At 61.6% G+C, this 57,671-nt stretch carries 41 protein-coding genes (2 of these 41 only partly in view); 19 read left to right on the top strand and 22 right to left on the bottom strand.

From position 1 onward, the window contains the following. The 4 genes from Pan216_RS13630 to Pan216_RS13615 all read left to right on the top strand — a co-directional run. A protein-coding gene (locus Pan216_RS13630) for a hybrid sensor histidine kinase/response regulator (RefSeq protein WP_419193630.1) crosses the window boundary here: on the top strand, positions 1-1,687 show its 3' portion. The gene continues 1,064 nt to the left of window position 1, outside the view; the window shows 1,687 of its 2,751 coding nt (coding positions 1,065-2,751); its start codon lies off the left edge, out of view; it ends in the stop codon at positions 1,685-1,687. Between the two features lie 198 nt (positions 1,688-1,885). Continuing rightward, positions 1,886-2,047 (top strand): YqaE/Pmp3 family membrane protein, encoded by a 162-nt coding sequence (locus Pan216_RS13625; RefSeq protein WP_145258516.1) that lies wholly within the window; start codon positions 1,886-1,888, stop codon positions 2,045-2,047. A 106-nt stretch (positions 2,048-2,153) separates the two neighbouring features. Further along, positions 2,154-2,324, top strand: a complete 171-nt coding sequence (locus Pan216_RS13620) for a DUF1328 domain-containing protein (RefSeq protein ID WP_145258515.1) — start codon at positions 2,154-2,156, stop codon at positions 2,322-2,324. 68 nt (positions 2,325-2,392) lie between these two features. Then, positions 2,393-2,620 carry a hypothetical protein gene (locus tag Pan216_RS13615; protein WP_145258514.1) on the top strand — a complete coding sequence of 76 codons (228 nt, stop codon included), beginning with the start codon at positions 2,393-2,395 and terminating at the stop codon, positions 2,618-2,620. Here Pan216_RS13615 and Pan216_RS13610 read toward each other — a convergent pair. Both Pan216_RS13610 and Pan216_RS13605 read right to left on the bottom strand, forming a co-directional pair. Beyond that, entirely contained in the window at positions 2,612-3,928 is a 1,317-nt protein-coding gene (locus Pan216_RS13610) for a DUF2254 domain-containing protein (protein WP_145258513.1), read from the bottom strand. The genes Pan216_RS13615 and Pan216_RS13610 overlap by 9 nt on opposite strands. 48 nt (positions 3,929-3,976) lie before the next feature. Continuing rightward, positions 3,977-4,921 (bottom strand): transglutaminase family protein, encoded by a 945-nt coding sequence (locus tag Pan216_RS13605; protein WP_145258512.1) that lies wholly within the window; start codon positions 4,919-4,921, stop codon positions 3,977-3,979. A gap of 591 nt (positions 4,922-5,512) precedes the next feature. On the opposite strand from Pan216_RS13605, the gene Pan216_RS13600 reads away from it, so the two are divergent. Both Pan216_RS13600 and Pan216_RS13595 read left to right on the top strand, forming a co-directional pair. After that, complete coding sequence (locus Pan216_RS13600; protein ID WP_145258511.1) at positions 5,513-6,349, top strand: hypothetical protein; 837 nt, start codon at positions 5,513-5,515, stop codon at positions 6,347-6,349. 148 nt (positions 6,350-6,497) lie between these two features. Continuing rightward, positions 6,498-6,665: a DUF1328 domain-containing protein gene (locus Pan216_RS13595; protein ID WP_145258510.1), complete on the top strand. Its 168-nt coding sequence runs from the start codon at positions 6,498-6,500 to the stop codon at positions 6,663-6,665. Positions 6,666-6,773: 108 nt separating this feature from the next. Here Pan216_RS13595 and Pan216_RS13590 read toward each other — a convergent pair whose 3' ends face one another. Continuing rightward, a complete protein-coding gene (locus tag Pan216_RS13590; protein ID WP_145258509.1) occupies positions 6,774-8,261 on the bottom strand; it encodes an alkaline phosphatase family protein in 1,488 nt (495 codons plus the stop codon). A 432-nt stretch (positions 8,262-8,693) separates the two neighbouring features. Here Pan216_RS13590 and Pan216_RS13585 point away from each other — a divergent pair, with 432 nt between their 5' ends. Further along, on the top strand, positions 8,694-9,164 hold the full coding sequence (locus Pan216_RS13585; RefSeq protein ID WP_145258508.1) for a PA2169 family four-helix-bundle protein: 471 nt from the start codon (positions 8,694-8,696) through the stop codon (positions 9,162-9,164). A gap of 259 nt (positions 9,165-9,423) precedes the next feature. Here the strand turns inward: Pan216_RS13585 and Pan216_RS13580 are convergent, their stop codons facing one another. The 5 genes from Pan216_RS13580 to Pan216_RS13560 all read right to left on the bottom strand — a co-directional run bounded on the left by Pan216_RS13580 (position 9,424) and on the right by Pan216_RS13560 (position 17,985). Beyond that, positions 9,424-12,396, bottom strand: coding sequence for an exo-alpha-sialidase (locus tag Pan216_RS13580; protein WP_145263953.1), 2,973 nt, complete (start codon positions 12,394-12,396; stop codon positions 9,424-9,426). A 129-nt stretch (positions 12,397-12,525) separates the two neighbouring features. Further along, the gene (locus Pan216_RS13575; RefSeq protein ID WP_145258507.1) at positions 12,526-13,983 is read right to left on the bottom strand and encodes a sulfatase; all 1,458 of its coding nucleotides are present in this window, start codon (positions 13,981-13,983) and stop codon (positions 12,526-12,528) included. After that, positions 13,980-15,455: a sulfatase gene (locus Pan216_RS13570; protein WP_145258506.1), complete on the bottom strand. Its 1,476-nt coding sequence runs from the start codon at positions 15,453-15,455 to the stop codon at positions 13,980-13,982. Before Pan216_RS13570 ends, Pan216_RS13575 begins: the two co-directional genes overlap by 4 nt. Next, positions 15,452-17,071, bottom strand: a complete 1,620-nt coding sequence (locus Pan216_RS13565; protein ID WP_145258505.1) for a sodium:solute symporter family protein — start codon at positions 17,069-17,071, stop codon at positions 15,452-15,454. The genes Pan216_RS13570 and Pan216_RS13565 overlap by 4 nt, the downstream gene beginning before the upstream one ends. Further along, positions 17,068-17,985, bottom strand: coding sequence for a dihydrodipicolinate synthase family protein (locus Pan216_RS13560; protein ID WP_145258504.1), 918 nt, complete (start codon positions 17,983-17,985; stop codon positions 17,068-17,070). The genes Pan216_RS13565 and Pan216_RS13560 overlap by 4 nt, the downstream gene beginning before the upstream one ends. A 348-nt stretch (positions 17,986-18,333) precedes the next feature. On the opposite strand from Pan216_RS13560, the gene Pan216_RS13555 reads away from it, so the two are divergent. Continuing rightward, on the top strand, positions 18,334-19,020 hold the full coding sequence (locus tag Pan216_RS13555) for a GntR family transcriptional regulator (RefSeq protein WP_145258503.1): 687 nt from the start codon (positions 18,334-18,336) through the stop codon (positions 19,018-19,020). Positions 19,021-19,615: 595 nt separating this feature from the next. Here the strand turns inward: Pan216_RS13555 and Pan216_RS13550 are convergent. After that, positions 19,616-20,536 carry a DUF1559 domain-containing protein gene (locus tag Pan216_RS13550; protein WP_419193629.1) on the bottom strand — a complete coding sequence of 307 codons (921 nt, stop codon included), beginning with the start codon at positions 20,534-20,536 and terminating at the stop codon, positions 19,616-19,618. 469 nt (positions 20,537-21,005) lie between these two features. Here Pan216_RS13550 and Pan216_RS13545 point away from each other — a divergent pair, with 469 nt between their 5' ends. From Pan216_RS13545 to Pan216_RS13535, 3 genes are all read left to right on the top strand, one after another. Further along, positions 21,006-23,060, top strand: coding sequence for a prolyl oligopeptidase family serine peptidase (locus Pan216_RS13545; RefSeq protein ID WP_419193628.1), 2,055 nt, complete (start codon positions 21,006-21,008; stop codon positions 23,058-23,060). 237 nt (positions 23,061-23,297) lie between these two features. Next, positions 23,298-24,179 carry an amidohydrolase family protein gene (locus tag Pan216_RS13540; RefSeq protein WP_145258501.1) on the top strand — a complete coding sequence of 294 codons (882 nt, stop codon included), beginning with the start codon at positions 23,298-23,300 and terminating at the stop codon, positions 24,177-24,179. Beyond that, positions 24,179-24,991 carry an amidohydrolase family protein gene (locus Pan216_RS13535; RefSeq protein ID WP_419193675.1) on the top strand — a complete coding sequence of 271 codons (813 nt, stop codon included), beginning with the start codon at positions 24,179-24,181 and terminating at the stop codon, positions 24,989-24,991. Before Pan216_RS13540 ends, Pan216_RS13535 begins: the two co-directional genes overlap by 1 nt. Positions 24,992-25,061: 70 nt before the next feature. Here the strand turns inward: Pan216_RS13535 and Pan216_RS13530 are convergent, their stop codons facing one another. The 11 genes from Pan216_RS13530 to Pan216_RS13480 all read right to left on the bottom strand — a co-directional run bounded on the left by Pan216_RS13530 (position 25,062) and on the right by Pan216_RS13480 (position 46,088). After that, the gene (locus tag Pan216_RS13530) at positions 25,062-28,154 is read right to left on the bottom strand and encodes a serine/threonine-protein kinase (protein ID WP_145258499.1); all 3,093 of its coding nucleotides are present in this window, start codon (positions 28,152-28,154) and stop codon (positions 25,062-25,064) included. Positions 28,155-28,271: 117 nt separating this feature from the next. After that, positions 28,272-32,549: a tetratricopeptide repeat protein gene (locus tag Pan216_RS13525; protein WP_145258498.1), complete on the bottom strand. Its 4,278-nt coding sequence runs from the start codon at positions 32,547-32,549 to the stop codon at positions 28,272-28,274. Positions 32,550-32,639: 90 nt separating this feature from the next. Then, a complete protein-coding gene (locus tag Pan216_RS13520) occupies positions 32,640-34,055 on the bottom strand; it encodes an ammonium transporter (protein ID WP_145258497.1) in 1,416 nt (471 codons plus the stop codon). A gap of 1,257 nt (positions 34,056-35,312) precedes the next feature. Then, positions 35,313-37,157, bottom strand: a complete 1,845-nt coding sequence (locus Pan216_RS13515) for a CotH kinase family protein (RefSeq protein ID WP_419193627.1) — start codon at positions 37,155-37,157, stop codon at positions 35,313-35,315. A gap of 63 nt (positions 37,158-37,220) precedes the next feature. Then, on the bottom strand, positions 37,221-37,928 hold the full coding sequence (locus Pan216_RS13510; RefSeq protein ID WP_145258495.1) for a DUF4956 domain-containing protein: 708 nt from the start codon (positions 37,926-37,928) through the stop codon (positions 37,221-37,223). Between the two features lie 527 nt (positions 37,929-38,455). Then, entirely contained in the window at positions 38,456-40,858 is a 2,403-nt protein-coding gene (locus tag Pan216_RS13505; protein ID WP_145258494.1) for a serine/threonine protein kinase, read from the bottom strand. 86 nt (positions 40,859-40,944) lie between these two features. Beyond that, positions 40,945-41,511, bottom strand: a complete 567-nt coding sequence (locus Pan216_RS13500) for an ECF-type sigma factor (RefSeq protein ID WP_145258493.1) — start codon at positions 41,509-41,511, stop codon at positions 40,945-40,947. Positions 41,512-41,839: 328 nt separating this feature from the next. Next, complete coding sequence (gene arsM, locus Pan216_RS13495) at positions 41,840-42,721, bottom strand: arsenite methyltransferase (RefSeq protein ID WP_145258492.1); 882 nt, start codon at positions 42,719-42,721, stop codon at positions 41,840-41,842. Then, on the bottom strand, positions 42,718-43,128 hold the full coding sequence (locus Pan216_RS13490) for an ArsR/SmtB family transcription factor (protein WP_145258491.1): 411 nt from the start codon (positions 43,126-43,128) through the stop codon (positions 42,718-42,720). Before Pan216_RS13490 ends, arsM begins: the two co-directional genes overlap by 4 nt. Before the next feature lie 137 nt (positions 43,129-43,265). Next, the gene (locus Pan216_RS13485) at positions 43,266-44,678 is read right to left on the bottom strand and encodes a sigma-54-dependent transcriptional regulator (protein WP_145258490.1); all 1,413 of its coding nucleotides are present in this window, start codon (positions 44,676-44,678) and stop codon (positions 43,266-43,268) included. Between the two features lie 15 nt (positions 44,679-44,693). Further along, positions 44,694-46,088 (bottom strand): sensor histidine kinase, encoded by a 1,395-nt coding sequence (locus Pan216_RS13480; RefSeq protein WP_419193626.1) that lies wholly within the window; start codon positions 46,086-46,088, stop codon positions 44,694-44,696. Positions 46,089-46,460: 372 nt separating this feature from the next. On the opposite strand from Pan216_RS13480, the gene Pan216_RS13475 reads away from it, so the two are divergent. The 3 genes from Pan216_RS13475 to Pan216_RS13465 all read left to right on the top strand — a co-directional run bounded on the left by Pan216_RS13475 (position 46,461) and on the right by Pan216_RS13465 (position 49,799). Next, a complete protein-coding gene (locus Pan216_RS13475; protein ID WP_145258488.1) occupies positions 46,461-47,393 on the top strand; it encodes a DUF1559 domain-containing protein in 933 nt (310 codons plus the stop codon). A 162-nt stretch (positions 47,394-47,555) separates the two neighbouring features. Then, positions 47,556-48,056 (top strand): transthyretin-like family protein, encoded by a 501-nt coding sequence (locus tag Pan216_RS13470; RefSeq protein WP_145258487.1) that lies wholly within the window; start codon positions 47,556-47,558, stop codon positions 48,054-48,056. A gap of 294 nt (positions 48,057-48,350) precedes the next feature. After that, positions 48,351-49,799 carry a PepSY-associated TM helix domain-containing protein gene (locus Pan216_RS13465; protein ID WP_419193625.1) on the top strand — a complete coding sequence of 483 codons (1,449 nt, stop codon included), beginning with the start codon at positions 48,351-48,353 and terminating at the stop codon, positions 49,797-49,799. Between the two features lie 224 nt (positions 49,800-50,023). Here the strand turns inward: Pan216_RS13465 and Pan216_RS13460 are convergent, their stop codons facing one another. Continuing rightward, positions 50,024-51,430, bottom strand: a complete 1,407-nt coding sequence (locus Pan216_RS13460) for a sigma-54-dependent transcriptional regulator (RefSeq protein ID WP_145258485.1) — start codon at positions 51,428-51,430, stop codon at positions 50,024-50,026. Between the two features lie 3 nt (positions 51,431-51,433). Continuing rightward, positions 51,434-52,861 carry a sensor histidine kinase gene (locus tag Pan216_RS13455; protein ID WP_145258484.1) on the bottom strand — a complete coding sequence of 476 codons (1,428 nt, stop codon included), beginning with the start codon at positions 52,859-52,861 and terminating at the stop codon, positions 51,434-51,436. A gap of 509 nt (positions 52,862-53,370) precedes the next feature. Between Pan216_RS13455 and Pan216_RS13450 the strand changes: the two genes are divergently transcribed. The 5 genes from Pan216_RS13450 to Pan216_RS13430 all read left to right on the top strand — a co-directional run. Then, positions 53,371-54,408, top strand: coding sequence for a DUF1559 domain-containing protein (locus Pan216_RS13450; RefSeq protein ID WP_419193624.1), 1,038 nt, complete (start codon positions 53,371-53,373; stop codon positions 54,406-54,408). Between the two features lie 162 nt (positions 54,409-54,570). Continuing rightward, positions 54,571-55,077 (top strand): transthyretin-like family protein, encoded by a 507-nt coding sequence (locus Pan216_RS13445; RefSeq protein WP_145258482.1) that lies wholly within the window; start codon positions 54,571-54,573, stop codon positions 55,075-55,077. Between the two features lie 49 nt (positions 55,078-55,126). After that, complete coding sequence (locus tag Pan216_RS13440) at positions 55,127-56,458, top strand: PepSY-associated TM helix domain-containing protein (RefSeq protein ID WP_419193623.1); 1,332 nt, start codon at positions 55,127-55,129, stop codon at positions 56,456-56,458. Between the two features lie 73 nt (positions 56,459-56,531). Beyond that, positions 56,532-57,425 carry an ATP-binding cassette domain-containing protein gene (locus Pan216_RS13435; protein ID WP_145258480.1) on the top strand — a complete coding sequence of 298 codons (894 nt, stop codon included), beginning with the start codon at positions 56,532-56,534 and terminating at the stop codon, positions 57,423-57,425. A gap of 5 nt (positions 57,426-57,430) precedes the next feature. Beyond that, on the top strand, positions 57,431-57,671 hold the start of the coding sequence (locus Pan216_RS13430; RefSeq protein ID WP_145258479.1) for an ABC transporter permease/M1 family aminopeptidase. The gene runs 3,032 nt beyond the window's last position; only the first 241 of its 3,273 coding nucleotides appear in the window; the start codon lies at positions 57,431-57,433; the stop codon falls past the right edge of the window.

The raw sequence follows: 57,671 nt of genomic DNA, 5'->3' as shown, positions 1-57,671 counted from the left end.
ACTCTTGAAGACCCTTTCGTTACGAGCCTCGGAGAAGGGACTGGAGTTGGCCTGTTGGGTTGACCCGAATGTCCCCGACATCATCAACGGCGACCCGTTGCGGCTGCGGCAGTTGATCCTGAACCTGGCGAGCAACGCCGTGAAATTCACGGAGAAGGGAGAGGTCATTCTCGCCGCGAAACTCGTGCGAGAAGAGAATGGGCACGTCGTTCTCCGATTCTCCGTGCGGGACACCGGCCCGGGGATTCCCGTCGAGGCTCGCGATCGCATCCTTGAACCCTTTTCACAATTGGATAGCTCGACGACGAGAATGCACGACGGATCGGGACTCGGTTTGACCATCGCCAAGGAACTCGCCGAGCTGATGGAGGGAAGGATCTGGTTCGAGAGTGAACTCGAGCAGGGGACAACCTTCTTCGTGGAGGTCAAACTCAGTCGCCCGGTCGAGTCGGAACGCGATGCCCCGGCACCCGAGTCGATCGACCAACTCAAGGGACTGCGCGTCCTGGTCGTCGACGACAACAAGGCAAATCGTCAAATTCTTCGCGATATGCTCGAGAACTGGGAGATGAAACCGGAGATCTGCGCCGACGCCGCCGAAGCGATGGATCTGGTGAAGCAGAAGTCGGAGCAGGGGGAACCCTTCCAGGTTCTCTTGGTCGACGCGCTCATGCCCAAGGTCGACGGTTTCACGCTCATCGAACGCATCAACGTCGACCAGTACGCGCGCGATCCGGTCATCCTGATGCTCTCTTCGGCCGATGCCCAAATGTTTTCCGATCGCTGTGAGGAGTTGTGTATCGACAATCTCTTGGAGAAACCGATCTCTCAGTCCGACCTCTACGACGCCATCGCCAGTTCCATCGGTCCCGTGCCCAAGTCCCGAGAAGTCATCACGCAGCGAGTCAAGAAGGAGACGCTGCGTCCGTTGAGCATCCTGGTCGCCGAGGACACCAAGGCCAACCAAATCGTCGTCCAGCGCACGCTCGAACGCCGTGGCCACGATGTGGCGATCGCGGTCAACGGACGAGACGCCATCGACCGTTGGAAAGATGGCAGTTATGACGTCGTGTTGATGGACGTTCAGATGCCCGCACTCGACGGCTTGCAGGCGACGGTCGCCATTCGCTCGCTCGAGGAGGGGGGGCAGCTGCCCCCGACGCCGATCATCGCCATGACCGCGCACGCGATGCGGGGCGATCGCCAACGCTGTCTGGACGTGGGGATGGATGACTACATCGCCAAGCCGATCGATGTTCGGCAGTTGGTCGACGTTGTCGAACGGCACGCGTCCCCATCCGATTCGGGAGAGGGAGATCCCGCACCTCCGGAAGATGTCGCGACTCATTCCCTCATTCACTTCGACGCGGCTCTCGACCGGATGGGGGGCGACGAGTCCCTGTTGAAAGAGATGGCCCAGATTTTTCTCGAGGATGCCGACGAACACCTGACGACGCTGCGCAACGCGATCGAAGAGAACGACCTCTCCACGGCGGAACGATCGGCACACAGTCTCAAGGGCCTGTCCGCCAACTTCGAAGCCAACGGAGTCGTCGATCTCGCCTACGCCATCGAGAAGCAAGCGTTCAATGGTGAGAGTGAAGGATTGGCGAAACGTCAGGAGCAACTTCGCGAGTTGATCGGACAGCTTCAAGAAGAACTAAGAACACTTCTGGAAGAATCGTAAGCAAGGTTAGTGATACGCTTGGACTCGGCGCCGCCGAGTTGACGGAAAAAGCACCATCTCCATCTCGTCGATCTTCTTCGGCACCCGCCAAAACAAGCCAATTTCATCGCTCTCAACCGGCCCATCTCTTTTGGCAAGCAATTTGCTCTTCATGATGATCGTCTTTAACACTCGAACGAACTACGAAAGGCAATCATCATGGCCGATGTACTTCGCATCCTGTTGTCGCTTATCATTCCTCCCGTGGGAGTCTTCTTCCAAGTCGGAATCGGGCTTCACTTTTGGCTCAACATCCTGTTGACGTTGTTGGGTTACTTTCCCGGGCTCATTCACGCCATCTACATCATCGTGACTCGCTAGAAGGCTGTCGAACGGATCGGGGCCTGCGATCCGGTCGTTCGGCCAGTTCGCATCCTTGACGACGAAGCTCTTTCGATGATGCGTTTCCGCTGAGGAGGTTTGTTCAATGTTACGTTGGGCAGTGCTATTTCTGATACTGGCGCTGATCGCCGCGGCTCTCGGCTTCGGTGGTGTCGCCGCGGTCTCTCAAGAGATCGCCTGGATCCTGTTCGTCGTCTTCATCGTTCTTTTCATCGTTTCGCTGGTGATGGGACGCCGAGGACGCGTCATACCCTAGCAGGCCGCTGATCGAAGCGGTCCAGGGGGGAGATGGAAACCAAACACACGGATAGGAGGATTCGAATCATGAGCGAGGAGACTTCATGGGGACCTTGCGTCTCCTGCAAGTGGTGGCAAGTGGAGCCCGACGCGTCCGTGGCGTATCAAACCGTCGGTCAGTGCATCGACGAGTCGCTACAACCGTATACGCTGAGGATCAGCGGCAATGGTGGTTGCAACAGGTACATCGAAGGGGAGCCGGCGCGGGCAGCGGGGGCGAGCGAGATGCCGCCGGTGGCCGAACCCTCACGCTGAGCCAGCATCACCGAAAAGTTTATCGAAGCGAGATTGGAGATCGTTGATGTCATTCTCATGACAGGTCTCCATCTTGCATCCGGCCAAGACCATCTCCGCCTGCTCTCGCAGGGCACTCCTCGATCGGTCGTCGAGATGTTCTCGATGGACTTGCCCCAGGGCCTCGATGAGCCTGATGCTGACCGCAATGTTGCCGCGGGCGTGCTGCCTGATCTGGTTGCATCCCGCCTCGATGATGCTTGGAAAATCGTTGGAGGGGATGGTGAGTCGGGGAGTCTTCTCGCCGTCGAGAAAGTGACGTGAGGGGAATCGGCGGCGAGCGAGTTGCTTGAGGGTGCTGCCCAACCAGTCGATGCAAACGATGGCGGTGAAAGGGTCATTGATCCCTGGGGAAAGGGCTCTCACCGCAACTTCGACGAGTTCGTCGATGGCGCATTCCATGTCTTGGTGAGGCGTTCGGCGCGTGCCGACGAGGACGCAACGATTGACAAACGCCGCGATGCCCTTGTCATCATCCTCCTCGATCCAGACATGCGCGAGGGTTTCATTCTCGGTGACGAAGGCACCAGGGCGAATGAGCACGTCGATGATGAGTTTCCGCTGGGTTGCCCGAGCGACCAGTTCTTCCGTCAGGATCGCTTGGACATAGCCAGCTTTGTCGGAAGTGACCTTGTGAGCATACTGCTCTCGCGGTAATTCGACGCTCGTCCCGGCACTCCCAGTCCCTTCCGGCGCCGCTTCGTCAGGAAAAAGCCGATCGATCGCATTCTCGAGATCACGCGTGACCGAGCGGATGACCGATGGAGCCTGAATACTGATCGCCAAATGGTGTGTGTGAATGATGAGCATGGCCAGGCAGACAATGACTAGGAGCAATGCCACCGCCAACGAGAGGGGACCGGTGAACACCTCGTCGTCAATCTCTCGAATGCTCAAGTGAACGAGGAGGCAATAGAGACTCGTGGCGGGAAAGATGCCGAGGGCAAACTGTGTTCGACGATCGGACATGAACGATCGAAGAAGTCGAGACCCGAACTGTGACGATGCAATGGAGAGGGTCGCGATCGTGATCGAAAAGACGATTCCCGCGACGGAGACCATCGCGGTCACCAGGGTCGCTAGACAAACTCTGACCGCCGCCGGGTCTTGAGGCAAGCGGCCAAGCATCCCGAACTGACTGCCACCCCAGTTCAACTCGATCGCCGGTAGAAGGATCCCGAGAAAGAGCGCGGTCAGGGACAGGACGCCGGGAACGAACCAGAGGCTCTCTTGAAGATCGCCCCACGCCTTCTCGATCCACTCGCGCATCGGAAACCTTCTCCTACTGTCCGTAGTCGTCCATCCGATGGTGAGGCATCACTTGGGCGAAACTTCCGCGGGCGGCGGCTCCACCGAAGCGTCGGCGGGCGTCACGTCGACCTCGATGCTGAGCGTCTGTGTTTGCGGTGGATTGATTTCACCCAAGATTGGTGGCGAGTCGCTGCTATCGCGGCCATGGGCGACGGCGACATACTTGTCGTCGGCGAGGACCCCATTGGTCGGATCAAATCCCGTCCATCCGATCTTCGGAAGAAAGACTTCCGCCCATGCATGGGTGGCTCCGGCCCCCACCGGCAACGTATCACCTTCTCCCACCAACATGTACCCCCACACGTAGCGAGCGGGAAGCCCGAAGGCCCGGGCCCAGGCGATGAAGAGCGAGGCGAAATCCTGGCAGACGCCCTGTTGTGTCTCGAACACGGTGGTGACGGGAGTCGTGGTATCGGTCACGCCAGGGGTGTACTCAAAGTTTCGAAAGATCTCCAGGTTCCAGTTGAAGAGCGTTTCGGTCACGTTGTAGTTGTTCTCGATCGCTCGCTGCTGGGCGTGGTCGATGATCTTTGTCCACGCGGATGAGGACCCGACTCCTGTCCCGAAATAGGGCTGTAGCACTTGGGATTCGATTTCGGTCCAAGTAACCGGGAAGCAGAGTGGGTGGTTCGGCGAGATGCGGCCGAAGGGATCGAGGATGTGCACCTCGATCCGAGACGTCGATTCGATCGTCAGGGTGGAGTGCTCCGTTTCGATGCTCAGGTCGAGGACGTAGTTGCCGAATGCATCGTCGAAAGGCTGCATCACTCCCTTGGGTTCGGTAGCGACGCAGAAGGACTCGACTCGCTGCCGTCGGTCGGTTCGAGGCATCAGGCGCAAGAGGTTACGGCTGTTGCTGACGGGGCCGCCATACGTGTAGGTTGTTCGGTGGCGACACCGGAGGTAGCGCGTCTCCGTGTTCGCGGGAGCCACCTGCAGCACATCCTTCATTCGGTTCTCCTCATCCCCAGCGGTCTTCGGTCGACGCTCCGGGAAGCTTCCAACTGATTCTACGTGACTCGGTCAGCCCCGCCTTCCGCTCACGGCAAGATCTTTCATTGTAGAGAAGGGGCCTGCAAGGAATGCCGTGAAGCATTTGTCAGGCCAAACGGCGTAGCTCTGCCGAGGAATCCTGTTTGCCGGTGAGAACTCTCGATCCGTGGATGCGGGCGTACGGGACGGCATGAGGGGCATGATTCCTTTTCGACCACTCTGTCGTCCGCTCAGCCAAATTCCGGAGTCCATCCCGTGCATCGAGACGGTGATTTACCGCGAAATCCTCGCGGTCTGGTGGTGCGTGGAATGACCTCACTCAGCGCCGCGCCAGGTCGGGAAACGGCTTGGCTACCCCTGAATCGCCGATCGTTCCCCTTCGATCGACGGGTCGACCGATCCGCGGCTGGCGGCGCCATGGCACACGCATTGCAACCGTCTCTTCCGTGGTCACGGAAATCGGGCCACGCGAAGTCACCCAAAGGAATACGGACGCCGTGGACACGGCCAATAGGTCGTTCGGCGATAGAACCGAGGAGAATCACCAAGATGTCACGCCTTCTGGGCTTTTTTGCTGTCCTTGGAATGCTAGCTCACTCCGCACCCGCCGCGGAAGCCGACAAGCCGCCGAAGAGCGCTCTTGTCGACTCCTCGGAGATTGTTGGAACGGAAGTGCATGACTTGGACCGAAAACCCATCGGCGAATTCGTTGAACTGGTCGCCTCCAAGGAGGGGAGAATCCTCTACGCCATCGTCGCCGATCATTTCGCGCTGACGTTGGCGACGGAGCTTCGGGCGATTCCCTATGAAGCGATGAGCATCACCATCTCCGAAGTCGATGGCCAACGTCAAGTCAACGCGACTGTCTCGGAGGCCGCCCTCAAGGCTCTTCGAAAGATGCCGCCCCTGCGGGATCGCGAGATGACGCAACTGGGCATCCATCACTGGCGCAAGCAAGTCGCTAGCCTCTTCAAGGTCGATCCGCCGCCGGAAACGTACACGCGTGCCGATCTCTTCCCAACCAACGAGATTGTCGCCGCGTCCGTTCATGACATGGCGGGCAAGGAACTCGGAGCCGTCGATTACCTCCTCGTTGATCAGCGAGGGGGAAGCCTGGGCTACGTGGTCGTTGACGATGTGATCTCGTTGGTCGACAGCAATCTAATTCCGGTTCCGTTCGACTGCGTCGCTTGCGATCGAACTGTTGACGGCTCCATCCAGTGCCGCATCGATCCGGTGGCGAGGCCGCTCCGCAAAGCCCCCACGATAGCGGCCGGTGATCACTCGCCGTTCGAAAAACCGGAGTTCGTCGAGAATGTCGAAGGCGCGTTCCACAAGCAGAAGAAGATCGTCGGACGGTCTACCGAATCGCTGAACGCACGGTAGTTCGGGCGGCGTCGACGGTCGGACCACGACGCTGGAAGGATGGCGCGGGCAGTACATCCCAAACCCAGGAGTTCGAGAATGCCGAGGGGCGTCCGTCGCGGTAGGCGATGACGCCTCAAGGCTCGACAGTGCCAAGGAGGAGTGAACCATGCTAGGCTGGTTTCTCACGATCACGTTGGTGACGGGAATGATTGGTTTCAGCGGAGCGGCGGGCAGTGCCGCGCTGTTCATCAAGATCGTCTTTCTGGGCTTCCTCGGCTGTCTCATGGTGACGACCGTGAACGGTGAGATGGGAGCGGATCAGCTTCACCTCTAGCAGCCCGTTGATCTATTCGCTGCCGGCTACGAACGGTCCTCACGCCCTTTTTCCGCATCCAGACAATCTCGACCTTGGCCGAGGTGCCTAGTCTTGACTTTGCCCCGCTTACCGCAAGTCCAGAGCGTCCATGCATAGGCGGGCGACATCGACGGAACGCGGGACACTCGGTACCTGAAGTTCCTCCGGTCCCCCGGCCACGATCAGTGGACTGACGGAGTCGCCGAGATGGAGAGACCCATGAGAGCCGCGTGAGTGCAAGCTTCCGCCACTGAAGCGAAACTCATGACCGGGCTTCGCCGTCACCCAAAGACTCCCCGACACTTCCGAGAAGGCACCCGCGATGCGTTGCAACGCGTTCGGATAGTCTCCGAAGTGGATCGCACGATCCGAAACGGTCGCGTCGATCGCGGCAAGATCACCTTCCAGTTCCCACCTGACACCATGGTCGTCGGCGATCGCGTCAGCCGAGTCGGCCGCCTTTCGAAGACTCATCTCTCCACGGTCCGCCGTCGACACTTGATACGTTGTCGGGCTCCCCGACGCGTGATCGAGCCTGCGAATGACTTGATCCACTCGTGGGTCGGACAGGAGTCGTTCGACGACCTGCCGAGTGGGGGGACCACCGCTACTTCGTTCGTAGAGTTGCATCGCCCGCAAGTTCGGACACGCGACGAGTTCGTCATCCTCGGTCCAGTAATCGCCACGTCTGCCGACCTTAAAACCGGTCAGTAGTTCGTGGACATCGATGCCTCGTTCGGAAGCATCCTCGACGAGTTCGCTTTGGGAATGATCGCCGGTCACGATCATCGTCGTCTCGGCGAGGAAGCGATCCAACCCGCCGGACGCGTCGATGACTTCGGCGAGGGAACGGTCGACCTTCTCCAGGGTCGCTAGCGCCTCCCGGGGGCCGTCGTCATGGCTGTCGAAGTCATTGTCCGGGAAGTAGGCGAGCGTAAAGGCCGGCAAGCCCCGCTCGACGAGATGGAGCAGGGCGTCGCGAGTTCGGCGGTCGTTGAACCCCATGCGTTCGAGGGGGCCTCCGTTGGAGGTGAGGTCGACTCCCTCGAACGACGAAACGAGGTCGCCAAGGTGCAAGACCCTGGGACCGCAAATCGTTCCTTCGAGGGAAACGCCAGGGATCAGCTTGATCGCCCAGGGCTCGTGAACGCGATGTGTCGTGTCCCCCCGAAACCACAAATAGTTCAAACTCGCGGCTTCAAACCCTTTGCGCTCGATGAGCTCAAACAAGGCGGGAACGTGAAGGCGTTCATAATTCAAGTCGACGAGGAACTCGTTGAGGAACGTATCAACGCCTTTTTGAAGGATCGTCCATTTGTCGTCTCCGAAGTAGGCGACATCCGAACGGGCGACGTCGATCCAGTGCATGCCCGCGACATGGTGGTCGGCGGGAAAACAGCCCGTCACCAGGGAAGCCGTCGCGGCTGGGGTGATGCTGGGAAACACCGCGATCGAGTCCCGAATCGCGCCGCGATCCGCGAGTGTCTTGAGCATCGGCAAACGCTCTTGCTCGAAGCCAATACGAGCGATGTCGCTCGCAAAAGCGTCGATCACGACGAGGATCACGTTCTTCATGAAGCGCACCTAGTTGAAATTCATGTCGCTGCGATCGCGGCGATGACTGGTTCTGACTCCGACGCCCGTGGCGGCGACACCGCTAGATTATAGATTCGCATTCCGCGCCGGACGAGACACGCCGCGCATCTGCCGCGACAAATCGACGCGACCGGACCTCGGGACGGCGCACCATCGGGACACGGGAGCGCGGGGCTGTCCTCTCAGCGCGCGACCTGGGGGATATTTGACCAGCGACCGGATGAGGAAGGATCGACGTCGGCGGTCAAGTCACGGCCGGACGAAGCGGTAGTTCTCTTGATTTTGCGGGCAAGGCTTCAAGATCACGCTCTTGGCGCTTCGACGGCATGGTTGTTGCGAGGATGGTGAGTGTCCTGCCGGTCGCGACGAGGTGACTGGCGATGCGTTCCGTAGCAATGAAGGAGAGAATTGATGAACGTGCAAACCAAGACCGACCTTCGTCCCGAAACGATCAGCAAGCTTCAAGATCTTGGCCGAATCAACCTCGATAGTTCCAAGGGGTTCGACGACGCCGCCGAGCACGTCAAGAACCCTCATTTGGCCGACCTCTTCCGCGAACTCGCTACCGAACGCCGTTCCCAGTTGAACGAACTCAACACGTTCATCGACGTGAACGGCGAGGATACCGTCGTTCAGGGTTCGTACGCCGCGAAATTCCACCGGATGTGGATGAAGTTCCGCGACAGCGTCTCCAGCGATAACGCGCACACCATCCTTTCGGAGGCCGAGTACGGTGAGGACCAAATCAAGGAGGCCTACGAAGACGCTCTCAAGGAGACGGCCGGCAGCCCGATGAACGACGTGCTGCAGAAACAGTACGCCCAAGTGAAATCGGCCCACGACCGAGTCCGCGACCTTCGCGACACCACCGCGTCGAAATGATTGACGCGTCGAGAGACGGCTCGGTTGTCGCCTTGAGGGGGCTCCGGGCTCTGGGTTCCGAGAGTATCTCGGGCAATGGGGGACACCGTTAGCAGTCCGTCGATCGAAGCGGGCCAAGGCGAGAACGAGCAATGTTGGCCAAGATCAAGGAGAACAAACGCAGGCGGGTCCGTAGATTCGCCAAGTTTTTTCGACGCCGAGATTGGCTGAAAGGGCCGTTCATAGCCGCCAGCGAATCAATCAACGGGCTGTTGGGGCATTAGCGGTCGTCTCCGTCCGGCTTCACGACGGCCAGATGCTCGGGATCGATCTCGACGTGCTTGATCTTCCGGCGCTTCCACGTGTAGGTGACGTGGACCTTGCCGTCGGCGGACTGAATGATCGCGGGATAGCTGAACTCGCCGCCACGCTCCTGCTCGAAGTCGCCGACGGTCTCCCAATTCATCCCATCGTGTGACTGAGCCAACCGCAAGCGGTCACGGCGGCCCCAGCCACTCTTGGGGCTGCCGATCGGGTTGTAAACCAGAAGGAAGCGACCATCGTCGAGCGTGACCGCGTCGATGCCCGAGTTCGGATTTGGCAACGACGTCGCCTCGAGCGGTGACCACGTCTTGCCTCCGTCCGACGAAAAGCTCGTCACGACGATTCCCTCCTTGGTTCGGCAAAGCGCTTGAAGCCGCCCATCCTTGTGGTGGATCAGAGTTGGTTGGATCGCGTTGTACTTGCTCGCATCGTTGATCGGACCGATCCGACTCCAGGGACCGCTCGGTTGCTGGTCGTCGAGTTCGATCGCCTCGAAGTGAACTCTCCAGCCGTCGTATTCCGTCGAAGATCCCGAGAGCAACGTCTTGCCGTCGGCGAGCAAGATCGGCTTACACCGAACAGGTCCATCAATGGATTCCGGAAGCCGTCGACGTTCGCCGAATGTTCGGCCACGATCATGACTGACCATCAACTCTCCCCACCACTTTCGTGGATCGGGGCCAACCTTGAAGAACAACAACGTCGCCGCGTCCCCCGGTGGCTGGTAAAGGACGGGATTCCAGCAGGGGTAACGAAGCGACGTGTGTTGGATGCCGTTGGCGACTTCCCGAGGGGAACTCCAACGCGCGCCGTCGTGGTAGCTCACCCAAATGCCGACATCCTTGGCTCCCTCCTTCTTGCCCCCGAACCACGATGCGATCAGTCCGCGACTCGAATCACAGATCGTCGATGCGTGACATTGTGGGAAGGGGGCCTTGTTGAAGATGAACTCTTCCTTGATGACGCCGGGGAAGAGGGGCGTGGCGGGAGTCGCCGGCTGACGTAGCGCGATCGCTTCCGGGGAGAACGTCTCACAGTCGTCGTGGGCGATGTGGTAGATTCGCCCATTCTCGCTGCCAACCAACAAGTCGGGACGTCCATCCTTGTCGAAGTCGCAGACGGCGGGACTGGAGGTGTGCCCGGCGACATTTCGTTTCGCGAGATTGCCAACCCGCTTGAGCACCGTCTTGCCGTCGCGCGACGCGACATTCCGGTACCAGGTCGCGTTCTGGGAATTGACCAAGATGTCGAGCCGGCCATCACGATCCCAATCGACCACCGCTAGTTTCACTCGTCCCGAGCGTCCGCAACGACCGGAGTTGAGCTGGAGCGGTTCGAAGTCCTCGTCGACGAAAACGCGCTTCGCCTCACCACCACGGGAGCGGAGTGTCAGGTAACCCTCCTGGTCGAGCATCACGAGATCCAAACTCTTATCGCCATCGAAATCGACCCCCAACGGGGTCGTTCGCCACTGGGTCAACGCTCCGCTCGAGGGCGACTGCCACCAGTACCAACGCGGTGGCATCTCCTCGCGCCCCGAGTCGAACGTCTCGTCGTTCAGCTTGCCGGCATCGTTTCGCAACAGTCCCAGCTTGGCCAGGATCGAGTTGTAGAGAATGTCGCCATCGCCGTCGCCATCCCAATCGGCCACCGACAGGGTCGTGTAGCCCCATTTCGCTTCGCACGGACCCTGAATCGAACCACTTGGGCCGGCCATGACGCGGAACGGCTCGCTTTCCCCACCTCCGTTGACGACGCGGAGCCTCTTCGGGGCGGCCCATCGGGGCAAGCCGTTCGCCGCGTCGCCTTTGTTCTCGAACAGCGCGATCGAGCCTGCCGTATTGCCGCAGAGGATGTCCTCGTCGCCATCGCCGTCCCAGTCGTATGCGAACGGAGTCGCCAGGGCGCCGAACTTGAGTGTATCGGCCTGTTGCTGGAAGTAGGCCGGGGACCGGAAGACCGGCAGCCGGTCGCGAAGTTTCCCCGTGTTCTCGATGAGGGCGACTCGGCCATCTTCGTCCCCGACGACGAGATCGAGGTCTCCGTCGCGATCCCAGTCGATTGCGGTCGGCGTGATCATCTGCAAGTGCATCACCAGCGGCTCACCTCGGTCGTTGTCGAGTCTCTCTCCCGCGGCGAACTCGGGCCGCTCGCGAGTGCCAATGTTCTGAAAGTACGTGAAACCGTCGAGAAACTCCCCGCAAAGCAAATCGAGATCACCATCCCCGTCGAAGTCGGCCATGTTGGGGCAGGGCCAACCGTAAACGTCGATGTCCCGGCCCGCGGCCGAAAGTCGGCGAGCCGTCTTCGCGTACCTCGGCTCGGCATCGCTCCCTTCGTTGGCGATCAGGTAGACGTAGCCATGCAGCGGACCGTTCTTCCAGCGCCCCTGGCGATCGTAGGCGTGGTCCCAACTGTAGTCGGACCAGTCACCGATCCCGACGATGATGTCGCGATCCCCGTCGCCATCGAAATCGACGTAGCGCCACATGTTGGCGCGGATGTTCCTTCCGGTGGGCGCGTGCGGATTGGACGGGGCGGCAATGCGCGTCGATTGGCCGAAGTCGAACGTCTTCGTCTTGGGGTCGCGACGGTATTCCTGGCCAGGTCGAAGAACGACCGGTTCTCCAGCGACCTCGCTCAAGAGCATGAAGTGGTGACCGGGTCCAAGCCGCACGCCGGGTTTGAAGACCGGCATCTTCTCTTTGGGATCCTGTGAGGGGTTCTCGAAATAGTAGGTCCCGTTGGAGGGCTTGTCGGGACAACTGACCAGGAGGTCGAGATCGCCATCGTCGTCATAGTCCATCGGCAGAGGGAAGGCCCACAAGCCAACGCCGAGGTCGACCACGAGGTCGGGATCGTTGTATTTCAGCGGTTGCAGCTTCCACGTCGCTTCCTCCCCCCGAGCCACGGTGACAGCAGTCAGCATGCCGGCGAAGACGCCCAAACAAATCAGACGTTGCGAGAGTCCTAGGAACATGTGTCACTTCCCTTTCATCATGCGAGGGATCGCTCTCCGAAGGAGAGCACAAGTAGACCGTCGAACGGTGCGATGTCGCTAAGGATTCGCGCCAGCCGGAAGGGCTCGGCGCGCGTTCATCGCGGTGAGCCGCTCCTCGAGTTCCGCGGCTAGCCGTTGCGTCACCTTGGGCAACTGGAGGCCAAGGTCATTCTGTTCGGAGGGATCGTCGACCAGATCGTAGAGTTCCACGCTCGAATCCTCGGCGAAGGCGATGACCTTGTAGCGTCCCCTCCTCAAGGCGGATTGAGGTCGTGTCTTGCTGACGCGAAAGTCATCCACGCCAATCGATTCGACCGCCTTGCCGTAACCCTTTTCCGGATGGTAGTAGGGGAAGTGCCAGAGCAAACTTCGCTCGGGGAGTTCCCCATCGCCCTGGAGTACGCGAAGGAGGCTCGTTCCATCGCTCTCGGTCGCTGTTGAACCGGCCGCCTCGAGAAAGGTGGGCGGCAGATCGTAGCCGATCACCGGAACGTCGGAAGTCGTGTCGGCGGGAACGTGGCCTGGCCAACGTGCAATGAACGGTACCCGGATGCCCCCCTCATACAGGTTCCACTTTGAACCCCGCAGCGGCCCGTTGGCGGTGTACTCGGGGTGTCCGCCGTTGTCGGACATGAAGACCACGAGCGTGTTCGACCTCTCGCCCGACTCGTCAATCGACTCGAGGATCTCGCCGACGTAGTGGTCGAGGGTCTCCACGAATGCCGCGTAGACAACGCGATTCGTGCGATGGCGGGCATCGCTTGGGATCTGCTCGTCATACTTTCGCAGAAGCCACCGGTAGCGCGTTTTCACCGGCGTATGGACGAAGAACATCGACGCGACGACGAAGTAGGGCTGTTGGTGACCCTGCCGGATGAAGTCGCGGACGCGCTCGACCATCGTGTCGTTGGAGAACTGGCCGGGAGAGTGGGGAGGCTGCGGGCGACTTCGTTTCCAACTGTAAGGATGAGAACCAAAGTCCTCGGAGCCCTCCTCGAATCCCTGAGCGAACGGTCCGTGTGTTGGGCTCCAACCCAGGTAGTGTTGGTGGTGCTGGCTGACGTGCCACTTGCCGAAAAAGGCCGTCCGGTAGCGAGCGGCTTTCAGTCGTTCGGCCATCGTGACCTCCCCCAAGGGAAGATTCAACGTCAGTGGCGGTGCTTGAAGAAGGGTCTTGGTGTCGACCTGCTGACGGCCCGGTTGGTTCTTCGTGACAAACTCGAAGCCGAGCCTGGCGACGGTTTTCCCCGTCAAGATGCTCGCGCGTGAAGCCGAACAGATCGGCGCCGGAGCGTAGGCGTTCGTGAATCGCATGCCCGATGCCGCCAGTGCGTCGATATTGGGCGTGTCGTGCCAAGCGTGCCCGTAGGTCCCGAGATCGGACCAGGCCAGGTCGTCGACCAAGATGAAGACGATGTTCGGTGGAGCGACGTCGGACGCCGAGGCTCCTCCGGCCAAGAGTAGGGCGACGGCCCACATCCATGACCGGAGATGACGAATAGGATGGAACCTCATCGGACCTCCCTGGAGAGTTGGCGGTCGAGCTGCTCGATCAAATCGCGGTACGAAGCGTGGCTCGCGAGATTGCGCGTCTCGTGCGGATCGCTATCGTGATCGTAGAGTTCCCTGGCGACGACCTCGCCGCCATCGAGGGCGGTCCAGCGGGTGTATCGCCAGCGGTCGGTTCTCAACGAACGTCCCATCGCCTTCCAGTTCGACCGCGGCCCGTAGTAGGGCTGAGGGTGTTGGGTAAAGGCGGCTCCCTTCACGACCGCCGCCGCGTTCTCCAGTACCGGCGCGAGACTCTCTCCCTCCAGGCGATCACTGAGGTCCTCCTCAATGTCGGCCAGGTGCGCGAGCGTCGGGTAGAGATCGATGAGTTCGCACAGCGAGTCGGTCGTCTTGCCACGCGTTGCCGCATGGCCGGGAGCGGCGATGATCAACGGGACGCGGGCATCGAGCTCAAAATTGGAGGTCTTCCCCCAAAGCCGGTGTTCGCCGATGTGAAAGCCGTGGTCGGACGTAAAGACGACGATCGTGTTGTCGGCGTGGGGGCTCTCGTCGAGGGCATGCAGAATTCGCCCGACCTGGGCGTCCAGGAAGCTGATCGAAGCGTAGTAGCCGTGACGGAAGCGGCGAATCTCCTCGGGGGTGAAGACGCGGTCCTTCGGTTTGGTTCCGTAATTGCGGATTTCTCGAGACGTGTGCAGCGCGATCTCCGGCACTTCGGTCGGGGCATCTGGCGGCTCGGGGGCGGGAATGAGGTTGGGATCGTAGAGATCCCAGTACCGCTTCGGGGCCACAAAGGGCAGGTGGGGACGCCAAAAGCCGACCGCGAGGAAGAAGGGACGATCGACCGGCTGATCCAGAATCACCGACGCCGCCAACCTGGCGATCTGGCCGTCTCGGTAGGCGGTGTCGGGAACGGCGTGCGCCTCGGTGACCGGAGACTTGTAGGGTGGCTTGCCTCCGCCCCGCGGTTCGTTGGCGAAGATGGTATCGGAAGCGTGCGTGCCCCGGTAGAGGACCTCGTCGATCGACCACGAGCGTCGGTCCTGGGTCTCTCCCATGTTGTGAAAGATCTTGCCGATGTTCTGCGTGAAATAGCCGTGATTCTTGAAATGCTCGGGTAACGTGACCAACTGGCGACCATCCTTGGCCGTCGCGCGGAAGTACTTCCTCAAGTCGTCAACGCCGACGGTATCCGGCCGCAGTCCGGTGAGGAAGGACGACCGCGACGGATTGCAGACCGCTTGCTGGCAGTAGGCCCGTTGAAAGACCAAACCTCTCGACGCCAGCCGATCGAGGTTGGGCGTCACCGCCACCGGATCACCGTATGCCCCCAGGCTGCAATTCAGATCGTCGGCGACGATGAAGATCACGTTGGGAGATGGATCGGGGCGATCCGCTTCCGCCGCCCGCGAGGTACCGGAGAGGCAAGTCGCCCAGACTATGGTGACGATGAGCGCGATTCTCGGTTTGATCATGAGCGTTCCCTTCGCGGTGACAGCAACCAGCCGAGAGCGAGCATGAGCGTGGGCCCGACGGCGACGACGAGCAACGGATGCATCGGGCTGGCGAACTGACTGAGTGATGTCGGCCAAACGTCACTGGTCGAGAAGGTCATCCAGACGATGACCGTCAGTACCACCGAGAGTACCAGAATCGCACGGCCGCCGCCGATCCTCGGAACCGTGATCCCGAGCAGGAAGAGCCCGATGGTCGCGGCTCCCAGTACACTCGAGAGAAGCCACCAGATGTCGAGAGCGTTCTCCGAAAGGTGGACCAGCACCAGCGCCATCGCCGTTCCCATCGCTCCCCATGCGATCGTTGCGGTACGCAGGATCGCGACCGAGATGAAGTCGGTGGCCTCTGGATTCCACAACCGCTTGTAGAAATCGCTCAACACCAGGGTCGCCGACGAGTTGAGCGAGGTCGAGACCGTGCTCATCGCCGCCGCGAAGACCGCCGCGATCAGGAGTCCACGCACTCCTTGCGGCAAATGCGAGGCGATGAAGTGGGGGAAGATGCGATCGGCGATGTCGCTCGTCGACAGCCCCCTGGCCACTTCGTCGAGTCGAACGCGATCATCGGATGAAGGATTTGACCAGTCTTTAGACGCACCGAGCGTCGCGCCGTCGCGAATCAGCCGTTGTTTGGCGACGACGAGTCGGACATCCTGAAGGTACTCGGGATGCCGATGATAATACGCCGCCAGCGACGTCCCGATGAAGAGGAATAGGGCACTCACGGGAACGTAGAGCAGGGCTCCGAACCAGACGCTCTTGGCCGCCTCGCGATCGGTTCGCGACGCGATGTAGCGCTGTACGTAGCTTTGGTCGACGCCGAAATTCCTCAAGTTGTCGAAGAAGCCGAAGGCGAGAACGACCCAGATCGTCGGCTGAGCGAGATCCGATAGTGACGCGCTCCCCAGGGAGAACTTTCCTTGTTGGACCGCTAGCTCGATTACTTCCCCCGGCCCTCCCGGCATGCCCATGAGCAGGATGCCCAACGCGAGCAGCGCCCCGGCCAAGAGAACGACCGCTTGGATCGCGTCGGCCCAGATGACCGCGGTGATGCCTCCCACGAAGGAGTAAAGGGTCACGATCACGCCCGTCACGAGGACGATCGCCCGAATGTCCCAACCGAAGAGCATCGCCATCGGCAGTGCCATGAGGTACATGACCACCCCGATGCGCGCGACCTGATAGAGAAGGTAGAAACTGCTCGTATAGACCCGAGCCCACAGTCCAAAACGCGCTTCGAAGTAGGAGTAGGCCGAGATGCTGCCTCGCTTCCGGTAGAGCGGGACAAAGTAGCGGACCGCGATCAGCGCGGCGACGGGAAGCGCCACCGAGAACATGAACGGGTTCCAGTTGTCGGCGAAAGCCTTTCCGGGAAGGGCGAGGTAGCTGATGCTGCTCAGGAATGTGGCGAAGATCGAAAGCCCACAGAGCCAACCGGAGAGCGAGCGGCCCGCCGCGGTGAATTCCTCCGGCGATCGATTTCGTCGCCAGAAGAAGAGCCCCAACGCCAGCATGCCGACGAAATAGCCGACCAGGACGATCCAATCAATGTTCGTGAAGGCGACCACCGTCGTCATCGTAGCCCGATCCTTTCCAGCACCTGCGCGACGCGCTGACGTTCTGGCTCGAAGAAACGATGAAAGGGATCGGCTGGCAGATCACTGCAGATACCGAGAAGGGAGAGGGCCGACTTGGTCGCCTTGATATGACGCGAGGCATACTTACCAATGGCGTAGATCTCCCCCAAGTGTCGGATCCGCTCGCGTGCCGACTCGGCGCCGTCGACGTCACCTTCCACGAGAGCGCGGTGGTAGTCGACGAAGAGTCGCGGCGCGACGTTGGCTCCGCCGTGGACGCCGCCATCTCCCCCGAGACAATGGGCCTCGCCCAGAAACTCCTCCGGGCCGATAAGGACCGTCCAGTCGGGGCGAAGCGACTTGAGCTCGCAAAGCCGACCGAAGTAGTCGAGGTCGCCACCGCTGTCCTTGATGCCGACGATTGAGGGGAGTTCGGTCAAGCGCCGGAGGGTCTCGATCGCGAACGACACCTTCGTCATGCCGGGCATGTTGTAGAGGAGAAGAGGCAACGGGATCAGCGGCGTGATGTTCTGAACGTATGCGAGCAGTTCGGTCTGCCCGACGGGGAAATAGTAGGGCGTCGTCAAGACGGCGGCGTCCGCGCCCGCCTCGGCGGCGAACTTGGCGAGTTCGACCGATTCCACGAAAGCCGTGTCGGTCACCCCGACCAAGACGGGGACTCGGCCACCGACGATCCGCAGCGTCTCGGCGATCATCTCGCGCCGAAGCCGGTAGCTGAGACTCGGGGCTTCGCCGGTCGTGCCGAGGATGAAGACTCCGGCGACGCCGCCGCGGATGACGTGTTCGAGGAGTCGGCCCAAGCCCTCGCCGTCAAGACGTTCCCGTTCGGCGAGGGGCGTGACCAGCGGCGGAACGATGCCGCGAAGCGTTGACTTGTCGTGCAACAGTGACATGGTGTCGATCTCGGTTGGTCGCGAAGCCAGGTGGTCGTTTCTCGCGGCGACGCCGTCCCCACGGGCGTCCCCCTGACCCACCATCGCAGCCTAGTCTATAGACTTTGGGGCCGCAAGGGAAATCGCGAAGCCTTCCCGACGGCGAGCCGTGGGGCCTGGCGCGAGTGGCCCCGCGACCGGGGAAGGGAGGGCCCTTCGGCGAACCTCGACTGGATCTGACGAGCAAAGTAACCTACGCTTCGAGTTGGGACTTCCCATGCCCGTCGCCGTCCCCGGACCACGCGCGGGTGGGAGGTGTGCGTTCACGTCGAGATGTCGAGACCTTCGGGCGGTATTGGGCACACAAGGATGGGAAGCGAAACGCACGCGAGCCGGGCCTACCGCCATCTGCGCGAGAAGCTGATTTCGGGTCGCTACGAGCCGGGGGAACGGTTGCTCTACGGACCGATCGGCAAGGAGATCGGGATCAGCGCCACCCCGGTCCGGGAGGCGGCGGGGCAACTGGCCAAGGAAGGGTTCCTCGAACTCATCCCTCAATTGGGAGCGGTCGTTCGCACGATCGACCGGGCCGAACTCGTCGAGCTCTACGAGGTCCGGCTCGCGATCGAGCCTTTCGCCGCACGACTGGCGGCCGAACGCGCCACCAAGCGACAGGTCGCGCGCATCGCCCGCGAACTCTCGAGAATGGAAGAACTCGCCCTACGGCAGAAGTCGTCAGCGAGCGAGTCGGCGGGCAAGAGACTCGAAGGGCAGTTCGACAAGGCCGACTACGGTTTTCACCTCGCGGTGATCGAATCGACCGGTAACCAAGCGATGGTCCGCACGGCCGGGCAATCGCATGTCTTGACGCGCGTCTTTGGAATTCGTCGTCATCGCTACACCGCGTCGTCAATGCTGACGACTTGCGAAGAGCACGTCGCGATCCTTCGGGCGATCGAAGCAGGGGATGGGGAAACCGCCGCCCAGGCCGCGTCGGCGCACATCAACCACGGCCTGGAACTCTCCTTGGCGGCAATGGAGGGAAGGGAAAGCTAGGACACTGGTCCATCTAGGTTTTAGGGTGCCACTGGCTGCTTGTCAGCCAGTGAGAAGTGATCGTGGGTTCCACAACCCGACATCTAGCGTTTGACGCAGCACTAGGCTTCGTTTCAAAAGTAGGTCGTCGGCCCGAGGCTCAGCCAATCGGTGCGGGTCGAGGAGGGCGAAGCAGGCGAATCCGCGGGATTCGTCGATGCAGCTCGACAAAGTCCCGTGCCGATGCAGCGAGTCGAAGCCAGAGCCGAGTTTTGAGACGGAGCCTAGCAGCCCGTTGATCTATTCGCTGCCGGCTACGAACGGCCCTCTTGACCAATCGCGGCGTCGAAAAAAACTCGGCGAATCTACGGATTCGCCTGCGTTTGTTCTCCTTGATCTTGGCCAACATGGCTCGTCCTCGCCTTGGCCCGCTCAAATCAACGGACTGCCAGGCTCCTGGATTGGTTCATTCACTGACGAAACGACTCTTGGGTGCCATGCCCACGCCGGTTGTGGGCATGCGGGAAACACGTGGCGCTCGAGAAAACGCTCGCTTGATGTTGGTGGACAAGAACCCTGGGGCACCGGGTTCACGTTCGGTCCGAAGCGCTACTTCTTAGGGATCGATGATTTCGCCACCGGCTCGGGTGCCCATGGCGTGGAAAATGTCTCGGTCGGTCGAGTTGCCGACGAAGTGCACCGAACCATCGACGAGCGCGACGTTGACCCCGCCGGGATGGTAGCTGCGAGCGTAGATCTCTCGATTGGAGAGACCGACGACCGACCGGCAGGGAGCTTGCGGCCAGATGGTCGACTTGCAGGTGTAGATGACATCTTCGAGGAGAGGATTGGGCGGCTCGAGCGCCGTGAAGGCATACCCACCACCATGCGGTCCACTACCCCAGTAGCCACCGCCGGCTCCCCACGCTCCGCTCACCGCGGGGGTGCCGCGCGCGATGACTTCACTAAGAAGGATTGTCTTGCTGATCCCATCGACCACATCCCGCATCGCGGCGTTGGAATGATACCAGAACATGCCGGTCGAATTGCTGGCGGAGTTCGTGATGTGGTTCTTGCCGTAGAGTCCGACATAGCTTCCCTGAAAACATCGGGTCGCACTCGCGCCCCCCTGGGCCGGCATCGAGGGATCCGACGGGCACATGAAGACGGGAATCGACGCCCCGTGAACGTCAGCAGATCCCTGCCAGACGTAGTCCGGATCCTCTTCGACATATCTCTCGAAGAGGTTGGTCTGATCGACATAGGGCAAGAGGCGATGGAACCAGGTATCGCGGCGAAGCGTCACGTTGGAGGGCTCGCCGCGATAGCCGTACGGAAAGAGATTGTGGGAATCGTGATAGTTCTGGAGGGCGAGCGCGACTTGTTTGAGGTTACTTGTGCAATGGGTCTTGCGCGCGGCTTCGCGGGCCTGCTGCACGGCGGGCAAGAGCAGGGAGACCAACACTCCGATGATCGCGATAACGACCAGGAGTTCAACAAGAGTGAACGCGGCGACTCGCCGAGGATAGCGTGACATCAAAGTCTCCCTCTTGGTGGAGAAGAACGTAGAGAACATCAATCGGTTTGCGGAAGGTGGGCGACAAGAGGTAGCAGCACCTCGATCGCTTCTACTTCGTTGGCTCATCGCGTGGGGCGCGACGCATCACGCTCGGGGAGCGGGCGAACACACTGATTAAATGATAGCCGGTGTTGGCGCTCGCTACTAGCTAAGTTGGCGCGCATCGCGAAAGAAAGATACAAAAACACCTTTCGCATGCGCGCATCGCTGGCAGTCGCGTCTAGAGATGAGGCATTTTCCTCGCGATGGAGAATGACGCCAGGGCGCGGAAGTCACCGCGCCGGGAGGAGACGGTGGGCCGCTTGGTTGACAAACTGGTGATCGATCGGCTGCCGGCTCTCTCGCCACCAACGACCAATCCCATTGGCGGCCAACTTCTGGTACCATCGCGGCAACGATTGAGTAACCACGACAACGGAGAACATACGTGCAACGATTCAGTGTTCGGTGGCCGGCTTGGCATTGGCTCCTCGTATTGAGTCTTGCCACGGCGGTGACGACTCAAGCTCTTGGTGACGGCCCCAAGGACAACATCCCCACCGAGGTTCGCCCGATTCCTCCAATCGGGATCGAGGTTCCCGAGGCCGACCGAAAGGAACTCGAGCAAGGTTTGTCCCAGCTTCGCACGCTGATCGAGCAACTCAAGTCGAACCAGAAGGCTCCACCCGAACGGCTCGCCGACATCATCATCTACGAGCGTGCGGTCTCCGATGCCCTGGAGCATCGGGAGTTTTTCTCGAAGGGGGATATCAACGCCGCGAAGGAGCTTCTCCGCGAGGGCGCCGAGCGGGCGAAGCAGTTGGCAAAGGGGGATGCCCCCTGGACGCGAGCGACGGGACTCGTGCCGCTCGGTTACGTTTCCAAGATCGATGGTTCGGTCCAGCCCTACGGCTTGGTCATTCCCGAGAGTTACTCGCCGACCGGAACCGACGCGGTCCGCTTGGATCTGTGGTTTCACGGCCGGGGTGAGAAGCTCAGCGAGGTCAGTTTCCTCAATCAGCGGCGCAAGCGGGCTGGCCAGTACGCTCCCAAGGAGACGATCGTCTTGCATCCGTACGGCCGCTACTCCAACGCGTTCAAGTTCGCCGGCGAGGTCGATGTGCTCGAGGCGTTGGAGGACGTCGAACGCCGCTACCGGATCGACCCCGATCGCATCAGCGTCCGCGGGTTCTCGATGGGCGGAGCGGCATGCTGGCAGTTCGCGGTTCACTACGCCGATCGCTGGTTCGCCGCGAATCCGGGGGCGGGGTTCTCCGAAACGCCGGAGTTCCTGAAGACCTTCCAACAGGAGGCGCTCGCGCCAAGCTGGTACGAGCAACGACTCTGGCGACTCTACGACTGCCCCGGCTATGCCATCAACCTCTTTCACTGTCCGACGATCGCCTACAGCGGAGAGCTTGACAAGCAGAAGCAAGCGGCCGACATCATGCAGGAGGCCCTCGCTCAACAGGGCATCGACTTGGTCCACATCATCGGCCCGGAAACCAAGCACTCGATCCATGCCGACTCGAAGGAGGAGATCGAGCGCCGGATGGCGAGCCTCGCCGAGGTCGGCCGTCGTCACGTCCCACGCACGCTCCACTTCGCCACCTTCACGCTCAAGTACAACCGCATGAAGTGGCTGACGGTCGATGCCCTGGACAAGCACTGGGTGCCGGCGCGGGTCGATGCCGAGATCGTCGGGGACGACGCGCTGAGCGTCTCGACGAGCAACGTCGAAGCGTTGACGTTCGCGATGCCGCCCGGACGATGCCCGCTCGACATCACCAAGTCGCCCGAGATCACGATCGACGGCCAGAAGCTATCGGCTCCCAAGCCGAAGTCCGACCGCTCCTGGGATTGTTCGCTTCATCGCACGGAGAAGGGGTGGGTTGTCGGTCCCTTGAAGGATGATGGACTCCGCAAGCGACATGACCTGCAGGGCCCCATCGACGACGCCTTCATGGACTCGTTCGTCTTCGTCCGTCCCACGGGAACGTCGACCCACGAGGCGGTCCAGCAATGGACGACGTCCGAGCTCGACCGGGCGATCGAGCATTGGCGCAAGCATTTTCGGGGCGAAGCGCGTGTCGTCGACGACACCGACGTCGATGAGAAGCTCATCGCCAACGCGAACTTGGTTCTCTTCGGCGATGCGACCAGCAACCAAACGATCGCGAAGGTACTCGGCAAGCTACCTATCAAGTGGGACGAGGCGAAGGTCACGGTCGGGGACAAGAGCTTCGAGGCAGCGCACCATGCTCCAATCTTGATCTATCCCAATCCGCTCAACCCCGATCGCTACGTCGTGCTCAACAGTGGTTTCACCTACCGGAGCTACGCTTACCTAAACAACGCTCGCCAAGTCCCGATGTTACCCGACTGGGCGGTCATCGATCTTCGGGAACCGCCGAACAGCCAGCACCCCGGCAAAATCGTCACAGCGGGGTTCTTCGACGAAGACTGGCAGTGGCAACCCGGCTACCAAGCGGCGGAGAAGTAAACGTTCTCGCGCGGACCAGGCTCGCCTCGGTTCCTCGAATGCTTTGTCAGATCTAAAAGGTCCGGTGGCACTGGCTGCTGGTCGGCCAGTGAGAAGTGATCGTGGATCGACAACCCGAAAACGAGCGTTTGACGCAGCACTAGCAACCCGTCTCAACCCCATGGGGGAACGATGCCTCTTCCTCGACGATCCGAGTCTTCCTCGATGATGCGCTGGCAGGGGAGTCGGCGCACGTGGATGAGGACAACGGCCGCCTCCGCGTTAGCCGCGACGTGGGGGCAAGCGGAAGGGCAACAACCGAATGAGCCGCGAATCGACACGGCGCGAGCGGTCGGCGAAGTGTGGGACAGCCACACCCATCTCGCGACCTTTGCCGGACGGACGCCGGAGGAGAAGGCGGAGCAAGCACTGCAATTCGCCCGCCGCATGGGCATCGCCAGGCTGGTCACCTTCATGGGATGGCCACTTCTTCAGTCGCCGACTCGGGAACAGATCCGCGAGCAGAACGATCAAGTCTTGGCGGCACTGCGCGCCGATCCGTGGCGGCTTCTCGGCTATGTCTACGTCAATCCGACCGACGTCGAGGGGAGTCTTGCGGAGATTCGGCGCTGCGTCGCCGACGGTCCGATGGTCGGAATCAAACTCTGGGTCGCCGAGCGATGTTCCCACGCTCAACTCGATCCCATTGTCGAACTCGCGACCGAGCTCGATGCCGTGATCTACCAGCACACGTGGATCAAGACGACGGGCAATTTGCCTGGAGAATCGACCCCGGCGGATCTGGTCGAACTGGCGGCGCGTCATCCGACGGCCAAATTGATCTGCGGCCATTCGTGTGGGACGTGGGAACTCGGATTGCGCATCGTCCAGCAGTCTCCATCGCTCCGGTTCGAGATCGCCGGGACCGACCCGACGGCGGGAGTGACCGAGCGTGCCGTCGACGTGTTGGGAGCCGAACGGGTTATCTTCGGCAGCGACGCGGGAGGGCGGAGCTTCGGTACCCAGTTGGCGAAAATGCTGGGAGCCGACATCTCGGACGCCGACAAGTCGCTCATTCTCGGCGGCAATCTTCGCGAACTGCTTCGCCCGATCCTGACCTCCAAGGGACTGTTTTCGTGATGCCGCCCCTCGAGCTTCCACGCTACGCGCCCATCATCGATGTGAACGTTCACCTCTCTCGTTGGCCCTTTCGTCGGTTGCCCGATGACGAGCCCGAGCGATTGGCGAAGCGTCTCCGCGATCAGGGCGTCGCGTCGGCCTTGGCCTCCTCCTTCGACGGGCTGCTACATCTCGATCTGGGAGAAGTGAACCGTCGACTGGTCGACGCGTGCGCGAGCAAAGGGCAGGGCGTGCTGACACCGGTCGGGGCCGTCAACTTGGCGCTTCCGAATTGGGAGTCGGAGGTTCGGTGGTGTGCCCGGACTCCCGAGGTGGTGGGAGTTCGCCTATGGCCGGGCTACCATGATGTCGGACTCGACGATCCGCGCTTCGACGATCTCTGCGCCGCCTGCGCCGAGGAGAGTCTTCTCCTCCAACTCGTCATGCGACTCGAGGACGCCCGCACGGAGCATCCTCGCTTTCGATCGCGAAAGGTCGAACTCGCGGCGCTGCCGGACCTGCTGCGGCGACACCCCAGGCTTCGGGTCATCCTGCTCAACCCCGGAAAGGACGTCTCCGCCGAGGCCGCGGGAAAGCTCGCCCAGGCGGGCAACCTCTACTTCGATATCGGCATGATCGAGGGAACGGGAGCGATCGGACTGCGCCGCTATCTCACGCCGGCGCTTGCCGAGCGATTGCTGTTCGGATCGCACTCGCCTTTCTTCTATTTCGCGGCGACGACGTTACGGCTCCACGAGTGTCAGCCGAAGGAGCGGGATCTGAAGGGGATTCTCCACGCGAACGCTCGGCGTCTGCTCGATCGTCCGCGATAGACACCGCTACCAGAGTGGATTCTCGGCACGGTGGTCGCCTGACGGCGATGAGCCGCGCGGAAGTCGGACGTTAGGACGAGGTTGAGCCGAAGTCGGACGCCAGAGCGACTCCCTCGGGGGCGAGAGTCCGAATCGTGATGATGCGGATGGTCTCTGGATCGCCGTCGCTAAGGATCTGCCACCCGGAGTCGATCGCTTTGGCCAGTCGTGTGAAGACACTCTTGTTCGGACTTTCGGGGACCAGGGCGTAGCGCGTCGTCGTGCTCTCGATCTCGGCGACTTCGCTCGGCTCGGCGTTGTCGATGACTCGTTCGACCGTCTGGCGGAGCGCCGCCGAGTCGCGCGACTGGCTCTGTTGGATCGCGTCGACGATGGTCTCCGCGCCTAGTTGTTCGGAAATGAACTCGCGTCCCGACTGCGCAATCTCTTGGGCCAGGGACGAGATGGAGGCCTCGCGCCAAAGGGTCAGGATCTTCTTCCAACTCCGCTCGGTCTTTTGCAGCAGCTTCTTCGCGACGGCGTCGTCGAAGTCCTTGAAGTGGTGTTTGCGTTGGATTCGCTGCCATTGATCGGCGGCCGCGCCCAACGAACGACTCCCGTCGGGAAAGACCAGTTGGCTGCGTGATCGCTCGGCGGAACTCGTCTTCGAGGGGCGTTGCCATGTATCGATGACGGCGTCCATCTTCTTGGTCACCCTGGCGACGTCGTCGGCTTGACGATCAATCACGCTCGTGATCGCTCCGAGGAGGTCGGTCGCGTCGCGAGCGAATTGGAACTCGAGTTTGTCGCGAATGAACTGAACCCACGCGTCGAGAAAGTCGGGGTTCGACGAGAGTGTCCATTGGTCGGTATCACGCTGCCGGGAAAAGTTCGAGGGCCCGCCGGTGACGCGTTTTTGAGAGGACATGATCCCCACGACGCGCACGAGCGACTCGCCCGAGGTCACCAGTTGTCGTCGTTTTCGTTCGACCTCCTCGCGCCCGGACCGGATCTGAGCTTCGAAGGTCTCGCGCCACTGGGACAGAACATGCTGGCACCGACTCCAGCGCGGTCCCGGACCGACGAGGAGTTGGGAGGTCAGCCGGTCGATGACGCCTTCCATCTCCCGTAGTTGGGAGCGAGTGAACGACTCGATGGCGCGCAAGAGATCGGTGTTGGCCGAGGTGCTCGACGGGTCGACCAACGCCTGTAGCTCCGCTTGCAGCGACGTCGCGAATTGGGGCGTGCCTCGTTGCGTCGAGGCGGGGAGTTTGGCTTGGAACGTGGCCAGCTCCTGTTGGACGATCTTCGAGAGGTGGCCCGCGCTGGCTTGGCGAAGTCGACGCACGACGGACGGGAAATCGGACTTCCCCTGCGTCAGCGCCTTGTGGCCCAACGACTCGGCTTCCTTCGTCTCCCGAACGTTCAAGCTTCGCTTCCATTCGCCGAGCAGTTGTTGGCAGAGGCGACGATTGCTTTCGAGAACCATGTCCTCGCGCGGAAAACGCAGCGCGGCGAGGGCGACGGTACGGACGCTCGGTTCGGCACTTTCGGTTCCCGCGGGCTCAAGTCGCTCGGCGACCTCTTCTCGGGCAAGCTCCACGAGGAACTCGCTCGCTTGCTGAGCCATGTCGGGGGCGTCGGCGTCGAACTGATAGCTGTAGTCGAAGTGGACTCTTTGAAAGTGAGTGGCGATCGCCTCGGCGAGGGAGGCAAGGGGACTCGCCGGATTGCGAAGCGAATGCGACTCGGGATGTTTGCCGGAACCGCTCGAGGTAACGATCAGGCTGGAGAGATGAATATCGCCCATCACCTCCTTGGAGCATCCGCGAAGGATATCCAAGCAGTGATGAACCCAAGCGGCTTTGCTCGATCCACGGCCATCGTCGTCAATCACGACATAGAGCCGGCAGCAGGGGGCGAGTTCGGCGTCCTCCGCGCGAAGTTGTTCGAGCTCCGACCGAATCCGCAGCGCCGTCGTCGAATCCTGTTCGTAGTCCTGGAAGATGGTGGTGTCGCCACCCGAATTCTGGGCGGGGTCGGCACTCTTCGGATCAACCGCGACGAGGCGCGTCGACGGCTTGTCGCGATGCAGAGCCGACAAACGGAGCCGTTCGATCACGGCCCGCCCCGATTTGCCCAACCCGACAATCAACGTCGGTTTCGAACCATGGCGTGGCTCGACGACGAACTCGTCGCTGTTCGGCTTCGTCGCCGCCTCGGATTGTGTCGTTTGAGCTTGCTGAGCCTCGAAGGGCTTCTCCCGAGTTCCATCGGAAAGATCGTCGCGGAACAGGGGATTGGAGACGGCAACGCTGGCCGAACCGCTGACGCCGTAGGGCACGTCGATCAGTCGTTGGACGAACTCCGTGCAGCTCGAGTAGCGGGCCGCGGGATCCCTGCTCAACGCGCGGCGAACGATGGTTTGATCCTTGGGAGGCAGAGGGGAGAGGTTCGGCTCGGCCATGACCTTTTGCAGCATCCACTGCATCGGGTTCGAGGCGCGAAACGGGCGATGCCCCGTCAGCATCTCCTGGTAGACGATCGCGAGACTGTATTGGTCGGTGCGGTCGGTCACCTTGTCGTCGTACATCTCGGGAGCGGCGTAAATGGGCGTCACCGCGGTGGAGACCTGTTGCTCCGCGAGTCCGCGGCAGGCTTTCGCCAAACCGAAGTCGGCGACCTTGACGTGACCGCGGACGACAAAGATGTTCGCGGGCTTGATGTCGAGGTGCTGGATGCCGAACTCGGAGTTGATCAGGTCGAGGGCCTCGGCCGATTCGTGCATGTAGCGAAGCAGTTCCCGGCGGGGAATGCCGACGAGACCGCCACGGGTACACGCGTCCATCCGATCCTGCAAGTCGTGATCGGCGAGTTCCATCACGATCACGAGCGAGTCGTCGACGATCTCGAAGCGGTCGATGGAGAGGAGAAAGGGATGTCGTACGTCACGAAGTTGCAAGAGCCCATGCAGTTCCCGATCGATCTGCTTGCGATCGGCCTTCTTGCCCGAGACGTCGGTGACGACCTTGACGGCTTTCTGCAAGCCGCCGGGAGCCTCGACTTTCCAGACCTCGCCGAACCCACCGACTCCGATCGGTTCGAGGACGCGGTAGCCGGGCAAGAGCTCCGTGTCGGGAACGATCTTCCCGGAAAGTCTCATCGTTCGCGTCTTGTTGACCATTGACGAATATTTCCTGGAGGGGACAGGATGACGTCCATTCAGTCCGACTCGCTACGGTTTCCTCGTGCGTGGGCCGGCCAGCGTCGACAAGACGCTGGGGCCATGGGGTGATGTTTGCTAGCGCGACGAATCGTCATCGGCGACACCGACCAATTCCGGTTGCGGCTCTTCCTCCCGCTTGGCACGGGAAAAGTCGACGCGCGATCCGTCACGCTCTTCCAAGAGGCGAAACGCTTGCTCGAAGTCCTCGCAGGCTCGCTCGTGGTCGCCCATCGTTCGCCGCGCCCGAGCTCTTCCCAAAAAGCACGCCAATGACTCCCCGTCGAGCGCCATCGCGTCGCTGAAGTGGGTGACCGCGCTCTCGAGTTTGTTCTCTCCGGCCAGCAAGTCGCCTTGTTCGCAAAGCGCCGCGGCCAATTCTTGGCGATAACGCGGGACGTCGTCCCGTAAGTCGACCGCCGCCCGAAGGTCACTTAGACGCCCCGCAAGATCCTCGAGCCGCGCGCGAACCAGGCCGCGCAGGAAGAAGGCTTCCGCATCGACTTGGTCGTGCTCCAGCGCGGCGGAGAGCTCACGCTCGGCTTGCTCGAGGTGTCCCTGCTCGTAGAGACTCTTGCCCCGATCGCGCAACGCGACCGCGAGAGCGGAAGCGGCGGCCGGGTACTCCCCGTCGATACGCCGCAAGTATTCAATCGCCTCGTCGAGCTCTCCCAGGGAATGGTGGAGCAGGCCGACTTCGTAGATCGTTTCCTTGCGATCGCCACCGGTTTCGAGGGCCCGCAGCATATCGGCCAAGGCGTCGTCGAGTCGCTGTTCTTCCTGGTGCACCTTGCCACGCGCGGCGTAGGAATCGCCCAGCCACTCGGTCGACTCGTCGTCCTCGGGTTTCATCGACAGGGAGTTCTCGAGGTCGTCGATCGCGTGGTCGTAGCGGCCTTCCATCCGATAGGAGAGTCCCCGGCACTTGTAGACGTCGCCGTTGACGAGTCCCTCGTTGAGGGCCTTGGTGAAGTAGTCGATCGCTTCGAGATGATCGTGTCCATCGAGACGCTGGCAACCGATCTTGTAGTAGCAGCGACCCACGACCTTCTCTTCATCCTCGATCCCGAGCCGGAAGGCCTTGTTCGCGTCTTGCAGGGCGTTGTCGTAGTCTTCCAGTTCGAAGCGAATCCCGGCGAGGTCGTAATAGCCCGCGCCGAAGTCGGGGCTTAGTTCGATGGAGCGCTCGAAGTCCTCGCGGGCGGTGCTGAGGTCGCCCTCACTCTGACGCAGTTTGCCGCGATCACGAAGGCAGCAACTGGCCTGCTTGCGGTAATCCGCTTTCCGCGAGTCGAGCTCCACCGCTTCGCAGTAGTGGAGGATCGCATCCTCGTACTGCTCCAGCGAGTGATAGGCCCGGCCGATGAGGTGATGGGCCTCGGCGTGATTCGCGTGCGATGAGATGACGCCCATCAAATCGTCGATGGCGCTTTGGTGCTGCCCCTGTTCGATGAGCGCTCGGCTGCGCCCGAGGATGGCGGGAAGGCTATCGGGTTCGAATTCGATCGCGCGGCAGAAATCGGCGATCGCCCGGGTGTGGTCTTCCAGCTCGAGATACGACTCGCCGCGGCGGACGTAGTACTCGGGGACTTGGGAGGCTCCCTGAATCGCTTTGGTGTAACATTCGATCGCCGACTCGTAGACCCCTTCGGAGAAGTAGACCTTCCCCATGCGGCCATGCGCGGGGGCGAATCGTGGCATGCGAGTGACCGCTTCGCGGTACTTTTGCAGCGCCTTGCCCGAGTCGCGATCCTGTTCGAAGAGATGATCCCCCCACGAAAGATAGACCGACGCGAGTGCCAAACCGTAGTGATCTCGCTGGTTCTCGTCGAGTTCCTGAGCCTTGGCGTAGTGCAAGAGGGCGTTGGGGTACTGCTCGTCGATTTGGTAGGCGTCGGCCAAGTGGGTGTGGGCTTCGACGAAGTCCTCCTTCAACTCGATCGCCTTCTGGTAGTCGTGGATCGCTCGCTGCGTGTCCTCGGCCGCGATGTACGCCAGCCCGCGTTTGTAGAGCACGACCGGATCGGCGCCGATGTGCTCGACCACGCGCGTGTAGTCGGCGATCGATTGGGAGAAGTGGCCGGCGCAGTAGAGGGCCTCGGCCCGATTGAAGTAGGGTTCCGGTTTCGCGTAGAAGGGGTCGCCGGCGGAGGAGCCTTCCGAGATCGCGTGCGAATAGTGCTCAATCGCCTCATCAAAGAGCCCCAACTGGTGCATCGCGACGGCACAGCCATAGTAGGCGGCGACGTGGGCGCCATCGAGCCGAAGGACATGGCGAAAGAGATCGATCGCTTCGCGGTACTGTTCGATGTCGAAGTAGACCTTGGCGAGTCCGTAGAGCGCCTCGACGTGGTTGGGCTCTCGATGGGTCGCCTGTTGATAGTCCTCGATCGCCTCCTCGTGGCGGCCGAGGTCCCTTTTGGCGGCGGCCCGGAAACAGTACGCGTCGACCCGTTCCTCATCGAGCCCAAGTGCCTTGTTGTAGTCGTCAATCGCCCGGGACAGTTCTGTTTGGGAACGCGACTCGGCGACCGACGCGGTGGATGCTCCGCGAAAGATGACCGGCTTCTCGCCCGTGGCGGTGTGAAAGCGATCCTTCTCGCCCGACTGGTGTTGGTCGCTCTCGACCGAGAGTCCGCTCTCGGCGGTGTGGACCGAGCCTTCCGCGGTCGAGGTCGAGGTGGAAAGCCCGCCTCCGCTCTCCTTGACGGCGACGCCGCGGAAGAGCTTCACCTTCTGTTTGCGATCGCGGGCCTTGGCGTGATGGGCTTGCCCCCGCGCGACGTAGAGATCGGGGTTGGACTCGTCCTTGAAGATCGCCTCGGTGAAGTCGTCGATCGCGGTCGTGAAGTTCTCGCTGCGGGTGAACGCCTTGCCGCGGTAGTAATAGGCCTCGACCAGATGACGGTCGATCTCGACCGCCTTGGTGAAGTCATCGATCGCCTTGGAGAGATCGTCTCGTTCGAGAAAGGCGATGCCGCGCGTCGTGTGGCTCTCGGCGAGACTCGCCCGATATTGAGCACGCGCCTTGCGCTGCGTGAGCGGGTTGGAGTGCTCGATCGCGCGCTTGAAGTCCTCGATCGCTTCGTGTTCCTTGCCGAGCTTCTGATAGGCTTGCCCGCGCCGATGATAGACATCGCTCTTCTTGGAGAGCGACGGGATGACGGCGTTGTAGGCGAGGATTGCCTGGGCGAAATCGGTCGCTTCGAAGAGGGCCTCCGCCAGTCCAAGGCGGGTTTCCGCGCTCGAGTCGCCGTGGGTGATCGCTTCCGCGAAGTATTCGCTCGCATCCCGGTAGTGCCCCGACGCGAGGCACTGACGAGCGATGTCGACGTAGTCGGCGGCCGACTGGGGGACTTTCCCCTCGACGAACGGCTTGGCCCGCCCGGCACCCTCTTGGTCGGCCGGCTCGTTGGCTTCCTCGTCTTGCTGCTCCTCGACCAACATCGAGTAGAGCCGGTTCTCGGTCAGTTCGAGAAGACTACGCTCGTCGCTCTCGGCCGAGGGAGCGCCCCCGGTCGAATGCCCCTTCCCGTTGGCGTCGGCGAGAGGATCCTTGGTCTCGAAGGCCTCGGCCAATTGGTCGGCGAACTCGCGACACGACCCAAACCGCGCCTTCGGGTCGGGGGAGAGTGCCTTGCGGACGACGACTTCCTCGCCCGGATCGAGCGCGTCGAGCGAGAGCTCACCCTTGAGCTTCAAGTCGATGATCTCGTTAACGTGTTTTCCCTCGAAGGGGAGTTTGCCGCAGCGAAGCTCGACGTACGTCAGCGCGAGGGAGTACTGATCGCTGGTGTCGGTCACTTGGCCGGAGTACGACTCGGGAGCCCCATAGGGGATCAAGCTGTGCCGGGAGTGCCAATTGGAAGCATCCGGCAGCAGCTTCATCAATCCCAAGTCGCCGACCATGACCTCGCCGTTCTTGAGGAAGATGTTGGCCGACTTGACATCGCGATGGGTCAGTCCCGATTCGACGAGATAGTCGATCGCCTCGGCGGCTTGGGTCGTGTAGGTGAGCAGTGTTCGCGAGTCCAAGCCGGCCTGATCGACCTCGAGCGACTCATCGAGCATGTCCTTGAGCGTCGTGTCGCAGAGCGTCATGACGATCATCAACCACCCCTCGATCGAGGTGGCGGAGTGGATCTCCAAGAGATGGCGATGGCGAATATTCTGACTCTCGATGCGATCGAGGATGTCCCGCTCGGCGTTGGACGCGCCGCTGACGAATTTGATGGCGACCGGCTCACTGCCGTCGTGGGCCTCCGCCTTCCAGACCTGTCCGAAACCGCCGTTGCCGAGGCATTCGGTCAGCGTGTAGCCGACTCCGTTGGCGGCTGAGTTCGGATTGAAAGCCATGATGGTTCCCTTGGCGCTGTAACTCGATGATCATCTACTGGAACCGCTCCGACGTCACTGCGGTGGCGGACCGTCACGAAGCCACCCGACTCACTCGACAATCTGAAAATTGTGGTAGGCCGCGTATCCATGTTCACCGGCGTCCAAGCCGTCGATTTCCTCGTCCTCCGAAACGCGAAGTCCGATCGTGTATTTGATGGCGAGGAACATCACGGTGGCGGTCACGATCGTCCAGCCGAAGACCGCGACGATGCCGAGGAATTGCCACCCCAACTGTTCCCAACCGCCTTTGAAGAAGAGTCCGTTCAACGGGGCGCCGTCGCCGCCCCCTTCCGAGAAGAGACCTAGCGAGAGGGTGCCCCACGCGCCGCAGACCCCATGGACGGAGATCGCCCCGACGGGGTCGTCGACCTTCGCGACGTGATCGAAGAAGACGACCGAGAGCACCACCAGGAGTCCCGCGACCAGTCCGATGATGAGCGAACTGATGATCGAGACCCAGGCACACGGGCAGGTGATCGCGACCAAGCCCGCGAGGGCGCCGTTGAGCGCCATCCCCGCATCCCACTTGCCGAAGCACCAGCGTGAGAGAAACAGGGCGCCCACCACGCCGGCGGCAGCGGCCGCGTTGGTCGTGCAAGCGATGTGGGCGATGTCTGTCCCCACGAGCGCCATCGTGCTACCCGGATTGAAGCCAAACCAGCCGAGCCAGAGGATGAAGACCCCGAGCGTCGCGAGCGGAATGTTGTGACCCGGAATGGCTCGCACACTTCCCGACGGGCCGAATTTGCCGATTCGCGGCCCGAGCACGATCGTGCCGACGAGGGCCGCCCAGCCCCCGACGCTATGAACCACCGTCGACCCGGCGAAGTCCCAGAAACCGAGTTCGGCCAACCACCCGCCGCCCCAAATCCAGTGCCCGGAGATGGGATAGATCAACGCGGTCAGGACGACCGAGTAGGCCATGTAGCCGATTAGCTTGGTTCGCTCCGCCATCGCTCCCGAGACGATCGTCGCCGTCGTCCCCGCGAAGACCAACTGGAAGAAGAAGGCCGCTTCGATCGGCACCGGCGTCCACTTGATCGGTTCGAAGTTGGAGATCACCTCACTGCCGTCGGCGCCCGAGAGGGTGATGTCGAACTGATGGAGAAAGAACCCGCTGTCACCGGTGAATGGGTTGCCGACGCTGAACATCAAGCCGAAGCCGACCGCCCAGAAGAGGATGCTCGCGAAACTGAAGTCGAGCAGGTTCTTCATGCAGATATTGACGGCGTTCTTCGCGCGGGTGAACCCGGACTCGACCAGGGCGAACCCGGCCTGCATGAAGAAGACGAGAAACGCGGCGAGCATGGTCCAAAGCGTATCGAGGTCAACGTTCTTCGCATCGACGGCTTGCTGAAGCTCGGCGAGAGTCGGCTCGGCAGCGTCGAGCGCTTGCGGAAGAAACAGGAGGGAAAGTATCGTCGCGGCATGAAAGAAGAGAGAGGGGTGGAAGCGTTTGATCATGTGTATGGGTCTCCAGAGACTTATGTCCACCAACGCTCGGAACGGTCTAGCGCTTGGCGAATGGTGACTTCCTCCCTTGGCCGCGGTCCTTCGACGGACACACGTACACACAGCCGTTCAGACCGACTACGGTCCCAACAGGACAGTCACGCCATCAAGCCCCGTCCCACGCTCGCGGGAACGGTCTCAATGACGCTTATCTGGATTGCTGTGTGCCACTTCACCTTCAAGTCTGCAACAACAGTGCCGTAGTGCTCTAAATGCGGTAGATTGCTGGAGACCTTCGACGGACCAACTCCCCATCTCTTCGTCAAAAGCGGGAGTTCTTGAGCCGGTTTGCTGAAATTGTTCCTGGAACTGGAGATAGGGTGACCGATCGGTTCGATATTGATCGTCGCTCACTTGACGAAATTTCCTCCGCTCGTCGCTCGTCGTCGCCACGACCGCCCGCAAGACGTGCATCACTGCTCAATTCCGGATCACTAGACGTCTGGTCGGACGGCTTTGGCGAGCGTCTCCTTGGACACTCAAGCAAGTCGCGGAGTGGGGAAGCAAGGTCGATGGTTTCAAAGAGATTGAAACCGAGCGAGCGGTTCAACCCGATGCGTTGCGAGGGATCTAGCGGTTCCGCGGATCGTAGGAGCTAGGAAAACGACGGCCCGTTCGGTCCCTTCGCCGAACGGCCCTCGCAGCCGTCGCTGATTCCTCCGTCTCTGGAGAACACCCAAGCGTGAGTTCTGGCATCTGGCCACGCGAAGGCGTGAACCAATTGCCCCCGTTGATCTAATCGCTGGCGGCTACGAACGATACTCTTGACCAATCTCAGCGTCGAAGAAATTCGACGAGTCCACGGATTCGCCTGCGCTTCTTCTCCTTGATCTTGGCCAACCAACCCTTTCAACATCGTTTCGCGATCGATTGAGCAAGGTTGGGTTGTAGGCAACGTCTCAGAGAAGCTCTGGTTGTGGTATCTGCTCCACGCTACAGGCTCCCATCGACTGCATTGGATCTCCTGAGCCGCGAAGCGGCGGAGTTTCGCGGCCAATGAGGGCAACTCCTGGAAATGATGCCGGTCTAACAACGAATCCCCAGAGGAGCGGTGGTAGTTCGAAGGCTACCGTCGCCACTTTCGGAACTCGAACCACATCCATCCAAAACCAGGGAGTTGAAACCCCTGGCTGGCAACCGGCACCGCTGCCGTTCCTTCCGGATCCTGGATGGGGCGAAATCCGGAGACCCTTGGCCGTCACAACGCTTTCATCGGCGGCCGCGTTGCGACTCCGAACGTCCGCGAGGATTGTCCTCGACGGGCTCCTTGTACTTCCGGAGAAACGCGCGCCGCTCGTCGAGGAAGCCTCGAAGCGAGGAACTCTCGGCGTTCCTGCCGGGTCGCTTACTCGAGGTCGCTTGCTGGAAGGCTTCCAGGGAATCGAGCTTCTTCGTGTCGGCGGCGACGTCCTTCTCGATCAGTTCGACGCGTTGCGTGATGAACGGCTCCAAGTTTTCCCAGTCGAGTGACTTCTCGGCAATCTCCTTCACGTACGCGAGGTACTTCGCTCGCAGTTCCGGCACCGCCAGCAGACGACTTCGCAAGGGCATCCGCGGATTGTCGATCGCGACCAGGGGATCGAGGTCGACGCCGCCATGCCCCGGCCCGCCGGGACCACGCCGACCACCTGGCATGTCGGGAGGCCCGAATCCGCCGCGACCAAACCCGCCTGGGCCAGGTCCCGGTGGTCGTCGATCGTCGTTGGGGGGACGGCGAGCCTCATCCTGGCCAGGCTGTCCGAAGCGACCGCGAGGCCCGTCCGCTCGCTGTTCCTCTCCCCCTGCGAACGGTGGACGATCCGGTCCCGGACCCTCGGGACGCCCAAACCTCGGCGGGAATCCCGGCATGCCCGGCGGCGGACCTCCGGGACCGCGTCCAGGGCCGTGGCCACTGCGAAAGGCTTCGTTCATGTCGTGCGGAACGAGATGAAACCGCTTGTCGCTGTCCAGAAACAAGCTGTAGTCGCTAGCCCGTGTCCAGTAGCCGTCACTGTTGACCAGGGCGACGTCGAGCGCGAGAAAGCGTAGGGTCTCATCGATGTCCAGCATCGGTTCGAGTTCGCGCTCGAGATGCTCCAGCGGTGTTTCATTGAGTGTCCGGCAAAGCCGCACCAGGGCTTCCCACGCTTTCTTGCCATCCTTGGACTTCATGTCGAAGCGACTCTTGTACTCGTCGAGATCTTCCCCGAAGTAGCGCAGACCGCCGTCACCGCCGGGGCTCCCGCTGACCTTCCAACGCGTCCCTTTGGTCGACGGATAGTGCTCCCTCAGGAAGTCCTTGTTGAACTGCTGCGCATTGACATAGACGCCCCAGTTCTCACCATTGATCACGACGCGAACGTGGTTGGCTTTGGGAACGGGGATGTACTGACCGGCGATGTGCGAATAGAGGACCGTGCTCATGAAGGACGGGTCTCCGGCACTGTTGAGCAGGTTCAGGGTCTTGTAGCCATCGAGCCGCTGCTCCTCGTCGGCCAAGTCGATCGAGACGTTGAACGAACGTTTGTGTCCCGAGGGAACCATGCCGTAGGAGGACATGCCGCGAAAACGCATGCCGACGTTCGGATATCTCTTCCCATCGACGATCATTGTCGCGGGAACGTCGACATCGGTGCCGTGGAAGTCCTCGAGCTCCTTCTCCCAGTCATCGCTGGTGAACTCGAAGAAGATCGTTCGCATGACGTTGGCGTCGTAGAGGTCGGCGTCCGGGTAGTGCTTGACTTCATCGGGCGAGAGCCGACGTCCCGGGGAGGCCGGTTCGCGACGCCCTCGGCCCCGAGGGCCTCCGGGAGGGCCGAAGCCACGACGCTGATTGGCGCCCGACTTTGCTTCGGTTCGGGCCTTGGCTCGCTCGTCGTCGTTGAGCCAGCCGTCGTCGTTCTGGTCGAACTTCTCGACGAGCGCTCGGTCTTTTCGCGGCCCACCCGGGCCGAAGCCGCCCGGTCCGCCGGGACCGCGACGGCCCCCAAACCCTTGCGGGGGTTGAGCACTGGCGACGCTTGCCACGCCGAGCAGCAGTAGGGTCAGTCCCGTCGTCGCGCATGTGCCTAGCATTCTTGATCGTTCCATCAGCGTTCTCTCATCATGACGAGCCATTGTCACTCTCTACTGGATGCGTCAATCCCCACGCGGCATTGATCCTTCGTTCGCCAACTCACCTCGGAACGGTCCCGCCGTCCGGATCGACAGGGTCGCTTTCCGCTCCTTGAGGTCGACGGTCTTGATCTCGAGGTCGATCGCCTCGAGGCCGATCCGTTCGCGCAGGTCGGCCAACAGCAAGTCGCGGTGCGCTTCGCCCAGCCACTCGAGCCGGTCGTACTCGATCGTGATTTTGGGCGGTCCTTTGGTCCCACCGTTCTTCCCATTGCCATTGATCGGCTCCACGGTGCCGTTGGCCCCGTTCGTTGCACGGCCGGCGATCCACTCCTTGAGCATCGTCGTCGCGAAGATCAGCGCGTTGACCAGCGCGACTTCCGTGTAGCTGGTCTTCTTGTTCGAGAGCGAGTTGATGACGGCGATGCCAATGACGATGAACAGGTACGTCATTTCCTTCGGTCGCAGCGCGTCGGTGCGGTAGCGAAGGACACCGAAGACGGCGAATAGTCCGAGGGCCAGGCCAAGGTCGAGTTCGAGTTTCTTCAGGGTGAAGCAGATGAAGAAGACGATGACGTTGAGCATCACCGCGGTGAAGGCGAACTCCCGCTGACGCTGCCCCGGGTAGATGGCGAAGCCGACAATCAGTGACAGGAAGAAGAGGTCAATGCCGAAGCGAACCAGCAGCTTAAAGACATCGTCGTCGTAGAGTGGAACTTCCAGGAACTCCATGGGCCCGTTCGTTTCCCCTGCGTCCGTCGGCTACCGCCGATGGCATGGTTGGCTTGGTTTTGCTCGTGGCTATTGCCGCTCGCATCTCGGGACGTTGGGCGGCATCCACCCTCGAACGACGGCGGCACCGATGGCGACGCGATGCCGCAACTGGTGGCCGTCGGCTCAGCCTCGTTCCCGCGGAGAAAGGGCTTCACGGAAGGTCATGCGTCAACGGGAGTGAACTTGGGCCAAGAAAGTTGGAAGAAAGTTGGAATTGATGCGGCGCAGTGAAGGGCATCGCGGTGATCGACGGGGCGGGTCGCTCCTTTGAAGGGCTTCGGAAGGCATGGGGAAGACCCTCTCTATCTCCCCCTTGGACAAGGGGGAGCAAAAGAAGTTCCCTTGGAGAAGGGGGAGCAAAAGAGGTTCCCTTGGACAAGGGGGAATTAAGAGGGGTCGGTGCTTTCTTCCAGGGGGGGCGGCTCTTCCTCTTGTCATCTCATCGTGTGACCAGGTTTACGCTTGCCGATCGACAGTGGAGATCCTCACGGCGACGATTCAGCCCGATCCTCGATCAGACGTAGAGCCCGCTGCTGGACTTCCCGTAGCCGCGGGTCGTCGGCCGGCGCGAAGCCGGTGAGCAAGATGGATGCTTCACGCTGAAGCAACAAGCACTCGACCCAGTCGAACCACGGAATCGGCATCGTGCCGACGGGACCGCGAGCGATGGTGGTGGCCCAGGCGTCGATCTCCTTCTCGGCCGTCGCGAACGTTTGACGTGATCGCTCGGCATCACCAACGCGGTAATAAGCCATCGCCAACGCGGGAAAGACGATAGCTCTGGCTCGCCAACGATCGTCCGCGAGTGCCTTGCGAAAACTCTCGACAGCTTCCTGATAGCGGCCGGCTCGATAGAGGGCGATCCCCGCCGAGTAGTGTCCGACCCCGAGAGGGTACCGCGTCCGCCAAAAGTCGTGCCGTGCCGGAGATCCCCCCGGCGGAGGGCCTGGTTCGCGCCGAGGAGGCGGTGGACCAGGGGGCCTTCCCGATGGGCCACGAGGTGGGGGACCCAGCCGAGGTGGATGGGGATGAAACGACGCTTTGCCGACCAGGGCGAGTTCAGCGAGAGCACGCTCGGCGAGATCATTGGGATCACCCACCGGCGTTGACGCCACCACGCAACTTCGAATCAGCGCCATCGAGGGGGACCGCCGCTGCTTCTCGGTTTGCTCCAGCATCGCCCGACAGATGCTTTGATAAGTCGCGGTGTCGCCGTTGATCAGAAAGAGCTGGGGAATGCCCCAGTTCGCCGGGTTGTCAGCCGGGACGCCGAGCTCGATCGCCTTGGTCCAGTCTTTCGCCGCCAGCTTCCAGAGCCCGAGTTTGACGGCCAACGAGGCACGCTCGTTCCACGCGATGTAGTAGTTCGGCTGTCGCTCGATCGCTTCGCTGAAGTCCTCCCACGCGGCCGCCCAGCGTTCCGCGTCGGCATGGGCCCGGCCACTGGTGACTAGAACGTTGGCTTCCTTCATGCGGGTGGCGAACTGGGCGATCTCTTCCCGAGCGGCATCGGCTTCCTGTTGAAGTCGAATCGCCTTCTTGAGCGCCGCGTCCTTTTCGTTGCGCTCGGAGAACGCGACCGAGGCCTGCCAAAGGCTGATCGTCGTTCCGGCCAGCATCGCGATCGCGATCAACGAGACTGCCGTGATCGCGGCTTTGTTTCGGTGGGCGAACTTTCGCAGTTGATACAGTTGTGACGGAGGTCGCGCCTCGATCGGCTGGGCGCCGAGGTAGCGGCCGATATCGTCCGCCAACTCACTGGCCGAGGCGTAGCGCCGGCTGCGATCCTTCTCCAGCGTCTTCATGACGATCCAGTCGAGGTCGCCGCGAACCGCGGTCGAACGCCTTGTGGGAGTCCGGCCTCGCGAGTCGGCGACTGTCGAGCGAGCCGCTTCCACCGTCGTCAATCGCGTGCTCGGCTTGGGGGGATCTTCCTCCCGAATGATCCGACGCATTTCGTCAATCCCGACCGAGTTGAAGCGTTCCCTCGCGAAGGGCGTCGACCCGGTGAGCAATTCATAGAGCAGGACCCCGAGCGAGTAGATGTCGCTGCGGGTGTCGATGTCCAAGCCGCTCATCTCGGCCTGCTCGGGGCTCATGTAGAGGGGGGTGCCGATCATCCCGGCGAATCGGGTGTAGATCGTCTTGTCGGTCAAGTTCTGACCAAGGGCCTTGGCGACCCCGAAGTCGATCACCTTGGGAACCGCGACCTCGTCGTGAAGCGTCACGAGCACGTTCGACGGTTTGAGGTCGCGATGGATGACACCTTTCTGATGAGCGTGCTGCACGGCGTTGCAAACGGTGGTGAACAACTCCAGCCGCGATCGCAAGTCGACGTCCCGCTGATCGCAGAACGCCGTGATGGGCACGCCTCGGACCAGTTCCATGACGAAGTAGGGGCGGCCCGACTCGGTAGTCCCGGCATCGAGCACGCTGGCGATGTTGGGATGGTTCATCATCGCGACCGCTTGACGTTCGGCCTCGAACCGGGCGATGACATCCCGCGTGTCCATGCCCGGCTTGAGGATCTTCAGCGCGACGTGTCGGCGGACGGGTCGTTGTTGTTCCGCGACGAAGACCAGACCAAAACCACCCTCGCCGATTTGCTCCATTAGCCGATAGTTGCCAATCACCGTTCCGGGGCCCTCGGCGATCAGCTTGCTGTCGGCGAGACTCGTGGTCATCGCCGATGGGGAACGGTTGGGAAGCGCCTCGATCGGCTGATCGAGCGGGTTGTCCGGCAGGTCGTGGGCGCTGAGCAGGTCTTCGACCGAGGCGCGAAGTCGGGCGTTGCCCGCGCACGCTTCGGCGACGTAAGCCGCACGCTCCTCAGTGGAGTGCCGCTCCAGGGCTTCGAGAAAGATCGATCGTTCGGAAATGTCAGCCATGGATGAACGAATTGCCCTCAAAACCATCGAATCACTACTCGAATTGCGCCGATTCGCGCAAAAAAGGGCCAATTTCTGACCAAAAACTACCCGTTTCCTTCGATTTCCCGACGCAACCACGCCCGCGCGTACGCCCAGTGGCGCTTCGTGGTGCGGGGCGACGTCTTGAGGACCCGCGCGGTCTCCTCAATGGTCAGCCCCGTGAAGTAACGCAATTGGACCAGTCTCGCGAGATCGGCGTCGACCTCCGCCAACCGGGTAAGGGCTTCATCAAGGGCGATCAACTGGTCGGCGTCGTTGACTTCGACGGGAATGTCCTCGTCGCGGATCTCGCAGCGGGCCATCTCGCCGCCCCGTTTCGCGGCCTTTCGGCGTCGGGCGCTTTCGATCAGGATGCGTCGCATCGCCTCGGCGGCCGCCATGAAGAAGTGCTCGCGACCGTCCCATTGCGCGAGATCTCGCTCGCCGACCAGCCGTAGGAAGGCCTCGTGGACCAGGGCGGTCGGCTGGAGCGTCTGTTCGGATGCTTCTCGGGCCATCTTCCGGGCAGCGAGCCGCCTGAGTTCCTCGTAGACGAGTGGCAGGAGACGTCCCGCCGCCTGTCGGTCGCCGCGTTCGATCTCTTGAAGGAGGAGGGTGATATCGTCGGCCATCCCCTCAGTGTAGACGATTCGGGACCAAGAAAGGGGGGCTACCCCCGGCTGATTCGGCGGTTGGGGGGAACCCTCGCTCCGCGAGCCCAGGTTTGGCGCCCGGCTTTGACGGGAAAGCCCATCACCCAGTGTGCGCTGCCGCGACACTGTGCTATGCACTCGCATGCCTTCGGCATGCTTGGCTTCGAGGTCGGAATAAGATGGTGGGTCGAGGCCTACCGCCAACGTTCAGGAAGCCTCGCCCGCGCCCCGCGTTGCTTCAAAGGCAACGCCGTTAGAGTATGTAGCGCAAGGTCGCGCAGCGCACCTTGGGAAACTGATCCTAACGCTACGGCTTGATGGCGTAGACCTGGACGCTGGCGGCGAAGTCGTTGATGTTGTGCTTGCGGATCAGTTCGGCCAACTCCTCGTGCAGTGTCGCGGCCGAGGGCGAACAGCAGTCGCCGGCGTCGACCACTTCCAAGGGTGAAGAAGACTCGCCGAGGGCCGAGGGCGGGGCACAGCAACCGGCTTGATTCTCGGCTTTCGCGTAAGCGTTGAGGTCCTTCTTCGTGTCGACGACCTGAACACCCGAGAAACCGGCCTCGGTGAGGTTGGCGACATACTCCTCGATCGGAATCGCGCCGGCGATGCAGCCGACATACGCCATCAGGTTCTCGGCGATCTCCTCAGGCATGGGGGCTTTCAGGGCGATGTCGGAGACCGCGACGCGTCCGCCGGGCTTGAGGATGCGAAAGATCTCGCGGAAGACCGCCGCCTTGTCCTCCGCCAGGTTGATCACGCAGTTGGAGATGACGCAATCGACGGAGTCGTCGGCAAGGGGCGTCTTGTCGATTGTCGCGAGATGGAATTCGACGTTGGAGAGACCCTGTTTCGCCGCGCCGCGCGTCGCTCGCTCGACCATTTCCGGCGTCATGTCGATGCCGATCGCTTTGCCTTCCGGGCCGACCTTTTGAGCGGCGAGGAAGACATCCAGGCCGCCGCCGGAACCGAGGTCGACGACGACTTCGCCCGGCTTCAGATGAGCCGTCGCGGTCGGGTTTCCGCAGGAGAGCCCCATGTTCGCTTCGGCGGGGATGCTCGCGAGTTCTTCCGCGGAGTAGCCGAACGCCTCGGCAACGGCATGAACCCCGGCATGCTCACTGGTGAGGCTGCTGGCGGCAACGGCGGCGTACTTGCCGCGGACGGCATCGGTGATTTCTTGGCTCATCGTTCGGGTCCCCTTTGAAGTGTGGTCATGCCTTCGTCCTCCATCAGACAAAGGGCGAGGTCGAGAAGGGGAGCGACGCAACCATTCTCGACGCGATAGTAGACGTTGTTTCCGTCTCGACGGGAGACGAGCATTTGCGTGTCGGCCAACCGCACGAGTTGGTTGGAGACCGCCTGCGGTTTCATCCCAAGGGTCTTGGCAATGTCGGTGACGGTGGCCTCTCCGGAACGAACCAGGTGGTGCAGCAAGCGCAGACGAGTGTCGTTGGCGAGGATCTTGAAGAGCGTCGTCACCTTGCCCGCGTCCATGAAGGAGAGGAGCGGTCGATCGCGCAGCGCCGGTCGTCCGGCCGAGCAGGTGTTGCTCCCTTGGTGATCGCTCGTGCAACAGTCATTTTCTTCGGCCATGCGAACCTCCGTCACTAAACTATTACACGAGACTATGTAATGGTGTCAAGTGGAGAATTGCTGGTGAGGCGATGGGCGGCTTGATGCCTGGGCGTCGAAGTGGGGGCAACGGAGCCGATGGAGAGCGACCGGCGACTTCAGGAAACGGGCCGTTGGGTGAGCTTGGTGGCGAGGCGGGTACGCAGGGTCTTCGGGTCAATGCCCAAGACCCGCGCCGCGGCGGAGTGATTGTTGCGACAGTGGTGCAGGGTGCGGCGAAACAGAATCGGTTCGATCTCGCCTAGCAACATCTCGTGCAGTTGGTTGCGGTCGACCAGTGGGTTGATCGAAGCGATCTGATCGTCGAGCCAACGATTGACCTTTGTCGCCCAATCGGACTCGGTCTCCTCTTCGCTCGTCGGCAAGACGGGTTGAGGAAGGTGGTCGACCGCAATGGGGGCTCCACGAGAGGCGATCGCCGCGTGCTCGACGGCATTTCTCAGCTCGCGGATGTTGCCATACCAAGGCCGCGACAACATTTCCTCGATCGTCGAGGGGAGTAGAACCGAGCCCGGCTTCCCATTGACGGTCTGTCGCAGAAAGTGCTCGGCCAGGATTGGGATATCTTCGGTTCGTTCCCGAAGGGGGGGCACCTCGATGTGGTAGACACTGAGGCGGTAATAGAGATCCTCTCGAAATCGGCCCTGGGCGATGAGGTCGGGCAGCGACTTGTTCGTCGCCGCGATGAACCGAGCGCGCATCCGACGGGGCTGATGCTCCCCGACTCGGGTCACCTCTCGTTCCTCGATCGCCCGCAGGAGTTTGACTTGGAGCGAAAGAGGAATGTCTCCCAACTCATCGAGCAGAACCGTCCCTTCGCCGGCTTGCTCAAGCAGGCCCACCCGATCGGACTCCGCGCCGGTGTAGGCGCCGCGGTTGTGCCCGAAGAGTTCACTCTCGATCAGGCTTGGACTCAGCGCCGCCAGAAATACGGGCAGGAACTGTTTGTCGCGGCGGGGGCTGTAGCGATGAATGGCCCGGGCGAGGACCTCCTTGCCGGTGCCGCTCTCCCCGGTCAAGAGGACTGGCACGTGGCTGGCGGCGACCAATGCGACGCGGTTGAAGATTCGCTGCATCAAGGGCGACTTGCCGATCACGACGTTCGGGCAATCCTCGTTGACCGTCGGTTCCGGCGGTAGGTCGGCGATCCTCGAGGTGTCGATCGCCCGATTGAGGACGGTCTTGAGTTCTTCGAGGGAGAAGGGTTTGACGAGGTAGTCGAAGACACCTTTCTCCACTGCGGCCGCCGCGGTGTCGAGTGTGCCGAACGCCGTCATGATGATGATCGGCGCCTCGGGCGCGTGTTCGCGTAAGCGGCCGATCGCGGTCAGTCCGTCCATTCTTGGCAAGCGTATGTCGAGCAAGACGACTTCGGGAAGAACTTCCTCGGCGAGTTCCAGCCCTCGCTCGGCCGAACCGGCGACATGGACCTCGTGACCGGCATGCGCAAGGAACTTGCGTAGCGACTTGCAGTGGCGAGTTTCATCATCGATGACGAGGATTGTGGCCATGGAACCTTCGTGATTTCAGTCCGCGGAGGAGACCGCCGCGAGAACCTCTTCTTCCCGATCACCCATCGGCTGACGCGGCAACGTGATCACGAACTCCGTCCAGCGCGCGTGCCGTTTCCAAGCGACGGCCCCGCCGGCGGATTCGGCAGCTTGTTTGACTTGGGCGAGTCCCAATCCGATTCCCTCCGGCTTGCTGGTGACAAAGGGTTCGAACAACTGGTCCGCCAACGCGGCGTCGGGACCGGGGCCCGTATCGCGGACGCGAAGCGCGATCGTTTCGTGGTGCGTCTCAAGGCCGAGGGACAGATCCCCGTGACGCCCGATCGCCTCGATCCCGTTGAGGCACAGGTTGACAATCGCGGCCCGGATCGACTCCGCGTCTTGAACGACTTCATCGGTCATGTCCCATTCGGTGACGAGATGGATCTCCTGGTGACGGCAAATTGGTTCGACCATCGTGACCACATCGTCGAGCACGTCGACAAGCGGCCGGGCGATCTCTCCACGCTCCTGGTTCTTTCCAATCGACAGCAGCCGTTGGACGAGCGTTTCGGTCACCTCGAGTTGCTCGTTGGCATTTTGAAGCATGTCTTCGGAAGGGAGGGTGAGGGAGCGGCAAACTTCGCGAAAGACCTCGAGTGACAGCCGGGCGGAGTGAATCCCGTTGCGAAGCTCGTGGGCGACGCCGCCGGCAAGTTGACCCTGTAGTCGAGTTCGCTCGGTAATCCGGATCGTCTCCTGCATCTGCTGAAGCTGGGTGGCCATCGAGTTGACGGCTCGAGCGAGATCGTCGACTTCATCGTGCCCACGAACCTCGACGGTCGGGCGAAAGTCCCCCTTGGCGATGTCGGTCACTTGTCGCTGAATGCGACGGACGCGTCGGCTGAGGCTTCCGGTCGACCAGGTTACAACGCCAATCAAGAGAACTACGAAAAGAGACGCGGCCGCGTTGATGCGGTTCTTTCCCTGTTCGTTGAGCATCACGGCGTAGTTGTACGAGTAGAGGCTCAAGAGCCGGGTATCCGCCGGCCACGTCGGGACGCGACACTTCGTGAGGCAGTACCACTTCTGGGTCCCGGTTCCGATATGGCCGGCCCATCGCCGCCCAGGCTCACCCGGCGAGACCGTCGGAATGACGCGAATCACCGTCAAGTCGCGGGGGGCTAGGGAAATGGTGGAGGCCAAGACCTCATCGCCACGAAAGACGGCAAACTGATAGCCGGGATTCTCCCGTTGAAGCTGTTTCAAGTCACTCTTCAAGTCGGCTTCCTTCAACGGGCCCAATTGATTCGCGATCAGGCTCGGTTGGGTGTCTTCGACATGATCGAGCTCATCGATGTAGTGCTCGCCTTGGCGCGAGGCCAAGTGGTAGACAAAGAAGGCGAGCAGCGCCCCCAGGGGCACAAGCATCTGATTTCTCAGCGACCAGGCCATCATTGATCTCCAAGAGTTTTTCCTGCCCGAGTTGGGGAATAATTCTTTGGCGGTCGTCGTCGCTGTGGCGAAGACTCGTTGGTCGCCCCGTTTTCGTTCGCCATAAGCCGCTATTGGCAAGCATCTTAAGTCATCTGCTCCCCGCTGTCGCTGTTTTGGTACGGTAGCTGCACCTTGACGGCGACTGCGATGGGATTGAGACTCCATCGCAACTAGGTTTATAGGAATTTACTCGCCTGTATCTGCCCGCGCCGTCAGCCATCCCTCCTTGGGCTAGCCAGAGCCAGTCATTCGGAAACACCGCCAGGCGACGTCCTTCAGGGTCTGTTTCTTTACTAGGAGGCATCCGTGCTCTACGTCCGACGTACCCCCCGAATCCTCGGGTTCACCCTCATCGAGTTGCTTGTCGTGATCGCCATCATCGGCGTCTTGGTCGGCATGCTCCTTCCCGCCGTTCAAGAGGCCCGCGAGGCCTCTCGCCGAATGTCGTGCCAAAACCATCTCAAGCAAATCGGGATGGCGATGCACGGCTATCACGACGCGCACAACATGTTGCCGAAGGCGGACAACCAAGGCGCCACCGATCCTACGAGGACCTCGGCCGGTCCCAATATCGCCATTCTCCCTTACATGGACCAGACCTACTTGCAACAGCAGTACGATTTCAACACGGCGTATGACGTCGCCCCCAATGACGAACTACGGGACGACATGCCGTCCGTCTTCATCTGTCCTTCGAATCCGGCTGGCGGGCAAGTGACCGAACGCACCGGCTATCAGGCTTCTGACTACGTCTACCTCCGCAACGCGCGAGACTGGGAAAACGCCACCGCCATGATGGAGGGGGGACGCTACACCAAGTTCAGTCAAGCGACCGATGGGCTCTCCAAGTCCATCATGGTGTACGAGTCGGCGGGACGTGCCCACTGGTACATTTATGGCACGAAGATGTCGGTCGAGTGGGACTACTACTCCGGCAGTGGCGCGTGGGGAGAGGAGATCGAAGCCTGGTCGTCGCACTACTCCGCTGGCTGGTTCTTTCCCGCTTTCATCACGCTCGACGCCTCCAATCCGGCCGGAACGGATCCGACGATTAGCTGGACCGGCTCCACGATCATCAACGTCAGCAACTTCTACGCGGCCCCTTACTCGTTCCACTTCGGGGGAACGCATTTGGGCATGGGCGACGGCTCAGTCCGCTTCGTGGCGGAGTATGTCGACCTCGACTTTCTGGCCGCTCTCACGTCTTGCGACGGCGGCGAAATCATCGATAGTTTCTGATCGGGTCACTCGGCACGGCCCAACGGTTACGGCCGCGACGAGACGGTCAAGCCCCGCTCCGCTGGGCCGGTCCAGGCGACTTCATTCCCGGACCGGCTTTTCGAAAGTCAGTCAGCCCGAGCGACGGTCGGGTGAATAGCGCGCACTGGAGTATCGGATTTCATGAAGGGCTATGTACTCGCAACAGCTTCGCTCGTTGTTGCCATCACCTGTGGCGGCTGTGGCGGGCCGAGCTGGATGGCGGCTACGCATCCGGTTGAGGGAGTCTTGAAAGTCAACGGGGAGCCCGCCGCCGGAGCGGTCGTGACCATCTATCCCACGGGAGAGAAGGTCGACGAACGCAACACGAAACCCTGGGGAATCGTCGACGAAAGCGGCAAGTTCCAACTTCAAAGCTATAAGCCGGGCGATGGAGCTCCCGCCGGCGAGTACGACGTCACGATTCAGTGGCCGTGGGACGTTCACGTACTGAGTCTGTCGATGACCGACCGGCTCGGAGGCAAGTTCCAAAAACCCCAGCAGTCCCAGTGGCGCATCACTGTTTCGGAGGGGACGAACCAACTCGACCCCATCGAGATCGAGGGTGCGAAGGTGGAGATGACACCACCCTCGAAGAACGCCAAGAAACGGATCGGTCCGCCGGGTCCGAGGATGGGGCCTTAGCTGTCCGTCGATTTAAGCGGGCCAAGACTCGTTCGTAGCCGGCAGCGAATAGGTCAGCGGGCTGCTCGTGCCCCGATCGGTTGGTTGACGGCAAGGGCCTCTGGGGTGTCATGCCATGCTCGTCGTGGGCATGAGGGAAACGCATTCGGCTCGGCAAGCTCTCTCACGAAGCGCGGTCGAGGTTTCACGCAATGAACCTCTTCCAGCCGAAACTCTCGCAACCGTGTCGATGTGCCTCCACTCGGCCAGACGCCGATGGCAATGTCGTCACGCTTTAGGACGCAACTGTCTGTCATGTCCATCACCACTCCACCCGATCCCTCTCCTCTCGCCGAGAGGGCTCAACAACGAAAGCCTCGCCAAACCTCCTCTAGCCTCTTTCGCCTGGTTTGGCGGTGGCACTTCTTCGCCGGCGTGCTCCTCTCGCCCTTCATCCTGGTCCTATCCCTGACGGGGGCGATCTACCTCTTCGCGGCGGAGATCGAGGACTGGATCCATCGCGACGTCCTCTTCGTCGACGCTCAACCCGAGGTGACGATCGACTATCAGGCTGTCATCGAGGCCGCTCGTGCGGCGGTCCCTGGGGGTACCGTCACGCAGGTTCAACTCCATCCCGATCCGTCGCGGGCGACCGTCGTCTCCGTCACTCCCCCCAGCGAGGAGAAGCCGGAACGTGAGGGTGAGGCCAAAGGGAAGAGGCGACGACCAGACTCGACGGAAGTCTCCATCGATCCGGTGACGCTGGCCGTTCTCGATACGCGTGATGGTCGACGTGTCTCGACGTTGTTCTTCGGACTGATCCTCAAGATCCACCGCCAATTGTTCATTGGGACGACCGGCCGGGTGATCATCGAGTTGGCGACATGCTGGTCGATCATCCTGTTCCTGACCGGTCTGTTTCTGTGGTGGCCGCGCAGGAAAGAGAAAGTCAAAGGGGTTTGGGTTCCGCGGTGGAAGTCCCAGTTCTACGTCCTGCTTCGCGATGTCCACGCCGTGGCCGGTCTCTACTTGTTGCCGGTGTGCCTCTTGATCGCCTCGACCGGCCTGTTCTACACCGTCGTGTGGGGAGAGTCGTTCCGCTTCGTGACCACGTCGCTCGTCGCGCTGGCCGAAGGGGAGGAACCGGGCGGGGATTCCAAGAGACCAAGGAATCGCACCAAGGACAAACCCGGCGATATCGAGAACGAGGTTCTCGTTCCTCCCAGCTACTCGTTGCGCCAAGTCGCCGAGGCGTGTCGGGCGGAGTATCCCGACTCTACCATCACCATCACGCTGCCCAAGTCGAACGATGATCACTACGGCATTGCCACGATCAACGACTACGCCCGCGGAACCTACGGGGCGATGAACTCGATCGGGTTCAAGATGAACCGAGACGACGGCACCGTGACGAATACGACCGACTTGTGGGACAACAAAGACTACTGGTGGCACACATGGGTCTACCCACTCCATGTCGGCAGCGTGCTCGGTCCGTACACGAAGGTCGTGTGGTTGATCGCTTGTCTGGTGCTCGCGGTTCTTCCCGTGACCGGCTTGTGGATGTGGTGGAAACGTCGTCCGCCGGGTCGGACTGGGTTTCCCAGGAGGCAATCACTCTGGGTTGTCCCGGTTTGGATGTGGGGAGCCTTTGGGTTGGCGTGCCTCTTCCTGCCCGTCTTTGCGATCTCGGTGGTGTTGGTGTACTTTCTCGACTGGCTGGGCTTGTCGGCGATGTCGCTGTGGCGAAGGGCGCGCGGATAGTGTTCTGGCTGGTAGGTTCGCTTCATGAAGTCTCGACCGCCGATTGCGCGGGAGATTTGCCAAGTCAAAGGCGTCTCCCGCCTGCCCACGGCGAGCGTAAGTCATTCGTGCCTGCCCACGTCGAGCGTAAGTCATTCGTGCCTGCCCACGGCGAGCGTGGGCAGGGGACCCAAAGCACCCGAGAGTTGTCGGCCAACGAATCACCCATCAGCACGACCGAGCGGTCACGACGTCGAAGCACGCACCTGAGAAAGTTTCGAACGTAGGGTCTTCGGATCGAGCCCCAGCATTCGCGACGCGGCGGCTTGGTTCTGCCGACAACGAACGAGCATCATCTCGATGAGTGTCGCCTCGATCTCGCTGAGTAGTTCCTCGTGGAGTCGTGCCCGATCCTTGAGCGGGTCGATGGAGTGCAGCCGCTCCTCGATCCAGCGGTTCAAGGGAGAACGCCATTCGTTGGCCTCGACACCACCGGAGACACTGGCGATCGGGCAGGGGAGGTGCTCCGGCGCGATGGGCGCTCCGCGCGACGCAATCGCCGCGTGTTCGATCGCGTTTCTCAGTTCGCGGATGTTGCCATACCAAGGGCGCGACTCCAACTCGGTCATCGCCGAGGGAGAGAAGCCTGGGCACGCCGTCGCGGTCGTGACGCGGCGGAGAAAGTAATGCGCGAGTTCGCCGATATCCTCCCGGCGTTCGCGGAGTGGCGGCAACTCGATGTGGTAGACGCTTAGCCGGTAGTACAGGTCCTCGCGAAACGTTCCTTCGGCGATCAGGTCCAGAAGCGACTTGTTGGTCGCGGCGATGAAGCGGACGCTGATTGGTCGTGTCTGATCCTCGCCAACGCGAGTCACCTCCCGCTGTTCGATCGCACGCAACAGTTTGACCTGTAGCGACAGAGGGATGTCCCCCAGTTCGTCGAGCAGGACCGTTCCCTCGGCGGCTTGTTCGAGCAAGCCGGGACGATGCTGGTCGGCGCCGGTATAGGCTCCTCGGGCATGACCGAAGAGTTCGCTCTCGATCAACCCGGGACTGAGCGCCGCCAGAAAGACCGGCAGGAATCGCTTGTTGTGGCGACTGCTGTTACGATGAATCGCCCGCGCCAAGACTTCCTTGCCCGTGCCACTCTCACCCGTCAAAAGGACGGGGACGTCGCTCGCCGCCACGAGGGCGATGCGGTTGAAGATCCGCTGCATTGCCGGCGAGCGTCCGATGACGGCGTCGGCGACGGGATCGGAGGTCCGTGGCTCGCCTTCCTCCACCGAGAGACTGTCGCTCGCGAACGCCCGCCCAAGCACCGACTTGAGTTCCTTCAGCGTGAAGGGCTTGACGAGGTACTCGAAGACTCCTTCGCGAACGGCGGAGACGGCGATGTCGAGCGTTCCGAAGGCGGTCATGATGATGATCGGAGACTCGGGGGCGTATTGACGCAGTCGGGCGATGGCGGAGATCCCGTCCATTCCCGGCAACCTGACGTCGAGCAGGATGGCGTCAACGGGCGAAGCTTCGGCCAGTTCGAAGGCTCGCTCCGCGGAGCCCGCGACACTGACGCGATGCCCCGACTGTGTCAGGTAGTCTTCCAAACTGTCGCAATGGCGTGCCTCGTCATCGACGACGAGAATGTGCCTCATGGGTCACTCCTGTATCAGCGGGTGTTCGGTGGCTGGCGTCGAGGGAGCGTCAAGCGTCGGTGGCTCGGGTCGAGTCGGCAGGGTGACGCGAAAGACCGTTCGCCCCTTGTCGCGGATCCAGTCGACCGTGCCGCCCTCCTGTGTGACCGCTTGGCGCACCAGCACCAATCCGAGTCCGACCCCTTCCGGTTTGGTCGTCATGAAGGGCTCGAACAGCGATTCGGCGATCGCTTCATCCGGACCGGGGCCCGAGTCGGAGACCTGGATCTGCGCCTCCTCGCCGAGCGCCCTGGCGGAAAGACGAACGTCGCCGTGCCGCCCCGCGGCTTCGACCGCGTTCAAACAGAGATTGAGAATCGCCGCCTGCATCGACTCCGAATCGGTCGCGACGCACGCGATCGCGTCATCGATATCCGTGACGAAGTCGACCTCGGCATGGCGGCTGACAGTCTCGACGGTGCCAACCACGTCGAGCAGGACGTCGCGTAGTTCCCTGGGAACGGTGTCACCATGTTGGGGCTTTCCCAGAGCGAGCAGCCGGCGCACGAGTGATTCGGTGATCGTGAGTTGTTCCTGGGCGTTGGCGAGCATTCGCGTGGAGGGAAGCTCTATCGACTCGGTCGTTTCCCGGAACATTTCGATCGATAAGCGGGCCGCGTGGATGCCGTTGCGTAGCTCGTGCGCCAAGCCTCCCGCGAGCTGAGCGTGCAGTCGAGCCCGCTCCGTATCGCGGACGATCCGCTTCATCGAGGCCAAGTCGGTGACCATGACGTTGACCGACTTGGCCAGTTCGCTGATTTCGTCGTGGCCCCGATCGTCGGCCATCTTGCTCAAGTCACCCTCGGCGATTCGGCGCACTCGTTGCTGAATTCGCGTGACCCGTCCGCTGAGTCGACCGCTATAGATCGCGGCCACGAGAATCAGCATCAACGCCACGAAGAAGGCGAACGTCCCCGAGCGACGAAAGGCCCCCGTCACGGTCGAGGCGATCGACTGATAGGGCTCGAGGCAGACGAGGTACGACCGTTGGGGCCATCCCGGAACCTCGATCGCGATCACGTAGTACCAGTCTCCCGCGGTGGCCAAGAGGACCGCGTCCCTGCCGGACTCGGCGTGAGGCGCGGGAGGCATTGACGCGACGATCGCTTGCTGGCGCCCACGAAGGGGAATGGTCGACAATTCGACGGCTCCCTGGCGGACCACGACAAACTCCCATCCGGGGAGCGTCGATTGCCAGGAAGCGAGAATCGGCGCGACTTTCGCGGGATCGGCATGGGAGAGTTCATTGGAGACATCGATGTAAGTCTTGATCGCGCGGTCGCCGTGCTCCTTGACCTGCAGAGCGGCCTGCTCGAAGCTGATCAGGAGCCCGAGCATCGCCACAAAGATGACGAGCGGGAGGAGCATCTGGTTGCGAAGCGACCAGGTCATCGAACGGCCTCATGGGGGAGCAGCTCCCTCGCTGAAAGGGAATCGCTCCCTGTGTTCTGCGTCGGTTCCCCGTGATGCGCCGAGATATCGTTCGTCGTAACCCTTGTTTCTAGATTCATTTATCGTGTTCTCGTAGGGAAATCTGTTTGCGGCGCAGTTATTGCTTGGTTAGGAGATTAAGACTCAGTCTCGACTTGTTGGTATCACTATAGGCCAGTTGAATTGACCGTTGCAAGCCCACCGCCAGCCTCCCATCGGCCCTGGACACGGAGTGAGTAGAGCATCCCTGACGCGGCACCGCGACACGCGTCCCAGGCCGTCCTCCCCGTCTCATGACGGGAACTGTTGATCATTGGCGTCATCCCAGAGAGGCAACTGTGAATCTGTATTCCCTGAGCACACCATCCGCGGCGCAAGCCCCACGTGCCGGTTCCGCGCCGTCCCGCCCCCGTTCAAGGAGAGCGGATCGCTTCGCGCCGACGAGCGATCCTTCCCCAGAGACTCCACCGATGAGCCGTGCTCGCACGCGCCTTGTCCGCCGCATCCACGCGAGCAAGCGTGGCCTCGTTCGCGGGGGATTCACCCTCGTGGAACTCCTCGTCGTGATCGCCATCATCGGCTTGTTGGTGGGGCTTCTCCTCCCTGCCGTGCAGCAGGCCCGCGAGGCGGCTCGGCGCATGCAGACCGCGAACCGTCTCAAGCAGATCGGTGTGGCGCTGCACAACTACCACGAAGCCCACGGCGTCTTCCCCATCAAGAACTATTACGCCATCCCTACCGACACCTCGCCCTGGATGCTCCAAATCATGCCCTACATTGGGCAGAACAGTCTCTACGATCAGTGGCAGATCGGCGCCGCGCACGCCGCGGGAACCGGATTCTACGCCGGCCCAAACGTCGACCTGATGGCGAAGGTCATTCCCACTTTTCTCGCCGCGTCGACCGTCGGACCGACCACTTGGACGCTTGAAACGTACGATCCGGAAATCACCGTCGCCCGAACCGACTTCTTCGCTCCCTATTCAAGCAACCTCGGGTCGCTCGCCAGTCAGTTTCCCTCGGGCGCCAACGAACGGATCGGAGGGATGGTACACGCCCCGCTCAACGATCCGGGAACCTCGAGTGGCATCCGACTCCGCGATGTCTCCGACGGAACTTCCAAGACGATCGGCATCGTCGAGATGGCCGGGCTGCCTAACCCACAAGTCAAAGGAGGCATCGATTCCCTGGGACCGACTGCCGCGTATGTGATGTCTTTCTCGTTCAGCGGAAGCCCTCCCAAGCTCGGCAACCCCGACGGTTTTTGGGCGGGAAGAAACGCACTCGACTACGACCCCGACTCGATCAGCTCCTTGATTGGGCTGGGTAACTGCGCGGTCAACTGCCTGAATTGGGGACGAGGCTGGGGATCGCCCTTCAGCTTCCACACGGGCGGTGCCCACGTGCTGATGTCCGATGGCAGCGTTCACTTCCTCAACGAATCGCTCGACAATGTGACCTTCATCAAATTGCTGGTTCGCGACGACGGCCAAACGCTCGAATACTGACGCGTGAATTGACTCGTCCTCCCTTCGCTCCCAGGGCGGATGAGGGCATTGATTTCTTCTCGCGCCGACTCGACTGCCTGGAACGCGGCCACGCTCACTGTGGCACCCGGCCAACTGTGGCCGGGTAAAGTCCCGATGAATCGGAACACTTCGGAGACCTAAGTGGAAGATAAGCGCTGGTTGCTGTTTGTCGCCGGAGCCCTGTTGCTCGGCATGGTTTGGGTCTATTTTCCGTGGCCGGAACGTCCCCCCGGGGCTCCGAAGTTTCCCGTGACGGGAACGGTGCTTGTCAATGGAGAACCGGCGGGAGGGTTGACCGTTCGCCTCTTCGCCAAGGACACCTCCCTGGATATGCAGGACCAAGTCCCCGTCGCCTCGACCGACAAGGAAGGGCATTTCGAGTTGTCCAGCTTCAACGCCAATGATGGAGCCGCCGAGGGAGAGTATGTCGCCACGTTCTACTGGCCGACGAATCTACTGAGCCCGACCAAGGATCGCTTCAAGGGCAAGTTTCTCAATCCCCAAACCTCGACGTTCTCCGTTACCATCCCCGCGGAGCCAACCGAGTTGCCGCCTTTTAAGATCGAGGTTCCGAAAAGAGATCTTCTCCCGATGGAGCTGGGGCTCGCGGAGCTAGAGCAGTTGGCCAAGTCGAAGACCGCGCAGTAGACGCGAACTGTCGACATTGATCGACACGGCCACAATGGGGGAGAAGCTCGTGACGACTCGAGAGACACCATCGGCGGGAGCGAACGAGCGGAAGGTCGAAAACTCCTACCGCACTCTGTGGCGTTGGCACTTCTACGCCGGTTTGATCCTGGCGCCGATGCTCCTGTGGGCGGCGGTCACCGGCGCGATCTACATCTTCGCGGACGAAGTCGAACAGGTGCTCTACCGGTCGATGCTCTATGTCGAGTCCGGAGCAAGTCGCCGAACGCTCGACGAGCTCCGCGACATCGCCGAGGCGGCCTTCCCGGAGGAGCACGTCTCCTCGGTCCTCGTCAAGGGCGAGGAGGACGGTCATGCCGTCATCTTCTCCATGCATGCCGAAGGGCAGGGGACTCGCTACGTTTACCTCGATCCCTACACCGGCGCGACCCTCGGCTCCCGCATGCGCGATGAGTCCTTCTTCCCGATCGTCAGGCAACTGCACCGCAACCTCTATCTTGGCATGACGGGACGGATCCTGATGGAGCTCGCGACCTCCTGGGGTATCATTCTCCTGGTGACGGGGATCTACCTTTGGTGGCCTAGGCGAAAGAAACAGGGACGCGACTCGGGTGGAGTCTGGTGGCCGCGCTGGAGATCCGGGACGCGCGTGGTACTTCGGGATCTTCACGCCGTCTTCGGCATGTACCTGATGCCCGCCGCCCTGGTGATCTTGGCGACGGGGCTCTTCTTTTCTCAGGTTTGGGGACGCGGCTATCTCACCGCGTTGGTGGTCTCCGGCAACGCCCCCGACGCGTTCTTCAACCCACCTCACTCGAAGAATCCCAACTCCGCGCCGCCCCTTTCGCTGCAACAGGCCTACGAAACGGCGAAGGCCCACGACCCGGGACTCTCCATTTCCATCAGTCCCCCTCACGATGAAGAGGAGGGGTACGGTGTCGGCGCCGGGTCGGCGGATGTTCCTCACCGGCGCTCGATCTCCGTACTGGATCAGTACTCGGGCGAAGTGCTCACGCGGACCGACATGACCAACGCTTCCCCGATGCTCAAGGTCCTCAGCTACGCGTATCCACTCCATGTGGGGTCGATTTTCGGACTGCCGACGAAGCTGCTGGCGTTGATGACGTGTCTAGTCATCATCATCTCAACGGTGTCCGGGGTTTGGATGTGGTGGCGGGCGCGACCACGCGGTTCGATCGGCGTTCCCCGCCGGGGACAAGATCGCTCCGCGAACCGCTGGTTCGTGCTCCTCCTCTGCGGCACCGGAGTCCTGTTGCCGGTCGCGGGAGCGAGTATGGTTCTCTTCTTCGCGATCGATCAATTGATCACTCGAGTCCCAAGGCACTTCCGTCGTGCCACGACCAAGTCTCCCGATCGTTGATCTCGCCGACAATCGACAAGTGGCAACCGAAGGAACAATTGACTGAGTCCCCAACACCCTGAAAGTTGACTCCGTGCTTACCGTTTCGCGACTTGGCAAGACGTATCCCGGCCCCGTGGTCGCGCTCGAGGAAATCGATCTCCAACTCGATCGCGGTCTCTTCGGTCTGTTGGGCCCCAATGGCGCGGGCAAGTCGACCCTGATGAGAACGCTCGCGACGTTGCAGCTTCCCGACTCGGGGTCGGCTCGGCTCGACGACATCGATTTGATCGCGGAGCCTCACCGGGCACGACGGACAATCGGGTACTTGCCGCAAGAGATGGGTGTCTACCCTCGCGTGACCGCGCGGGAGATGCTCGACTACCTGGCCACGCTGAAGGGCATCGGTCCACATCGCGAGCGACGAAAGCATGTCGAGCAGCAGTTGGCTCGCGTCCATCTCGCCGACGTCGCCGATCGGCGACTCGACACGTTCTCCGGCGGGATGAAACAGCGCTTCGGCATCGCCACGGCGTTCCTGGGCCAACCGAGTCTCGTCATTGTCGACGAACCGACGGCGGGGCTCGATCCCTACGAACGGCGCCGTTTCCAACTCATGCTCAGTGAGCGTGCTCGCGACTGTGTCCTCCTTCTCTCGACACACATTGTCGAGGACATCGCTGGACTCTGTGAGAATATGGCGCTGATCGATCGAGGAAGACTCCTACAGCGCGGCTCGCCACGCGAGCTTCTCCAGCGGATTGAGGGATGTGTCTGGGAGTTCCCAATCGCTCCCGAGTCGCTCGAGGAGGCGAGGAGGCGCTACCGAGTCCTTTCCTTTCGCCCGCGGCACGAGCGGTTGAGTCTCCGCGTCTACTCGAAGCAGCGTCCGACCCCCTGGCACGGCGATTGCGACGAAGGCGCCGTCGGGGCGATCGAGCCGGACTTGGAAGATCTCTACGCCTACCACGTCGAGCAGCGAGTGTAACAACCTTGTTCCTTCAACAGATGCTTCTCGAATGGCGCATCCAACGGCGTCGCCCCTTGGTGTGGTTCTGCTTTCTCGCGTTCTTCTCGCTCGCGTTGAGCGACACGATGCGAGCGGGATGGAGTGCCGAGGGACACGTCTGGATCAACGGCGCGGGGATCATCACCAACCGGGCCGTTATCTACAGTCTTCTCGGTGTGGCAGCGGTCGCGGGGATCATGTCCGACCCGATGACGCGGGATCGGG

The organism is Kolteria novifilia (assembly GCA_007748055.1).
GTDB classification, from domain to species: Bacteria; Planctomycetota; Planctomycetia; order Kolteriales; family Kolteriaceae; genus Kolteria; species Kolteria novifilia.
The sequence above is the reverse complement of the archived record's forward strand: the minus strand, read 5'-3'. Positions and strand labels throughout refer to the sequence as shown.

Bases quoted from the DNA above. Each gene is read 5' to 3' on its own strand.
- Pan216_RS13625 (WP_145258516.1), top strand. From the start codon at position 1,886: ATGGCCGATGTACTTCGCATCCTGTTGTCGCTTATCATTCCTCCCGTG.
- Pan216_RS13620 (WP_145258515.1), top strand. From the start codon at position 2,154: ATGTTACGTTGGGCAGTGCTATTTCTGATACTGGCGCTGATCGCCGCG.
- Pan216_RS13615 (WP_145258514.1), top strand. From the start codon at position 2,393: ATGAGCGAGGAGACTTCATGGGGACCTTGCGTCTCCTGCAAGTGGTGG.
- Pan216_RS13610 (WP_145258513.1), bottom strand. From the start codon at position 3,928: ATGCGCGAGTGGATCGAGAAGGCGTGGGGCGATCTTCAAGAGAGCCTC.
- Pan216_RS13605 (WP_145258512.1), bottom strand. From the start codon at position 4,921: ATGAAGGATGTGCTGCAGGTGGCTCCCGCGAACACGGAGACGCGCTAC.
- Pan216_RS13600 (WP_145258511.1), top strand. From the start codon at position 5,513: ATGTCACGCCTTCTGGGCTTTTTTGCTGTCCTTGGAATGCTAGCTCAC.
- Pan216_RS13595 (WP_145258510.1), top strand. From the start codon at position 6,498: ATGCTAGGCTGGTTTCTCACGATCACGTTGGTGACGGGAATGATTGGT.
- Pan216_RS13590 (WP_145258509.1), bottom strand. From the start codon at position 8,261: ATGAAGAACGTGATCCTCGTCGTGATCGACGCTTTTGCGAGCGACATC.
- Pan216_RS13585 (WP_145258508.1), top strand. From the start codon at position 8,694: ATGAACGTGCAAACCAAGACCGACCTTCGTCCCGAAACGATCAGCAAG.
- Pan216_RS13580 (WP_145263953.1), bottom strand. From the start codon at position 12,396: ATGCTGACTGCTGTCACCGTGGCTCGGGGGGAGGAAGCGACGTGGAAG.
- Pan216_RS13575 (WP_145258507.1), bottom strand. From the start codon at position 13,983: ATGAGGTTCCATCCTATTCGTCATCTCCGGTCATGGATGTGGGCCGTC.
- Pan216_RS13570 (WP_145258506.1), bottom strand. From the start codon at position 15,455: ATGATCAAACCGAGAATCGCGCTCATCGTCACCATAGTCTGGGCGACT.
- Pan216_RS13565 (WP_145258505.1), bottom strand. From the start codon at position 17,071: ATGACGACGGTGGTCGCCTTCACGAACATTGATTGGATCGTCCTGGTC.
- Pan216_RS13560 (WP_145258504.1), bottom strand. From the start codon at position 17,985: ATGTCACTGTTGCACGACAAGTCAACGCTTCGCGGCATCGTTCCGCCG.
- Pan216_RS13555 (WP_145258503.1), top strand. From the start codon at position 18,334: ATGGGAAGCGAAACGCACGCGAGCCGGGCCTACCGCCATCTGCGCGAG.
- Pan216_RS13550 (WP_419193629.1), bottom strand. From the start codon at position 20,536: ATGTCACGCTATCCTCGGCGAGTCGCCGCGTTCACTCTTGTTGAACTC.
- Pan216_RS13540 (WP_145258501.1), top strand. From the start codon at position 23,298: ATGAGGACAACGGCCGCCTCCGCGTTAGCCGCGACGTGGGGGCAAGCG.
- Pan216_RS13535 (WP_419193675.1), top strand. From the start codon at position 24,179: ATGCCGCCCCTCGAGCTTCCACGCTACGCGCCCATCATCGATGTGAAC.
- Pan216_RS13530 (WP_145258499.1), bottom strand. From the start codon at position 28,154: ATGGTCAACAAGACGCGAACGATGAGACTTTCCGGGAAGATCGTTCCC.
- Pan216_RS13525 (WP_145258498.1), bottom strand. From the start codon at position 32,549: ATGGCTTTCAATCCGAACTCAGCCGCCAACGGAGTCGGCTACACGCTG.
- Pan216_RS13520 (WP_145258497.1), bottom strand. From the start codon at position 34,055: ATGATCAAACGCTTCCACCCCTCTCTCTTCTTTCATGCCGCGACGATA.
- Pan216_RS13515 (WP_419193627.1), bottom strand. From the start codon at position 37,157: ATGCTAGGCACATGCGCGACGACGGGACTGACCCTACTGCTGCTCGGC.
- Pan216_RS13510 (WP_145258495.1), bottom strand. From the start codon at position 37,928: ATGGAGTTCCTGGAAGTTCCACTCTACGACGACGATGTCTTTAAGCTG.
- Pan216_RS13505 (WP_145258494.1), bottom strand. From the start codon at position 40,858: ATGGCTGACATTTCCGAACGATCGATCTTTCTCGAAGCCCTGGAGCGG.
- Pan216_RS13500 (WP_145258493.1), bottom strand. From the start codon at position 41,511: ATGGCCGACGATATCACCCTCCTCCTTCAAGAGATCGAACGCGGCGAC.
- arsM (WP_145258492.1), bottom strand. From the start codon at position 42,721: ATGAGCCAAGAAATCACCGATGCCGTCCGCGGCAAGTACGCCGCCGTT.
- Pan216_RS13490 (WP_145258491.1), bottom strand. From the start codon at position 43,128: ATGGCCGAAGAAAATGACTGTTGCACGAGCGATCACCAAGGGAGCAAC.
- Pan216_RS13485 (WP_145258490.1), bottom strand. From the start codon at position 44,678: ATGGCCACAATCCTCGTCATCGATGATGAAACTCGCCACTGCAAGTCG.
- Pan216_RS13480 (WP_419193626.1), bottom strand. From the start codon at position 46,088: ATGCTTGTGCCCCTGGGGGCGCTGCTCGCCTTCTTTGTCTACCACTTG.
- Pan216_RS13470 (WP_145258487.1), top strand. From the start codon at position 47,556: ATGAAGGGCTATGTACTCGCAACAGCTTCGCTCGTTGTTGCCATCACC.
- Pan216_RS13465 (WP_419193625.1), top strand. From the start codon at position 48,351: ATGTCCATCACCACTCCACCCGATCCCTCTCCTCTCGCCGAGAGGGCT.
- Pan216_RS13460 (WP_145258485.1), bottom strand. From the start codon at position 51,430: ATGAGGCACATTCTCGTCGTCGATGACGAGGCACGCCATTGCGACAGT.
- Pan216_RS13455 (WP_145258484.1), bottom strand. From the start codon at position 52,861: ATGACCTGGTCGCTTCGCAACCAGATGCTCCTCCCGCTCGTCATCTTT.
- Pan216_RS13450 (WP_419193624.1), top strand. From the start codon at position 53,371: ATGAGCCGTGCTCGCACGCGCCTTGTCCGCCGCATCCACGCGAGCAAG.